At 66.7% G+C, this 57671-nt stretch carries 51 protein-coding genes, 1 tRNA gene and 1 pseudogene; 20 read left to right on the top strand and 33 right to left on the bottom strand.

Annotated elements, in window-relative coordinates:
- Positions 1 to 291 precede the first annotated feature (291 nt).
- Together C996_RS0106375 and C996_RS0106370 are read right to left on the bottom strand one after the other, a co-directional pair.
- The gene (locus C996_RS0106375) at positions 292 to 558 is read right to left on the bottom strand and encodes a type II toxin-antitoxin system RelE/ParE family toxin (protein WP_018866621.1); all 267 of its coding nucleotides are present in this window, start codon (positions 556 to 558) and stop codon (positions 292 to 294) included.
- Positions 542 to 787 (bottom strand): DUF6290 family protein, encoded by a 246-nt coding sequence (locus tag C996_RS0106370; RefSeq protein ID WP_018866620.1) that lies wholly within the window; start codon positions 785 to 787, stop codon positions 542 to 544. The genes C996_RS0106375 and C996_RS0106370 overlap by 17 nt, the downstream gene beginning before the upstream one ends.
- A 501-nt stretch (positions 788 to 1288) precedes the next feature.
- Here C996_RS0106370 and C996_RS0106365 point away from each other — a divergent pair.
- The gene (locus C996_RS0106365; protein WP_026279226.1) at positions 1289 to 1606 is read left to right on the top strand and encodes a HigA family addiction module antitoxin; all 318 of its coding nucleotides are present in this window, start codon (positions 1289 to 1291) and stop codon (positions 1604 to 1606) included.
- Between the two features lie 374 nt (positions 1607 to 1980).
- Here the strand turns inward: C996_RS0106365 and C996_RS0106360 are convergent, their stop codons facing one another.
- From C996_RS0106360 to C996_RS0106285, 15 genes are all read right to left on the bottom strand, one after another.
- A complete protein-coding gene (locus C996_RS0106360; RefSeq protein WP_018866618.1) occupies positions 1981 to 3189 on the bottom strand; it encodes a glycosyltransferase in 1209 nt (402 codons plus the stop codon).
- Entirely contained in the window at positions 3186 to 4388 is a 1203-nt protein-coding gene (locus C996_RS0106355) for a glycosyltransferase family 4 protein (RefSeq protein WP_018866617.1), read from the bottom strand. The genes C996_RS0106360 and C996_RS0106355 overlap by 4 nt, the downstream gene beginning before the upstream one ends.
- Positions 4385 to 5728 carry a phenylacetate--CoA ligase family protein gene (locus C996_RS0106350; RefSeq protein WP_018866616.1) on the bottom strand — a complete coding sequence of 448 codons (1344 nt, stop codon included), beginning with the start codon at positions 5726 to 5728 and terminating at the stop codon, positions 4385 to 4387. The genes C996_RS0106355 and C996_RS0106350 overlap by 4 nt, the downstream gene beginning before the upstream one ends.
- Before the next feature lie 41 nt (positions 5729 to 5769).
- On the bottom strand, positions 5770 to 6720 hold the full coding sequence (locus tag C996_RS14165) for a class I SAM-dependent methyltransferase (RefSeq protein WP_081619363.1): 951 nt from the start codon (positions 6718 to 6720) through the stop codon (positions 5770 to 5772).
- 2 nt (positions 6721 to 6722) lie between these two features.
- The gene (locus C996_RS0106335; protein ID WP_018866613.1) at positions 6723 to 8645 is read right to left on the bottom strand and encodes an XrtA/PEP-CTERM system amidotransferase; all 1923 of its coding nucleotides are present in this window, start codon (positions 8643 to 8645) and stop codon (positions 6723 to 6725) included.
- A 202-nt stretch (positions 8646 to 8847) separates the two neighbouring features.
- A complete protein-coding gene (locus C996_RS0106330; RefSeq protein WP_018866612.1) occupies positions 8848 to 9972 on the bottom strand; it encodes a TIGR03088 family PEP-CTERM/XrtA system glycosyltransferase in 1125 nt (374 codons plus the stop codon).
- Between the two features lie 47 nt (positions 9973 to 10019).
- Complete coding sequence (xrtA, locus tag C996_RS0106325) at positions 10020 to 11579, bottom strand: exosortase A (RefSeq protein WP_018866611.1); 1560 nt, start codon at positions 11577 to 11579, stop codon at positions 10020 to 10022.
- Positions 11569 to 12819, bottom strand: coding sequence for a TIGR03087 family PEP-CTERM/XrtA system glycosyltransferase (locus tag C996_RS0106320; RefSeq protein WP_018866610.1), 1251 nt, complete (start codon positions 12817 to 12819; stop codon positions 11569 to 11571). The genes xrtA and C996_RS0106320 overlap by 11 nt, the downstream gene beginning before the upstream one ends.
- Positions 12820 to 12885: 66 nt before the next feature.
- Entirely contained in the window at positions 12886 to 13278 is a 393-nt protein-coding gene (locus C996_RS0106315; RefSeq protein WP_018866609.1) for a GxxExxY protein, read from the bottom strand.
- A 235-nt stretch (positions 13279 to 13513) separates the two neighbouring features.
- A complete protein-coding gene (locus C996_RS0106310) occupies positions 13514 to 14539 on the bottom strand; it encodes a FemAB family XrtA/PEP-CTERM system-associated protein (protein WP_018866608.1) in 1026 nt (341 codons plus the stop codon).
- A gap of 31 nt (positions 14540 to 14570) precedes the next feature.
- Positions 14571 to 15476, bottom strand: a complete 906-nt coding sequence (locus C996_RS0106305) for an XrtA system polysaccharide deacetylase (protein WP_018866607.1) — start codon at positions 15474 to 15476, stop codon at positions 14571 to 14573.
- A 15-nt stretch (positions 15477 to 15491) separates the two neighbouring features.
- The gene (locus C996_RS0106300; RefSeq protein ID WP_018866606.1) at positions 15492 to 16598 is read right to left on the bottom strand and encodes an XrtA/PEP-CTERM system-associated ATPase; all 1107 of its coding nucleotides are present in this window, start codon (positions 16596 to 16598) and stop codon (positions 15492 to 15494) included.
- A 3-nt stretch (positions 16599 to 16601) separates the two neighbouring features.
- Entirely contained in the window at positions 16602 to 18074 is a 1473-nt protein-coding gene (locus tag C996_RS0106295) for a TIGR03016 family PEP-CTERM system-associated outer membrane protein (protein ID WP_018866605.1), read from the bottom strand.
- Between the two features lie 16 nt (positions 18075 to 18090).
- Complete coding sequence (locus C996_RS0106290) at positions 18091 to 18987, bottom strand: XrtA-associated tyrosine autokinase (protein WP_018866604.1); 897 nt, start codon at positions 18985 to 18987, stop codon at positions 18091 to 18093.
- Positions 18988 to 19102: 115 nt separating this feature from the next.
- Entirely contained in the window at positions 19103 to 20647 is a 1545-nt protein-coding gene (locus tag C996_RS0106285) for an XrtA system polysaccharide chain length determinant (RefSeq protein ID WP_018866603.1), read from the bottom strand.
- A gap of 363 nt (positions 20648 to 21010) precedes the next feature.
- Here C996_RS0106285 and C996_RS0106280 point away from each other — a divergent pair, with 363 nt between their 5' ends.
- The 8 genes from C996_RS0106280 to C996_RS0106245 all read left to right on the top strand — a co-directional run bounded on the left by C996_RS0106280 (position 21011) and on the right by C996_RS0106245 (position 30569).
- Complete coding sequence (locus C996_RS0106280; RefSeq protein WP_018866602.1) at positions 21011 to 21583, top strand: PilZ domain-containing protein; 573 nt, start codon at positions 21011 to 21013, stop codon at positions 21581 to 21583.
- Between the two features lie 133 nt (positions 21584 to 21716).
- The gene (locus C996_RS0106275) at positions 21717 to 22433 is read left to right on the top strand and encodes an acyl-homoserine-lactone synthase (protein ID WP_018866601.1); all 717 of its coding nucleotides are present in this window, start codon (positions 21717 to 21719) and stop codon (positions 22431 to 22433) included.
- Positions 22434 to 22435: 2 nt separating this feature from the next.
- A complete protein-coding gene (locus C996_RS0106270) occupies positions 22436 to 23311 on the top strand; it encodes a PEP-CTERM/exosortase system-associated acyltransferase (RefSeq protein ID WP_018866600.1) in 876 nt (291 codons plus the stop codon).
- Positions 23308 to 24210 (top strand): ThiF family adenylyltransferase, encoded by a 903-nt coding sequence (locus C996_RS0106265; RefSeq protein ID WP_018866599.1) that lies wholly within the window; start codon positions 23308 to 23310, stop codon positions 24208 to 24210. Before C996_RS0106270 ends, C996_RS0106265 begins: the two co-directional genes overlap by 4 nt.
- A 4-nt stretch (positions 24211 to 24214) precedes the next feature.
- Positions 24215 to 25030: an outer membrane lipoprotein-sorting protein gene (locus tag C996_RS0106260; protein WP_018866598.1), complete on the top strand. Its 816-nt coding sequence runs from the start codon at positions 24215 to 24217 to the stop codon at positions 25028 to 25030.
- Between the two features lie 37 nt (positions 25031 to 25067).
- The gene (locus C996_RS0106255) at positions 25068 to 26957 is read left to right on the top strand and encodes a LysM peptidoglycan-binding domain-containing protein (protein ID WP_018866597.1); all 1890 of its coding nucleotides are present in this window, start codon (positions 25068 to 25070) and stop codon (positions 26955 to 26957) included.
- The gene (locus tag C996_RS0106250; protein WP_018866596.1) at positions 26957 to 29215 is read left to right on the top strand and encodes an RND family transporter; all 2259 of its coding nucleotides are present in this window, start codon (positions 26957 to 26959) and stop codon (positions 29213 to 29215) included. Before C996_RS0106255 ends, C996_RS0106250 begins: the two co-directional genes overlap by 1 nt.
- 382 nt (positions 29216 to 29597) lie before the next feature.
- Entirely contained in the window at positions 29598 to 30569 is a 972-nt protein-coding gene (locus C996_RS0106245; protein ID WP_018866595.1) for a PEP-CTERM sorting domain-containing protein, read from the top strand.
- Positions 30570 to 31422: 853 nt separating this feature from the next.
- On the opposite strand, the gene prsT is transcribed toward C996_RS0106245, so the two are convergent.
- The 5 genes from prsT to C996_RS0106220 form a co-directional block, all read right to left on the bottom strand.
- Complete coding sequence (prsT, locus tag C996_RS0106240) at positions 31423 to 34269, bottom strand: XrtA/PEP-CTERM system TPR-repeat protein PrsT (protein ID WP_231367136.1); 2847 nt, start codon at positions 34267 to 34269, stop codon at positions 31423 to 31425.
- A gap of 8 nt (positions 34270 to 34277) precedes the next feature.
- Positions 34278 to 35615, bottom strand: a complete 1338-nt coding sequence (prsR, locus tag C996_RS0106235) for a PEP-CTERM-box response regulator transcription factor (protein ID WP_018876712.1) — start codon at positions 35613 to 35615, stop codon at positions 34278 to 34280.
- A gap of 61 nt (positions 35616 to 35676) precedes the next feature.
- On the bottom strand, positions 35677 to 37728 hold the full coding sequence (gene prsK / locus C996_RS0106230) for an XrtA/PEP-CTERM system histidine kinase PrsK (protein ID WP_018866592.1): 2052 nt from the start codon (positions 37726 to 37728) through the stop codon (positions 35677 to 35679).
- 7 nt (positions 37729 to 37735) lie between these two features.
- A complete protein-coding gene (locus C996_RS0106225; protein WP_018866591.1) occupies positions 37736 to 39130 on the bottom strand; it encodes a TIGR03013 family XrtA/PEP-CTERM system glycosyltransferase in 1395 nt (464 codons plus the stop codon).
- 158 nt (positions 39131 to 39288) lie between these two features.
- Positions 39289 to 39924 carry an XrtA/PEP-CTERM system exopolysaccharide export protein gene (locus C996_RS0106220; RefSeq protein WP_018866590.1) on the bottom strand — a complete coding sequence of 212 codons (636 nt, stop codon included), beginning with the start codon at positions 39922 to 39924 and terminating at the stop codon, positions 39289 to 39291.
- Positions 39925 to 40176: 252 nt separating this feature from the next.
- Between C996_RS0106220 and C996_RS0106215 the strand changes: the two genes are divergently transcribed.
- Positions 40177 to 40953 carry a YdcF family protein gene (locus C996_RS0106215; protein ID WP_018866589.1) on the top strand — a complete coding sequence of 259 codons (777 nt, stop codon included), beginning with the start codon at positions 40177 to 40179 and terminating at the stop codon, positions 40951 to 40953.
- Positions 40954 to 40995: 42 nt separating this feature from the next.
- Positions 40996 to 41976 (top strand): UDP-glucose 4-epimerase GalE, encoded by a 981-nt coding sequence (galE, locus tag C996_RS0106210; RefSeq protein WP_018866588.1) that lies wholly within the window; start codon positions 40996 to 40998, stop codon positions 41974 to 41976.
- Positions 41977 to 41996: 20 nt separating this feature from the next.
- On the opposite strand, the gene C996_RS0106205 is transcribed toward galE, so the two are convergent.
- Complete coding sequence (locus C996_RS0106205) at positions 41997 to 45197, bottom strand: DUF3427 domain-containing protein (RefSeq protein WP_026279225.1); 3201 nt, start codon at positions 45195 to 45197, stop codon at positions 41997 to 41999.
- Positions 45194 to 45607, bottom strand: a complete 414-nt coding sequence (locus tag C996_RS0106200) for a (deoxy)nucleoside triphosphate pyrophosphohydrolase (protein WP_018866586.1) — start codon at positions 45605 to 45607, stop codon at positions 45194 to 45196. The genes C996_RS0106205 and C996_RS0106200 overlap by 4 nt, the downstream gene beginning before the upstream one ends.
- Positions 45608 to 46096: 489 nt before the next feature.
- Here C996_RS0106200 and C996_RS14650 point away from each other — a divergent pair, with 489 nt between their 5' ends.
- From C996_RS14650 to C996_RS0106180, 5 genes are all read left to right on the top strand, one after another.
- On the top strand, positions 46097 to 46816 hold the full coding sequence (locus tag C996_RS14650; RefSeq protein WP_196799345.1) for a GIY-YIG nuclease family protein: 720 nt from the start codon (positions 46097 to 46099) through the stop codon (positions 46814 to 46816).
- Entirely contained in the window at positions 46809 to 47477 is a 669-nt protein-coding gene (locus C996_RS0106190; RefSeq protein ID WP_018866584.1) for a hypothetical protein, read from the top strand. The genes C996_RS14650 and C996_RS0106190 overlap by 8 nt, the downstream gene beginning before the upstream one ends.
- The gene (locus tag C996_RS14555; protein ID WP_155985244.1) at positions 47461 to 47847 is read left to right on the top strand and encodes a hypothetical protein; all 387 of its coding nucleotides are present in this window, start codon (positions 47461 to 47463) and stop codon (positions 47845 to 47847) included. Before C996_RS0106190 ends, C996_RS14555 begins: the two co-directional genes overlap by 17 nt.
- Before the next feature lie 306 nt (positions 47848 to 48153).
- Positions 48154 to 48474, top strand: a complete 321-nt coding sequence (locus tag C996_RS0106185) for a hypothetical protein (RefSeq protein WP_018866583.1) — start codon at positions 48154 to 48156, stop codon at positions 48472 to 48474.
- A 57-nt stretch (positions 48475 to 48531) separates the two neighbouring features.
- Complete coding sequence (locus C996_RS0106180; RefSeq protein ID WP_018866582.1) at positions 48532 to 48951, top strand: SRPBCC family protein; 420 nt, start codon at positions 48532 to 48534, stop codon at positions 48949 to 48951.
- 3 nt (positions 48952 to 48954) lie between these two features.
- On the opposite strand, the pseudogene C996_RS14160 reads toward C996_RS0106180, so the two are convergent.
- Positions 48955 to 49047 (bottom strand): annotated as a pseudogene (locus tag C996_RS14160) (peptide deformylase); the annotation flags it as partial.
- A gap of 176 nt (positions 49048 to 49223) precedes the next feature.
- Here C996_RS14160 and C996_RS0106170 point away from each other — a divergent pair.
- Both C996_RS0106170 and C996_RS0106165 read left to right on the top strand, forming a co-directional pair.
- Positions 49224 to 49484, top strand: coding sequence for a type II toxin-antitoxin system Phd/YefM family antitoxin (locus tag C996_RS0106170; RefSeq protein ID WP_018866580.1), 261 nt, complete (start codon positions 49224 to 49226; stop codon positions 49482 to 49484).
- Positions 49477 to 49740 carry a Txe/YoeB family addiction module toxin gene (locus tag C996_RS0106165; RefSeq protein ID WP_018866579.1) on the top strand — a complete coding sequence of 88 codons (264 nt, stop codon included), beginning with the start codon at positions 49477 to 49479 and terminating at the stop codon, positions 49738 to 49740. Before C996_RS0106170 ends, C996_RS0106165 begins: the two co-directional genes overlap by 8 nt.
- A gap of 101 nt (positions 49741 to 49841) precedes the next feature.
- Here the strand turns inward: C996_RS0106165 and def are convergent, their stop codons facing one another.
- The 8 genes from def to moaC form a co-directional block, all read right to left on the bottom strand.
- Positions 49842 to 50393 (bottom strand): peptide deformylase, encoded by a 552-nt coding sequence (gene def / locus C996_RS0106160; RefSeq protein WP_026279224.1) that lies wholly within the window; start codon positions 50391 to 50393, stop codon positions 49842 to 49844.
- Positions 50394 to 50458: 65 nt separating this feature from the next.
- Positions 50459 to 51259 (bottom strand): nucleotidyl transferase AbiEii/AbiGii toxin family protein, encoded by an 801-nt coding sequence (locus C996_RS0106155; protein ID WP_255349358.1) that lies wholly within the window; start codon positions 51257 to 51259, stop codon positions 50459 to 50461.
- Between the two features lie 376 nt (positions 51260 to 51635).
- Complete coding sequence (locus C996_RS0106150) at positions 51636 to 52235, bottom strand: type IV toxin-antitoxin system AbiEi family antitoxin domain-containing protein (RefSeq protein ID WP_018866576.1); 600 nt, start codon at positions 52233 to 52235, stop codon at positions 51636 to 51638.
- A 183-nt stretch (positions 52236 to 52418) separates the two neighbouring features.
- Positions 52419 to 52494: transfer RNA gene (locus C996_RS0106145), tRNA-Phe, on the bottom strand.
- 101 nt (positions 52495 to 52595) lie between these two features.
- A complete protein-coding gene (locus C996_RS0106140) occupies positions 52596 to 52871 on the bottom strand; it encodes an oxidative damage protection protein (protein WP_018866575.1) in 276 nt (91 codons plus the stop codon).
- Entirely contained in the window at positions 52855 to 53913 is a 1059-nt protein-coding gene (mutY, locus tag C996_RS0106135; RefSeq protein WP_018866574.1) for an A/G-specific adenine glycosylase, read from the bottom strand. Before mutY ends, C996_RS0106140 begins: the two co-directional genes overlap by 17 nt.
- Positions 53914 to 53964: 51 nt before the next feature.
- Positions 53965 to 56145: an AsmA family protein gene (locus C996_RS0106130; RefSeq protein WP_018866573.1), complete on the bottom strand. Its 2181-nt coding sequence runs from the start codon at positions 56143 to 56145 to the stop codon at positions 53965 to 53967.
- Positions 56142 to 56630: a cyclic pyranopterin monophosphate synthase MoaC gene (gene moaC, locus C996_RS0106125; RefSeq protein WP_017940559.1), complete on the bottom strand. Its 489-nt coding sequence runs from the start codon at positions 56628 to 56630 to the stop codon at positions 56142 to 56144. Before moaC ends, C996_RS0106130 begins: the two co-directional genes overlap by 4 nt.
- A gap of 45 nt (positions 56631 to 56675) precedes the next feature.
- Between moaC and moaD the strand changes: the two genes are divergently transcribed.
- Both moaD and C996_RS0106115 read left to right on the top strand, forming a co-directional pair.
- Positions 56676 to 56909, top strand: a complete 234-nt coding sequence (gene moaD / locus C996_RS0106120; protein ID WP_018866572.1) for a molybdopterin converting factor subunit 1 — start codon at positions 56676 to 56678, stop codon at positions 56907 to 56909.
- Between the two features lies 1 nt (position 56910).
- Positions 56911 to 57348 carry a molybdenum cofactor biosynthesis protein MoaE gene (locus tag C996_RS0106115; protein WP_018866571.1) on the top strand — a complete coding sequence of 146 codons (438 nt, stop codon included), beginning with the start codon at positions 56911 to 56913 and terminating at the stop codon, positions 57346 to 57348.
- Positions 57349 to 57671: the final 323 nt, after the last annotated feature.

Below are 57671 nucleotides of genomic sequence, written 5' to 3'. Positions count from 1 at the left end.
GCAAGGTCAAGGGCGATTGCACCACGGAGGACACAGAGGGCACGGGGAAGGGCTGGATTAAGGTGGGTAGGTCTGGTGATCGCGTCCTGTATGGCACTGTCCGGCACCGGGGTGTCGCAGGCATGCTGTAAAGACAGCACAAGAATTTCTTCGTGCCTTCGTGCGCTTCGTGGTGAACCCGGTCTTTTCCCTCTGCGCACTCCGTGCACTCTGTGGTGAAACAACCTCTTCAGGGCACCTGATTAGCAACGAGAGCCAGCCAGTCGCAGGAACCAGACGGGCTGTCTGCCATTAATCGTAAACCTCTTTCCGGTGTCCAATCCGCACAACCAGCACCACCAATGACTCGTCACGCAACTCGCAGATCACACGGTAATCCCCAACCCGATAACGCCATAGCTGAGTCAATCTCCCCTTGAGCGGTTTACCCAGCTCTCTCGGATCATCCAGATGGGCTACACGCTCCTCCAGATACTGGCGTATGCGCTGGCGGGCCTTCCGGTCGAGTTTCTGCACCGCCTTTCGGGTGGAATGAGCGTACTCAATCCTCCAGGCCACGCCAGAACTCCTGGGAGCTGCTTACCTCTTCCTCGCCGCTCCGGATACGTTCCAGCGTCTGTTCGGCCAGGTAGATGTCCTCCAGGTCTTCCAGGTGCTCCTCGATGGCTTCACGGATGTAGTATGTGGTCGTGCGGCCCGTCTTTTCGGCCAGAGCTTTCAGACGCCCATACGTCTCTTTCGGGAGCCGGACAGCCGTTTGACGGGTATCTCCTGTACGTATGGTCATAATGTAATATCCGGTGGTATGCGCGCATACCATAGTACATCACATGCCTAGGTGTGTTCACCACGAAGCGCACGAAGGCACGAAGAAGAGCTAGACCAGGGTTGGTAGGTCTGGTGATCGCGTCCTGTCTGGAGCTGTCCGGCATCGGGGCGTCCCAGACATGCTGTAACGACAGCAAAAGAATTTCTTCGTGCCTTCGTGTGCTTCGTGGTGAATTCAATCCCTTCAGGCCAAGGGCGAGTCACAGGAAGATGGAAGAGTGGGAAGGCTCTGGACGGAAAGACACTTTCATCCGGGCCGCAGCACACCACTGTCGTCATCCCGGCCGCAGCGAAGCGGAGAGCCGGGATATCCGCAGACCATGGCACCCACGCTACCCTCTGCTCCGCCCTTTTCCGGCATTGGCATAGCATGAAAAACGAGCAGTATCGGGTCTGCTTTGCCTGGACAGACGCCGGGCCCGACCAGGTCGAAATCACGGATTACCACTGAGGCAGAATCATGGTCCGCATCCCTACCCACCGACAGCCGACTCACCCCGGTGAAATGCTGGCGAAAGAGTTCCTGGAGCCGATGCACATCTCCCAGCGCCAACTGGCTGATGCGCTCCATGTTCCGTATCAGCGCATCAACGAGCTGGTGAACCAGAAGCGCGGCATTACCCCAAGCACGGCGCTGCGTCTGGCACGCTTTTTCGGCATGTCGCCCGACTTCTGGTTGAACCTTCAGGTGCGCTGGGATTTATTCAAAGCGCAGCAGTCGGAACAGGCCGATCTGGAACAAATCCGCGAATTCAGTTCGTGGAAACAGACTGCCTGAGCCAGGTTCGCCGCAAGGGCGGGTCACAGGAAGACGAGAAGAGCGGGAAAGCTCTGGATGAAAAGACACAGTCATCCCCGCCACAGCGCACCACCACCGTCATCCCGGCCGCAGCGAAGCGGAGAGCCGAGATGACATCTGGGCGGCGGAGTGCGGACTCAGGTCCTTGTGGGCTCCGGTGGTCGCCTGCATCCGCCGCGCTGGGGTTACCCCGATCACCCGGCATGCCCCGTCACCACCCTCACAAATCTTCCCTTCTTCCCGCGCTTCCTGTGAACAAGCTCGTCTTCGTGCCTTCGTGAGCTTCGTGGTGAACCCGATCTTTCCCCTCTGTGTGCTCCGTGTCCTCTGTGGTGAAAACGCCCTGGCCTTATTCAGTGGGCTGGCGGTTGTGCGGAATGGGCGGAGCGCAGAGCATCCACCAGTATCGGGATGCGGGCTTCCCAGCGGTTCTCGCGGGCGTAGGCCTGGATCGCGGCGTGGTCCCAGTCCGTTGTCAGTGCTTCTTCTATCGCGTCGCGCAGGGCATCGCCATCGCCCAGCTCGACCAGTGTGCCCAGTGCATCCGAACAGATCACTTCCGGGTTGCCCCCCACGCGCGTGGTCACCGTGGGCAGGCCGCAGGCGGCCGCCTCGAGGAAGACGTTCGCCCAGCCCTCGAAGCGGGTGGCCAGCACGAACACATCGGCGGCAGAGTAGTAGAACCGCAGACGTTCCGGTGCCGTGGCGCCGGTGAAGTGCACGTGATCCTGCACGCCCTGCTCACGCGCGAGCCCCTCCAGCCAGGCCTGGCCATTGCCGTCCGGTCCACCACCACCGACGCAGAGGTAATGGAGGTTGGGAAAACGCCGTAACAAGGCCGGCATCTGCTCAATCACCCGATGGAAACCCTTGCGCTCGTTCAGCCCGCCGACGGTGATCAGGACCTTTGCGTCCTCCGGGAGGCGCAGTTCCTGGCGGCAGGTCGCCCGGTCCTCGGGGTAGAAGTAGTCCAGGTTGATGCCATTGGGCATCACCTGCACCTGATTCTCGGCAATGCCCATGTCCAGCGCGACGCGGCGCAGGTCGCCGGAGACGGAGAACACGCGGGCGGCGGCATGCATCGCGCGCGCGGACATCCAGCGGCACAGACGCGTGCGGGAGATGCGTAGGATCGTCCCGCGCAGAGTGATGGTGCGGGTCAGATTCAGCCAGCGCCCCAGCAGCCAGGCCGCCACGCCATCCGGGTAGATGAAGTGGGCATCGATCCCGGTAATGTCCTGGTCCCGCTTGAGCTGCCGCACCAGCCGCAGGAGGCTGAGCGCAAGTAATGGCCCGTCGGTCCACTTCATGATGCCGGGGATGCAGAGGAACCGCGGGTGGTAGACATCGATCCCGTCCTGCACCTCGTGACAGGGCACCGGGGGCCGGTAGTGCGGATTCCAGAAACGGCGGATCAGTCCCTGACCGGGAAACCAGGCAACCGGTGCGACCACCACCAGCGGGATGTGGCGCGCCACGCGGAACATGCGCTCGCGCACAAATAACCCGTAGGTGGGCTGCACGGCATTGGGGAACACCCGCGACAGGACGAGGAGCTTCATGCCGTATCCCGTGCCGACGCATCCGCCGGGCAGACGCTGGCGATCACATGTCGCGCATTGGCCTGCCAGGTATAGCCGCGCTCCTCCACCAGGGTCGCGGCCTGACGACCCAGCCGCACGCGGGCCGCATCGTCCGCCAGCAAGGCATCCAGGCGCTCGGCGAGAGCACCCCAGTCGCGCGGCGGGAACAACAGGGCGCTAGAGTCGTGGCGCACCACTTCCCGGATGTTCGGTTTGTCCGGAGCGACCACCGCTCGACCCAGCGCCAGATACTCGAACAGCTTGATCGGGGATGCGTAGTCGGTGACATCCGGCTGTACGGCGATATCCAGCGCCGCGATATGGGTCGGGATGGCGACGCGCTCCACCGGCCCGGTGAAATGGACGCGTTCGGCAAGGTCCAGATCCACTACCAGCTTCTGGAGAGCAGGAACGGCGGGGCCATCCCCCACAATGAGCAGGTGCAGGCTGGGGTGCACACCCGTTAGCGCCGCGCAGGCGTGGATCAGCCCGTCCACGCCGTGCCAGGGCCGGATCCACCCGACAAAACCCACCACCCGGGCATCCGCGGGTACGTAACGCTCGCGTACGGAACGACCGTCCACCTGGGGGTTGAAACGGGCCCCGTCCACGCCATTGGGCATCACCATCAGGCGTTCGCGCGGGACGCCACGCGCGGCAAAGATATCTGCCATGGCCTGGGTGACGACGATGGTGCGGGTGGCACTGCGGCAAAGCCAGTCCTCGATGCGCTGGGCCAGCCGCCGCAACACGAGATCCCCGTGCGTTTGCAGTTCCAGGCTGAGCGGGGCGTTCACCTCCAGCACGAGAGGACGCCGGGTCAGCCAGGCCACCAGCCGACCGGAAAAGCTGAACAGGCTGTAGCGCTCGTAGATGAAGGCCGGCCGGTGGCGCAGCACCGCCCACAGCAACAATACGAAGGCGGGCCCGTTGTAGGCCAGCGAAAGCAGTTCGTAGAACCAGAAGGGGATCGGCACGCCCTTCAGCGTGGGCCTCGCATCCCCGTCCCCTTCCTCGTTCCTGGCGGGCACTGGCGTATTGCTCGCCTCGGCCCTGCGCTGCAGGGGCGCCACCATGTGGACCTCATGGCCCAGCTCACGGAAGGCGTCGCACAGGGACTGGATATGAATGCCCTGGGCATCCTCGCCGCGAGTGCGATGGTGGTAAAGGATCTTCACGTCTCCAGCGCCTCGCTCTCGACCCAGCGATACTTGCCCGAAGGCGACGGCGCGATGGACTCGACCAGCTCCAGGCGCACAGGCACATCGGCATGCAGGATGCGGTGCATCCCTTCGGTAACCGTGCGGGTCTGCGCCTCGCCCCAGGCGCCATTGGCGATCACCTCGATATCGAGGGAGAGGTCCGCACGCTGCACCAGCCGGTACTGAGCAACCTGCGGCAACTCGCGCATCACGTAGTTGGCGGCAGAGCCGTGGACCCGCCGCCCCTCGGCGCCCACCAGGAAGTCATTGCGCCGCCCTTCCAGGCGATCGAGCGTCGGCAACAGCGAGCCGCAGGGGCAGGTACCGGCCTCGCCCAGCCGGCCGCGGTCGCCGACGCGATAGCGCACGAACGGCATCGCATACCCGTCGAGGTTGGTGACAAGCAGATCGCCGATCCCGTCGGCGTCCGGTTCGTCGACCTCCACGTGCACGTGTTCGCTCGCGATATGCAGGCGACCGTGCGGGCATTCGTGGGCGATCAGTCCCGCATCGCGCGATCCGTATTCGTTGGCGACCGGACACTGCAGGATCTCGCCAATGGTGTCGCGCACCTGCGGATACAGCATCTCGGAAGTACACACCACGGCCTGAGGCCGCCAGCCACGCGCGAGTTCCGGGTGCTCGCGCAGGGTCTGCGCGACACGCACGATCACGGTGGGGTAGCCATAGACCAGGCGCGGTCGAAAGCGCCCGAGGAACCCGGCATAGGCGCGCAGACGCTCGGGGGTGAGATCGTGGGCCGAGAGCACGACCTGGTTCAGGAGGTAGCGATCCTTGATCACGCGCAGGCGCGACGCCTTGCCGAGCTCGATGGGGGAACCCCAGAAGTCGACCTGACGATCGCCCGGACGGATGCCGAACCAGCCCCGAAACCGGAGCTTCTGCGCGTTATGGCGCGCCTCCTTGACGCGATCCGTCCAGAAAACCAGGGGCCGCCCGGTCGAGCCCCCGGTACTGGAGGGCAATAACGGCCCCGTAGCGTTGTCGGCCACCAGGGCACGCCCGTTCTCGCGCACAGTATCGCGTTCGAGAATCGGAAAATCCTCCAACTCGGGAGCACGGCCTGCCAGGGCTTCCCGGTACCAGGGCACGTGCTCCGCGCAATGCGCCACCAGGGCCTCTATGCGTGATTGATGCAAGCGCCCGAGAGCGGCGGCCCCGGCCTGCTCGCCTCGCTGCAGGGCCTGCAGGTAGGACGCCGTTTCACGCCCACGCAGCCGTTCGTGCAGCGGCCAGAGCACCCGCCCCGCCAGCCGTTGCGGCATGCGCAGCGGCCAGTCGGGCTGGGGCAGCAACGGCGCCGCGCTTGCATGAGCGCCTGGCATGGATGGGTCAGTCATCCGTCGGGTCGGTCTTGGCACTTCTCGCCAGGATGCTTTTCGGCAACTAGCCAGAAGCCCAGGCAGCGCAACGTTTCGTCATCCAGATCGCGAAAAGGTTTGGCCAGGTACGGGCGGACCGCATCAATGTCTTCTTGATCCGCATGAGCCGTAGGCTCAAGGATTCGGGTCGTCAATCCCGAATTGGCCAGAGCCTGAACATAGCGATCCAGTCGAAGGCGGTTCGGGACACCCTTGCCTTCATACATGAGATTCCAGAGAAGGGGAGGCCAAGTCAGAAAATCCAGAGGATTTTCGCGATGCAGGCCATGGCTCTTGAGGTCCACCTGATGGATTGCCACCCCATCCCACTTTAGAGCCCTGGCCATGTCGTCAAAAGTGGCGTCCAGATCATTCACGTGCTCGAGTACAGCACGGGAATAAACAAGATCGATGCTATCTGTCAGGCCCGACAATCCGTCTTTCGTTACCCGGTACTCAAGACATTCCGGCTTGAAACCTGATGCAGGATCGCCCGCCCGAACAAAACACGCTTCCCCCCGTTGTCGGACTTCGCCATCCAGGCCATCAAGAATTTCCTGCAAAACCGCTACCTGAAACGGGGATCTTTGATCGAGCGAAAACCGATCGACACAAAAAACCTTGCGGGCGCCGTGGGCCAACATCAGGAGACTGACACCGGGAACATCTCCAGGGCCATACTCCAGCAGGACGCGGCCGTCGAGCCACTCCCTTGCGGAGTCCAGATTCAAGTCCAGCTTCTGGAAGTACGCCTCAAAGCAGTTTCGGAAATAGGCAGCAACCGATTCGGGAGTTTCTTTCTTCTGTCCTCGGCCGGTTTCCCCTATCAACCGCACATACAAGCGCGGCGCCCCCCTTGCGAGAAGATTACTCAGAATCGCTCTGGAGGCACGTTTGGCATCTGCGACCGGTCGACGTCCGTACATTGTTACCTCCAGTCAACCACGGAGGGCTGTCGCCTTTCCGAATGGGCCAGAAAACTCTCGAACATAAGCAGCGACCACAGCGCCGGGCTGTGGTCGCGGGCGCCGCTGACGTGCTGGTTCACGAGGGTCTTGAGGTAGTCCATGTCGAAGATGCCGGAGTCGGCGATGCGCGGGCCGAGGACCTGGGCCTGCATGCGCTCGCGCAACGGGCCGCGGAACCATTCCGCAACCGGCACGGAGAACCCCTTCTTGCGGCGGTAAAGGATCTCCTCCGGCAGGTAGGGCTCCATGGCCTTCTTGAACACGAACTTGCCCTCGGGGCCGCGCAGCTTGAGTTCCGGCGGCAGCCCCGAGATCCACTCGACCAGCTGGTGGTCGAGGATGGGGACCCGGACCTCCAGCGCATGCGCCATGCTCGCGCGGTCGACCTTGGTCAGGATGTCGCCCGGCAGGTAAGTCTTCATGTCCAGGTACTGCACCAGGGACAGCGGGTGTTCGGTGGGCGCGCGTTCCGCGTGCCGGCGCAGGACTTCCAGCGCGCCGTAGCCCTGCAGCGAGCGCCGGAATGCCGGGGAAAACAGGTGCGCGCGCAGGTCGTCGCGCAGGATAGAGACGCCCTGGAAGTAGCCTTCGACCGAATCCCTGGCCAGCGCCTGAAAGGTCGCCTTCGCGCGCAGTGGGCGCGGGGCCCAGTCTGCCTTGGGATAGAGATGCGCGAGCGAGCCGAACAGCGGGCGCCGCAGCCCCAGCGGCAACGGTGCGCGCAGACGCTCCTCGGCGAGATGGTGGCGATAGCGCCGGTAGCCCGCCAGGTTCTCGTCGCCGCCATCCCCCGACAGGGCCACCACCACCTGCTGGCGCGCCTGTTCGCAGACGCGGTAGGTCGGCAGCGCGGAGCTGTCGGCAAACGGCTCGTCGTACAGCCCGCTCAGCCGATCCAGCAGCGCGAAGTCGTCGGGATCGACCTCCTGCGTGTGGTGATCGGTGTGGTAGCGCTCGGCCACCAGGCGCGCGTAGCGGGACTCGTCGTAGGCCGGGTCGGCAAAGCCGATGGAGCTCGTGCGCACCGGGTCGTCGGACAGCCCCGCCATCATCGCAACCACCGCGCTGGAGTCGACCCCGCCGGAGAGAAACGCGCCCAGCGGGACGTCTGCCACCATGCGGATGTCCACCGCCTCGCGCAGGCGGGCGGTCAGTTCCTCGGCGGCCGTGTCCAGGTGCGTGATGCCGTTGTCCGTAAACGGCACGTCCCAGTATTCGCGTGGTTCGCTCAGGTTGCCCTGCCCGCGATGCACGGTCAGCGTGTGGCCGGGCGGCAGCTTGTGCACGCCGCGGAAGATGCTGCGCGGCTCCGGCACGTAACCGAAGGCGAAGTAGTCCTCCACCGCATGCGGATCCATGCGCCGGGGCAGCCCCGGATGCGCCATCAGCGCCTTGAGCTCCGAACCGAAGATTAGCTGCCCGTCGGCCAGCGCGCTGTAATACAGCGGCTTGATCCCGAGACGATCGCGGGCCAGGAACAGAGTATCCCGGTTGCGGTCCCAGACGGCGAAGGCAAACATGCCGCGAAAGCGCTGCACACAGGCCTCGCCCCACTCCTCCCAGGCATGCACGATCACCTCGGTATCGCAGTGGGAGCGAAAGCGATGGCCCGCCTGCTGCAGCTCGGCGGTCAACTCGGGGAAGTTGTAGATCTCGCCGTTGTAGGTCACGACGACGGTCTCGTCCTCGTTGAACAGCGGCTGCTGCCCGCTCGCAAGATCGATGATCGACAGGCGCCGATGCGCCAGCCCCACACCCGGCTCCAGATGCACACCCCCCTCGTCCGGACCCCGGTGAAACTGGGTCTCGTTCATCGCCTCCAGCAGGGACCGATTGACCGGCCGCCGGTCGCGCAGATCGAAGATGCCGGTAATGCCGCACATGTAGGGATCCTGATTGCTTCCTTGCCTGGGCGTCGGTCGCATTCGGGCGATCCACGGCCAGGTCGACACTGGGCGGTGCCGCCGGGCGGACACCGGTTCGGGCCGGGCCCTCGCACCATCACGGAAAATCCAGAATAAACGACAACCCCGCCACCGAGCGCCCGCGATTCGCGCCGCGGGGCGGCTGGCGTTAGCGCCACAACTAACGCCGGGCCAGCACCCGGTCGTAGACCGCCATGTAGCCCGTGACCATTGCCTCCATGCTGAACGCCGCCTCGGCCCGGGCGCGGGCGGCCTGTCCCTCGCGTGCGGTCCGCGCGGGATCGGCGGGATAGGCCATCAGCGCGCGGGCCATCGCGTCGGGATCCCCCGCCGGCACCAGTGCCCCGGTCACCCCGGGCTGTACCAGATCGGGGTTGCCCCCGACATCCGTCGCGACCACCGGCAGGCCCGTCGCCATCGCCTCGAGGATGGTGTTGCAGATCCCCTCGGCCAGCGACGGCAACACGAACAGGTCCAGCGCCCGCAGGCAGTCGGCGACGTCTTCCCGGGCGCCGGGAAGCCAGGCCTGGTGCGCGACCCCGGCCTGCTCCAGGAACTGAACGACCTCGGCGCGAAGGGGGCCGCCCCCGATCATCACCAGGCGCAGGCGCGGAAAGGCCTCGGGCAGGAGCTCGCGCAGCGCGACAAAGGCCCGTGCCAGATCCAGTGGCGCCTTGACCGCCTGCATGCGCATGACCGAGCCGATCACGAACGTGCCGGGGTCCCGAAATGCCTGCGGCAACGGGGACACAAAGCCCTCCTGCGGCGGCGCGAAGCGGCCGGTATCCACACCATTGAAGATGTGCGACAGGCGTGCCGCGGGCACCGCGATGGCTTCCCGCAGATAGCCCGTCTGGTGCTGCGACAGGGCGATGTAATGCCCCACCAGTGGCCGCACCAGGCGACGCAGGCGGCGGTTGCGGTCACGCGTGCCGTCGAGGTCCCCGACATCCCAGCCATGCTCGCCGTGCACCCGCGCCCGCACCCCGGCGAGCGCGGCGGTCACCTGCGCCTCCAGCGTGCCGAAGTTGCGGGTATGCACGATGTCCGGTTGCAGGCGGCGCAGCAGCCGCCACAGGCGGAGGTGCACCCGCGGATCCTTGCCTTCGCGCTTGTGCAGGGCGTGCAGGGTGACATCGTCCCGCTCGAGGCGTCGGCGAAAGTCGGTGTAGTCCGTCATGCAGATGATCGCGTGGCGGAAGCGATCGGCCGGCATGTGATTGATCAGGTTGACCAGCCCGTTCTCCATCCCGCCGATATCCAGGCGATGGATGATGTGCGCCACACAGGGGCGCTGATCACCCTCCCGGGCCACGGGTACGGAGGCGCCCGTCACTGCCGCGCGACGTGGTCGAGCTGTTCGAGCAGCTCGGGCAGGGCATCCGCGGCGTAGGTCCGCAATGCCGCCTCCGCCGCATCGGTGCCGTTGTCGAACTCAAGCGGCGCATAGAGCACCACCAGCGCGGCATCGTCCCGACCACCGAATAACCGGTTCAGCGCCTCCCGCGCCTTGACCTCATGCGGGCGGGTGGTCAGGCGGCCATCCACCCAGTACCAGCGCCACACCAGCACCTGCTGCCCGGGACCGTTCAGCAGGAAGCGTTCCGGGTTGGGGTATCCCTCCAGCATGGCCCGGCCGCGACGCGACTGCGACCATTCCAGCGCCCGATCGCGCCCGGCCAGGGTATTGCTCCAGCCCACCATGTTCCCGTGCCGGTACTGCTCGCGGTAGAACAGCACATGCATACCCACCGGCTCGCCGCCGTCGGCGGCCGTCACCAGGCCGCCGCGACCGTCGCGGGCGCCACGATACCCCGGCTCCCAGGCGGCATCCTGTTCCTCCAGGACCTGCCAGCCTGCTGGTGCCAGCGGGCCCGTACCCAGGCCCGCCACGGGGCCGAGATCACGCTGGTTCATCCACTCGGCATACAGCGGCGCCGCACTGGCCAGGACGACCGTCAGCACCGCGGCGGCAACGAACGAACCCGCCTGCGCGGAGCGCCCGGGTTGCGCGGGAGGCACCGTCGGGGTCGGCAACGGCTCCATGTCCTCGCGCCACAACGCACCGATCGCGAACATCAGCGCGATGACCACGCCGAAGAAGATCCAGCCATAGATCAGGTGATCCACCCCGGCCGCATGCTCCATGTCGCTCAGGTGGCCGATCATCACGATCATGTAGGCGCGCAGGCCGTTGGCAACGATCGGGACCACGATCGACACGCCGACAAACACGATCCGCCGCCAGGGACTGCGGTACATGAGATAGGCATACAGCGTGCCCAGCGCGACCGACGCGATCAGGTAGCGCACGCCACTGCAAGCCTCGATCACCGACCAGCGGCCGGTGGGCAGATCGAAATACAGCCCGTCGCGATAGACCGGGATCCCGGTCAGCTGCACGGCGGTCACCGTGAAATCCGCGGTCAGATCCATCATCGGCGGCACCAGGAACTCGCCGAACGGGACCGCGAACAGCAGATACGCCAGGGGGAACTGCAGGCGCCAGGTGATCGCGTTGCCCAGCACCAGCCAGAACAGCGCGGGAATCATCAGCACGGCCGCGAACTGGCGCACCGACACCACATCCACCAACTCCCCCGCCACCCAGACGAGGGACAGCCCCACCAAGGGCAACAACGCCCACCAGGATGGGCGCGGCTCCAGCGCAAGCACCTCCTGACGCTTGAGAAACAGCAGGAACAGGACGATGGGGACGATCAGGAACCCGTGCGCAAAGGTGTCCGAGCGGTTCCAGATCGTAACGATGGAGGCGAACGTCGGGTAGAACATCCACCCCAGCACGACCAGGCCCAGCACCAGGACCGGCGCGGCAAACCACCAGGAGGAACCGCGGGCGCGTGTTCGGGAATTCAGCGCGTCAGCGACCATGTGCGGCCTCCTCGATCGACACCGTACCCGACACGCGGCCCGGGCGACGCCGCAGGATCTCGCCCAGGTGCGCGAGATTGCGCGCCCAGTCGTAGTCCGCCAGCACCCGGGCGCGGGCCGCCTGCCCCAGCGCCGGGTCCGGGGCGCGCAGGTACCCGGAGACGGCCTCCAGGAACGCGCGCGGCTCGGCGTCCGCCGCGACGACCTCGTGCCCGGGGGTCGCGGTCAGCCCCTCCAGGGCCTGCGGGCTGGCCACGACCGGACGCCCCAGCGCCATCGCCTCCAGGACCTTGTTCTGCACGCCACGCGCGATGCGCAGCGGCGCGACCGCGAGCGTGGCGTGCGCGATCCAGGGACGCACGTCGTCCACGAAGCCGGTCACCGTCACGCCGGGCCGGGCCGCCAGGGCCGCCACCTCGGGCGCCGGCCGGCTGCCGACGATGCAGAACTCCACACCCGGGTGTTCCGCACGCAAGCCGGGCAGGACGTGATCGGCGAACCACACCACCGCATCGACGTTGGGCCAGTAATCCATCGCGCCCGAAAACACGATGGTGCGGGCGCCGGCGACATAGGGGTTCGAACCCGCCACCGCCTCGGGTGCGAAGAAGGCGGCATCGACGCCATTGTTCAGCGCATGCACCCGGTCCGCCGCCTCCGGGGCGCGCTGGCGGAAGCTGTCTGCTTCGGCCGGCGACACGAACAGACTGGCATCGCTGGCCTGCGCGACCTGGCGCTCGTAGTCCAGCAGCCGACGGCCCTCGCGCCGATACACCGCGCTCATGGGCCAGCGCCGCGTCGGTGCGTACTGCGTCCACTTGTCGGAATCGACGTCCACGAAGTCGACCACCCGGGTTCGCCCGCCCCCTTCCGGCAGGTACTGGGCCATCGCCGAGGAAAAGGCCACGGCACAGGCGACCGGCTGGCGGATCAGCGTGGTCCTAACCCAACGTGCCAGTTCGCGGTCGCGATACCACGGCACCGTCAGCGGCTCGCCGCTCAGGAAGCCGGTCAGCGCGCGCAACTGGGCCCGCCGGCGCGGCAGCGGACGGGCACAGACCGTCGTGCAGATACGCTTGAGCTCGGGCAGATACGCCGCATCCGCCGGGTCATCGATGAACGTACCCAGGTGCACACGATAGTGCTGCGCCAGATAGCGCAGGATGTGGTGCGAACGAATCTTGTCGCCCTTGTTCGGCGGCCACGGAATCCGATGCACCAGATAAAGAAGATCATCCATCAGGCATCTGCCAACTGCAGTTGGTCACAGGAAGATTTGAAGAAGGGAAGGTTCATGGAATGAGTTTCAAGAGCCAGTTGAAATACCGCGCCGCTCAAGACGGCGGATCCCGTCCTTGAGAACAGGGGCGTTGAAGTTGATCAAGAGCCCAGTATCGACTCGCGCAAGTTTCATGTAGGTCAAAAGCTGCGCCTGGTGCAGGCCACTGAGCTCATCTACGCTCTTCAGTTCAATCATCAGGCAATCCTCAACGAGAACGTCAATGCGATACCCCGCATCAATGGTTTCGCCCTTGTAGGCAACCGGCATCGCAACCTGCGTGGTACAACGGATCCCTCGCTCACGCAGTTCATGGGCAAGGCACTTCTCGTAGACGGATTCCATCAGCCCCGGGCCCAGCTCCCGATGAACTTCGATCGCGGCGCCAATCACTTCCTTCGAAAGCGGGTCGAATTCCATTTCGCTCCCGTCCCTTCAACATTGTTCGGTTCGATACAGCTCTCACATAGCGTCGGCTAAAGAGCGGTTCACAGGGAGGTTAGAAGATGGGAAGAGTTCTGGGGTTGAGGCGCCCGGGGTAAAGACCAACGCCAAAGGCTGCCCCAACCCAAGCTTTTCCCCGAACCCCACACCATAAACCTTCTTTTCTCTCCTTCTTCCTGTTAAACGTACTTGACCTTGACCTTCCATTCGCTCAGCCGAGGGAGCGGGCGAGTTTGGGGCCGAGCCAGTTGGCGACCGGCAGGGGCAGGCGCTGCCAGGCCTTGATGAAGTACTGGTACTTCGGGTTCAGCGGGTTGACGTCGGGTATCTCGCGAGCGCGGACCAGATCGTATTCGTAGTACAGCGGCTGCGGCTCGAAGCCCCAGTTCTTCTTGAAACTGAACGAGCCGGTATCGCGCTTGCTGCGACCGAAGTCGTAGATGCGGTAACCGTCCTCGCAGGCGTGGCGCATCAGCTCCCAGTAGAGAAAGTCATAGCCCGCGACCTGGCGCGCCTCGGGCGTACCTGCGCCGTAGTACGGCAGCACCTCTTCGCGGAAGAAAAAGGTCACGACGCTGGCGACCGGATCACCGTCGTGCAGCGCCGTGAGCACCCGGCATTCGTCGCCGAACACGTCGAGCAGAGTCTCGAAGTAGCGACGACTGAAGACCGGCGTCCCCATGCGGCGCACATTGGCCGCGAAAATCGGGTAGAAGCGCTCGATATCGGACTCGAATTCACTGGTCAGCCCGGCCTTGATCCCCTTGCGCACCATGCGGCGCTGCTTGCGGGGGATCGCATTCATGTTGGCCTCGACCTCCGGCTCCATGACCTTGCGGAAGGTGAAATAGAGATCGTCCTTGGTTGGCCAGTCCGGGTGCTGCGGTTCCAGGTGACGGTATTCGAGATAATCCACCCCTAGCTCTTCGGCAAGCGCCCGGGCACGCCGATCCAGGGCCTCGAAGGCCGTGGGCGTCTGCGCGGCAATGCCGCCGTAAACGCCGAACGGGATCGAGGCCAGGGCATCGCCAAACAGGCGCGAGCGCACCCGCACCAGCGGCAGCACGCCCTGGATAACCCCGTTCTGTTCCGCGTAGAAAAACCAGACGGGATGCCCGAAGGCGCGCTGCATGACCGTTGCCCAGCCGGCGCGGTGGAAGAACGTGGCCTGCGGGCAGCCATCGACGAAGGCATCCCAGCGCCCATGCCCGGTCGCGTCGAGTGTGCACACTTGCATGGGCAGCGTAGCCGCCATCCGTTCCTGGTCTTCAGGCGACTGATACACGGGCGCCCTCCGAGGACGTCAGGGCGGGGGCCTGCAAATCGAGGGGGACAGCGAATACGCGATCCATTCGATCCCAGGTGAAGTCCTGCAGCAGGCGATCCAGACGCGCCTCCATACGGTGCAGATTCACGTAGTGCCGGAAACGCGTCTTGGCGGTAATGCCGGGAATACGCGGCTGGCCGGGGTCGATCTCCCAGGGGTGGAAATAGAACACCGCGGGCATCGCATCCACCTGCTCGATCCGACGCAGGGCGCGCCGCGAGATGGCGTAGGGCAGGAGACGAAAGTAACCGCCGCCGGCCGCCGGCAGATTTCGGCCGCCCATGCGCAGGGTGGCGGGCGGCAGTTCCAGGATACCGCCTTCCAACGGGCGATGGGGCTCGCGCGGGGCGTCCGGCATGCCGTAGTGGTCGTGGCGAACCGGATAAATGCTCGAGCTGTAGTCATGCCCTGTCTCGTCCAGAATTCTGAGCGCCCACAGGTTGCCCTCCCCAATGGAAAAGCTCGGCGCGCGATAGCCCCGGATGGGGGAACCGGAAAGATCCTCCAGTATCCCGCGCGCGCGGGTAACGTCAGCGCGGAAGGCTTCGGGACTGAGGTCGGTTACCCGCTGGTGGCCATAGCCATGGCTGGCGAGTTCGTGCCCGGCCTCGACGATACGCCGGATGGCCTGAGGGTAACGTTCGGCAATCCAGCCCAGGGTAAAGAAGGTGGCGTGCGCCCCACGGCGCTCGAACAGGTCGAGGATGCGATCGAGGTTCCGCTCAATACGGCACTCACGACAATCCCAGGAGTCGCGCGGGATCTGCGGCGCCAGCGCGGAGACCTGGAAGTAGTCTTCGACATCGACGGTCAGAGCATTGGGCCGATGGGCGTTTTTCGGCTGCATGACGAGGCTCCGCCCCTACGACCGTACGGCGCTGGGAACCGGGGACAAGGACTCCGGCTCGTAGCCCTCGTCGCGCACGATTTTGAGCACCTCCTGGGTCACGCGGAAGTTGACCAGGAGGTTGCGCTCGATCCGGTGCAGGCGCTCTTCCAGCGCCTCGAGATCCTGTTCGATGCGCAGCATGGAGACCTGGCTGGCGACGGCCTGATCCGGGTCGCCCTGGTCGCCCTGGTCGTCCGTGCCCGCGTGCGCCTCCCGGCGCGGCCCCGATGAACCGGCGGCGGGGGGCGTCTCGTCCAGCAGCACGCCCTCCAGGTCCTCCTCAATCTCGTCGATCACCTGCTGCGCCCGTGCCGCATCCAGATCGGCACATTCCTCCAGATACCCCATCAGCAGCAGGCGATCGCAGAAGGTATTCACCTTGCGCGGGATGCCGCTGGTGTAGTCGTGGATGCGCGGCCAGATGTCGTCGTCGAAATGCGGTCTTCCATTCCAGCCCACCCGCGCGAGCCGGTGCTCGACGTAGGCGCGCGTATCGTCCTCGTCCATCGGGCCGAGGTGGTAGGTCGCGATCACCCGCTGGCGCAGCTGCTGCATGTTCTCGCTGCGCAGCAGGCGCCGGAACTCCGGCTGACCGAGCAGAAAGCTCTGCAGCAGGGGGCCGTCCTCGCCCTGGAAGTTGGACAGCATGCGCAGTTCTTCCACGGCGTCGGGGCCCAGGTTCTGTGCCTCGTCGACCACCAGCAGCGCGCGCTGGCCCCGGGCCCGCGTGTCGTGCAGGAAGGACTCCAGGCGGCGCAACTGACCGGCCTTGTGATTCGGGGCATCCTCCAGCCCAAAGGCGAGACAGACCGAGCGCAGCAGGTCTTCGGCATCCAGCTGTGTACTCACCAGCTGGGCCGCCACCAGGGGCTTGTCGCTCAGGGTCTCGAACAGGCTGCGCACCAGGGTGGTCTTGCCGGCCCCGACCTCGCCGGTGATGACGATGAAGCCTTCCTCCAGCTGCACGCCGTATTCGAGATAGGCCATCGCCCGGCTGTGGCCCTTGCTCGCGTAGAAGAACCGCGGATCGGGGCTCAGCGCGAAGGGCCGGCCGGTGAAACCATAGAATTCCTCGTACATGCCTCAGAACTCCCGTGTCAGCGTGCCGATGATCGCGTTCTCGCGGTACTCGTTGGCCGCGGCGTTCGAATCCCGGCGCTGGTGCCGGTAGGCCAGGCTGGCGCTGGTATCCGGCGTCAGCTGACGACTGACGCTGGCGCGCAGGAACCAGAGGTCATCCTCGCGATCGCTGTCGGTGAAGTCGGTCCGGCTGATGCCGGTGGTCAGCAGGGTCGTCGTGCGCGGACCGTAGCGCCATTGCCAGAACGCGCTGGCCCCGCGCTGGGTGCGGTTGTCCTCGAACAGGCCGACGTTGGTCTGAGTCTCGGATTCGCGCTCGGTCTGGATCAGGTTGACGCCGAACACACTGCGACCGGTGTCGTAACTCCAGCCGGCGCGCCAGGTTCGGGTCAGGTAGAAGCCTTCCACGAATGCCTCGTCGCCCAGCTCCGGGTTCAGCAGAAACAGGAAGATCTCTTCCGGGGAGTAGTTGTCCAGGAGTTCATCGACGGACATGAACTGGATGTCCTCCGCGAGCTGGGCAAAGGGCCCGTCGCGCCGCTGCCGGGTCGAACTCACGCCCTCGTTGTAGCTGAGGCGATAGGTGGCGCGGCGGCTGCGGTGGTCGACCGCCAACGACCGGTTCTTGCCGAAGTAGCGTTCGCCGTAGCGGGCCTCGAGGTTGGTGACCCTCGTCGGGGCCCAGCGCGCCCCCACCTGCCAGAAGCCGCCGTCATCGTCCTCGCGGGTGGTCGCATAGTCGTTGAACTCTTCGCCGACCACGCCGAACAGGCGCAGGGACCGCCCGAACCGGTACCCCAGGGTCCCACTGACCTGTCCGAACTCGCCCTCCAGGCCATCCTCGAAGCGCTCTTTCTCGTAGAACCCGGCGAGCTGCCAGAAGGGACGGTTGAAGGCGGCCCCGCTGTCGAGGACGTATTCACCCCGGTGGAAGTCGCTGTCCTGGCGGTTGCTGCGGTGGTAGAGATTCTCGCCGTAGGTGTAGCGGATCTCCTGAGTGGCGAAACTGCCGTAGCGGGTGCGCAGCATCGGCGAGACGCTGTAGGTGGTGGTCTCCTGCAGGTTCTCGCGCGGGGTGCTGCCCCCGATGCCGACCGGCCCGAGGATCGAGGCCGCCTGCTCGGTACGCGAGGCCCCGGCGTCGACGAAAAAGGTATCGTCCACCAGCTCCCAGTTCGTGCGGCCGCGCAGGGTGTGGGTCGTGCGGTCCTGGCGTGTATCGTCGGCATAGAAGCGCGAGTTCATGCGGTAGTCGATGCGGGTGTCGCTGCGCGCGCCTTCGCCGCGCAGCGTGAACCCGGGCGCGACCGTGCCGATCAGGTCGGCCTCCTCCTGCCCCCGCGGGGCCAGGCGGGCGTTGTCAGTCACCTCCGCGGATACCGTGACCCGGGGGGTGAACGTCCAGTCGACGGCCTTCGCACTACCGGGCACCGCCAGCACGACCGCGGCCGCGCCGATCCACCACCGACGGGCCACCGCCGGGCCCCGGGGCCTAGCGGGACGGGGCGCCGGCGACATGATCACGCTCGCTGCCATAGTAGCTGCCCCCGTAGTACTGCCCCCCCATGCCAATACCGGGCGTCGCGCGGTTGAGAGAGGTGAGTACGACCCCGCAGGAATCCAGTTGATGCATGGCCCGCTCCACCGTGGTGGCCGGCGTGCGATCGGCCTCGACCACCATCACCACCTGTCCCATGTGGGTCGCGAGCACGCCCGGCTCGCTGGTCGCCAGCAGGGGCGGGGAGTCGAACAGGATGATCCGGTCCTCGTAGCGATCGTGCAGGTCGTCGACCAGATCCCGCATCACGTCGCTCGCCAGGATCTCGGTCGAACGCCCGTGCGGACGGCCCGCGGGCAGAACGGTCAGGTTCTCCACGTTGGTGCGCAGCAGGACATCGGGGATCTCGATATCGGGCTCGCTGAGCACATCCATCAGCCCGAGGTCGGCCTTGAAACCCAGCGTGCGGGGGATCGCCGGTCGCGCCACATCGGCATCCACCAGCAGCACCGTGCGTTCCAGCTCCATCGCCATGCTGAGCGCCAGGTTCACACTGGTGAAGGTCTTGCCTTCCCCTGGCAGGGCACTGGTGATCATGATCAGCCGACCACGGGGCACGCGCATTGCCGCGTGGCGCCCGAAGGCGTTGTTCAGCAGCGGGCGCTTCATCATGCGGAACTCTTCCGCCACGCTGGAGCGTTGATCCCCGGGCACGATGAGCCCCTGCTTGCGAAGCCAGGCAAAATCGATGCTGACTTCCTGTGATACCGGCGCCCGTTGAGGTTCGGGCTCGGGTGTCGCGGTTTCGGGGGCCGGCGCCTGTTCCGCCCTGGCTTCGGGGACCGGCTGTCGCGCCCGGTTCTTGTCCAGTGCCTTCTCGATAATGCTCATCGCGCTGTCTGCCCCCTGCCGGCAACCGATTGCGTCGAATCGGCCCGTTCCCTGAAAGATAGTCGGTGCGCCCGGCGATGACCGGAAACGTGCCCGGCGAACCCGCCCGGCACCCTCATCGCAGCCATCCCATGAGCTCGTCCAGAAGGAACTCGGACCCGGTCGCATAGAGCCCCATGACCACGGCGTAGACCAGCACCAGGGTCCCCAGTGCCGCCGCAAACACGGCCAGCTCGGACAGCCGCCGGTGCCGGGTCATCGGGGTGCGCACGCGCGAGACACTGCCGAGGACCGGGCGGCCGGTCACCGCCGCCAGCTGCTGGCTGCTGCTGATGGTTCGCCGCAGCTGCGACAGCAGGAAGGCAAATCCGGTGCCCGCTCCCAGGCCGACCAGCAGGACGGCGGTGGCCAGCATGGGCCGATCCGGCGAGGCCGGCGCGGTGGGCTGGCGCGGCGGCTCCAGCACCCGGAAATCGACCGCGTCGGTCTGGCTCTCCACGGCCTCGGACATCACCGCCTGCTCGCGACGGTCCTGCAGCTGGCGGTAGGAATTGCGCAGCACGTCGTAGTTGCGGGTCAGGGAAGTCAGCTCGGATTCCACCGCCGGCGCGCGGTCCACATCGCCCTCCAGCCGCGCCACCCGCTCCTCGAACTCGGCGATGCGGGTGGTCAGCGAGGCGATCTCGCTTTCGGTTTCGGAGATCGCGTTCTGCAGCGCCTCGTTGCTGCTACCCGGGCGCTGGATGGCCTGCGGGTTGCGCGCGAACTCCTGCGCCTCCCGTTCCCGGCGCTCCTCCAGCTCGACGAGGATGCGGCGCGACGACACCACGTCCGGGTGTTCATCGGTGTAGCGCAGCCGCATCGCGTCGATGTTCTCCTGCAATTCGCTGATGCGCCGGTCCAGTTCCGAGTTCTCGTAGCCCCCCAGGCCACTGGCCCGGCCTTCACGGGCCCGCCGCTCCAGTGTCTGCAACCGGCTCTCGGCCTCGCGGCGCTGCAGCCGGGCCTGCTGCAGCTGGTCACGGGTGCGCTCGAGCCGCGAGTAGAAGTTGCCATCGCCACTGAGGAAGCGCGCGTTGTCGCGCTTGAACTGCTCGATCTCGGCCTCCTTCTCCTGCAGCTGCTGTTCGTAGTTCTCCAGCTGACGCTCGATGAACTGCTGCGAAGTGGTGAGGTCGAGGCGTGAGTCGCCCATGCCGCGGGCCATGAACAGGTCAACCGTCTCCCGGACCACACGGTAGGCGACCTCGGGGTTGCTGTGGCGGAAGCGGACGCTGTAGATGTTGTCGCGCTCGCCCCCCTCCAGGGTCAGCCGCGAACGCAGCAATGCCACCTGGGCATCCAGGCTGGCGTTCCCGGTCAGCACATCGAGATCGCTCTCGCGGGCGATTTCCTCGAGGTTGTCGCGACTGAGCAGGGTGCGGGTAATCATGCGCAGGCGCTGCTCGGTGTTCGGGCGTACCGTCATCCCGCGCAGCAGCGGGTCCAGCACCGACTGGGTGTTCACGTAGATCCGGGCATCCGCCTGGTAGGTATCCGGCAGGTTGTGGGCGTAGGCCCAGCCACCGATACAGACCAGCCAGGCAATCGGCAGGATCCACCAGCGCTTGCGCCAGGTGCCCCGCACATGCTGCCAGAGCTCTTGAACGATCTTTTCCATACGGCCCAGCTTCCCGCCGACCGCACTGGCGCATGGGAGCGCCCGCGGGCCGATCTGCAGCGAATACCTGTCCCCCGGACGCGCCTGCGTTGCGCCGGGACCACCCGGCTCTGGCACCGTCGTGCCGGTCCCGCCGGGTTTGGGGAAATCCCAGGTTCATTCAAGTGGGTTTGCGCACACCTGTCCACAGATGTCGGGATTGTTTACATACGGCGAACTGACGCGCAGATCACGGCGCGGGCGATCGCACGGAGGCGGATGAATCCCGGGCGGTTCTGTGAACTGGTACAGGGTTTGCTACCGGGTCACTGGGTAGAGTCGTAAGCCTGCAGCGGCCCCTGCACCGACCCTCAAGGATCGCTGATGAGTCACGAAAAGTTGGCACTGGAGCTCGCGGACTTCTGGTTCCCGGCGATCGCGGATCAACCCTGGGAGGAACGCCTGCGCATCCTGGACGAGGTCCACGGCCAGCTGTACCAGGATCTGGAGACCGTCGGCGAGTATGAACAGGTCTCCGCCAGCTTCGTGGCGGCCTTGATCGACCGACTGGGGTCACCCCCGATCACGCATCCGGCGCAGGCACAGATCTACGCCAGCTCGTCGGAGGAACGGCACTGGGGCGCGGCCATGGCATGGCAGTTCGGCGAGGGACAGGACGCCGGGGCAACCACCCCGATGCCTGAGGAACGGCGGCGCTGGCCGCGCGAGATCGTCAACCGACTCACCGAGATGTGGGTGCAGGGACGACCGGCGCGCTGCCGGCTGGTGGACATCTCGCGCTACGGCGCACGCGTCATGCCGCTGCGCTACCAGCCGCGACTGCCCCCGGGAACGCCCATCCGGGTCATGGTGGCGGAGGGCAGCGTGCGCGACGGCGTGGTGGTGTTTTCCAGTCCGCGCGGGGTCGGTCTGCAGTTCGCGAATGCCGCGCACTGAACGGTGCGGCATTCAATCTCGGACCATGGGAGCAGAAACATGCATTATCCGAATACGGACTCGACACCCAACCGAAGTACAGACACACCCCCTCGACCGCCCGCCGCATCCGGTTCCGGATGCGGCTCTGCGCGTGAATAGGGCCGGACGGTTCCGCGCCTATCTCGCACGCTCGGAGGCCGCCCGACGGATCCATTTCCGCCTGCGCTACGAGGTGTACTGCCGCGAAACCGGTTTCGAACCCGCCGAACAGCACCCGGAAGGCATCGAGCGCGATGCCTACGACGAGCATGCCGAGCATTTCCTGATCAGCCACGAAGGCCGCCCGCCGGACGCTCGCTGGGTGGGCGCCATGCGCCTGATCCTGCCGGGGAACCAACCCCTGCCGACCACGGCGAACTGCCGGCTGTTTCCCGAGGTGGCAGCCCAGTCCTGGGAACCCGCGCTGGAGGTGTCGCGCCTGATCGTGCGCGGGGCTTCGCCCGAGGTGCTCTATCACCTGTGCCAGGCCTCCCAGGAGTACGCGCGGCGCCACGGCTACCGCCGGATGTTCTTCCTGGTGCGCCCGGCGCTCGTGCGACTGCTGCGACGCCACGGCCTGCCCATCGAGGTGTGCGGCGCCCCCCACCGTCATCGTGGTACCCGCATCCCGTGCCTCGCGCACACGGAGGCCGCGGGCAAGGCCCTGCGCGCCTGGCGAGCGCGCCTGCAACTCCCGGCAGCGGCGGAGATTCCCCACTACACTGCGTGGGAAGAACCCGCCACGGGCGGGGCGCCGCATCCGACGGAGGTGCCCGCCGCGTGGGGGCCGCCACCGGACGTGGCGGGGCTTGCAGCAGGAGGAAACTAGTCGTGGAAAGCGACTCGATCGTCAGCGGGTTCAAGCGGTACTTCGACCTCTCCCAGCGCACCGGGGAACACCTGGAGGACATCCAGCATCTTCGCTACCAGGTGTACTGCAAGGAGTTCGGCTTCGAGCGGGAGGAGGATTGCCCGGGCCACAAGGAGGTCGACGCGTACGACGCCCAGGCCTGGCACTGCCTGCTGGAGCACAAGCCCAGCGGGATGGCCGCCGGCTGTGTGCGCGTAGTGCATGTCGACACCCGGGACCCGATCGGACAGCTGCCCATGGAGCGCCATTGCCACGACAGCTTTTTCGACACCCCCTGGCGCCCGGACCGGCTGGAGCGCGACAACGTCTGCGAGGTGTCCCGGCTCGCCGTGCACAGCATGTTCCGCCGCCGCAACGGCGAGGCCGCCACCCCGATCGGGGACATCGAGGCCCTGAAACTCTCGCCCGACCAGATCCGCGTGTTTCCGATCCTCGCGGTCAGCCTGTTCGTGGCCGCAACCCTGCTCTGCGTGCACTACCGCAAGCAGCATGCCTTCGCGATGATGGAGCCGGCCCTCGCCCGCATCCTGCGGCATACCGGGCTGGAGTTCACCCAGATCGGCGAGGTCGTGCACTATCATGGCAAGCGCGCGGCGTTCTACATCGACTCCGGCGAGGCACACGAAAGCATCCAGCGATCGAGTGCCCTGAGCGAGCTGTGCCGGCACGTGGAGTCGACCTTGCTGCGCGCCCCGCGTGTTCCCCCGGCGGTGACATCCGCGCAGATGCTCCGCTTCCCGGGCGCTGCCGGGTGCCCTGTCGTCCGCCCGACCGGCCGGACACACCTGCCGCTACCCGCACGCTCGCAACCGGGACTCAACGGGTTGGCACATTGAGTTCCGGGTTCGACTACCAGACGGCCTTCGCACGAACGGTTGGCTGGGTGACGCCGGCCGAACTGCAGCGGCTGCGCGGCGCCCGCATCGCGATCGCCGGTCTTGGCGGGGTCGGCGGCGCCCACCTGCTGACCCTGGTGCGCCTCGGGATCGGCCATTTCCGCATCGCCGACCCCGACATCTTCGAGCTGCACAACATGAACCGCCAGGTCGGCGCGGCCCTGTCGCGGCTGGACCGACCCAAGGTCGAGGTGCTGGAGGAGATGGCCCGGGACATCAACCCGGAACTCGAGATCGACGCCTTTGCGCAGGGCGTCCACGCGGACAACCTGGAGGCCTTCCTCGACGGCGTGGATGTCTACGTGGACGGCCTCGACTTCTTCGCCTTCGACATCCGGCGCCAGGTCTTCCGGGCCTGTGCCGAGCGCGGGATCCCCGCCGTCACGGTGGCCCCGCTCGGCATGGGGGCAGCCCTGCTGAACTTCCGCCCCGACGGGATGAGCTTCGACGCCTACTTCGACCTGCACGACGACCTGGACGACGAGGAACTGGCCCTGCGCTTCATGATCGGTCTGGCGCCCGCGATGCTGCAGATGGGCTACCTGGCCGACCCGACAGCCGTCGACCTGGCGGCGCGCCGCGGCCCCTCCACCCCGATGGCCTGCGACCTGTGCGCCGGGGTGATGGGCACCGAGGTGCTCAAACTGCTGCTGGGGCGCGGTACGCTGACCTGGGCCCCGCGGGGCGTGCACTTCGACGCCTACCGCCAGCGCCTCGCCCGCACCTGGCGCCCCGGGGGCAATCGCAACCCGCTCCACCGCCTGCTGATCCGGATCGCCCGCCGGCGACTGCGCGCCCAGCGCGCGCACCAGCGGGCCGCGAACCCGGAGGTACAATGACGCCATGATGAACCGGACCGCCATGTTCCTCGGCGCGGGCCTCCTGCTCGCGGTGGCCACCCTGCCGGCCACGGCGCTGGCGGAGGAATCCGCGGCGCGCGAGCTGGCCCGCGCCGTCCACGAGCGCCCGGACGGGGACGATGCCGTCACCCGGGGGATCATGACACTCACCGGCGGCGGCCGCCGCGAGCGGGTACGCGAAAGCTACGAGTACCGCCTGGATGGCGACGAGCCCGGTGCCAGCCGCAACCTCATTCGCTTTACGTCGCCGCGCAACATTGCCGACACGGCCATCCTGGTCCACAACCACCCGGGCGGCGATGTCGACCAGTGGCTCTACCTGCCCGCGATCCAGCGCGAGCGCCGCATCAGCAGCGAGAACCGGGGCGGCAGCTTCGTTCAGTCCGAGCTCTACTTCGAGGACCTGGAAGACCGCGAACCGCACAAGGACCACCACCGCATCCTGGGCGAGGATACCTACGAGGGCACCCCGGTCACCGTGCTCGAGAGCGTGCCCGTGGACAGCGGCAACTCCGTCTACAGCAAGCGGGTCAGCTGGATCCACGAGGAGACCCTCCTGCCGCTGCGTATCGACCTGTACGAAGGGGGCGAAGAGCCCGCGAAGCGCCTGGAGGTACAGCGGATCGAGGAGATCCAGGGCTACTGGACGGTAACCCGCAGCTCCATGACCGATCTTGCCAGCGGTCGCACCACCATCCTCGAGGTCGAGGACGTGACCTACAACAGCGGTCTCCCGGACGAGCTATTCACCCTCCGCGGCCTGTCGGACCCGAGCCTTGCGCGCCCCTATCGCCCATGAAGCGCCCACGCCCCGGCCCGGGGGATGGCGCGCCACGGTGCTCGCCGGGCTGCTGGTGCTGGGGCCAATGCCGCTGGCCGCCGCGGCGCCGGCCCCCTATACCGTGCAGCCGGGCGACACCCTCTGGAGCATCGCCCGCGATCTGCGCCCCGATCCGTCCGTCCGCATCCAGGCCATGGCGCAGGCGCTGTATGCCCGCAACCCGGATGCCTTTGACGGCGGACCCGAGGGCCTGAAGGCCGGGGCGACGCTACAGCCGCCCGCGCCGGACGAGCTTGCGCGCACCGAACCCGCGCCCATCCCGGGCGCCGGCAACTACTACACCGTGCGCGCCAGCGACACCCTGTGGAGCGTGGCCGAGCGCCTGCGCCCGGACCCGCGCATCCCCACTCGGGAGATGGTCCAGCGCCTGTTCGAACACAATCCGCACGCCTTCGACGGCGACGTGCATACCCTGCGCGCCGGCGCGGTGCTGCAGGTCCCGGACATGCCCACGGCTGGGTCCGCCGCTGCGCCCGTCGCCGTCGCCGACGCATCCTCCGCTCCCGCGAGCGACGCCGCGCCTGACACTCCGGCACCGTCGCGCGACACCCCAAACGGTGATGCCGAAGACGAAGCACAGCGCGCGTTCGTATTCGGCGAGGAGTCGGCCGAGGATGCGGACGCGGACACCCAGACCGGCGCCGCCGCCTGGGACCTGCGGGTAGAGGACGCCCGCATCGAACTGGGCGTGCTGGGCACATCCGGGCGCCCCGTGGACCATGTGCAGCACGGTCGCGGCGTGGTCAGTGCCCGCCGCGACCTGAACGAGGCCTGGGAGCTGCGCCTGGGCGCGCGCGCGGACATCCAGGCCCAGCAGGGCGGCGACTACCCGAGCACCACCCGCGCACGCGCCGACTATGACGAAAATTTCCTGCGCTACCGGGGCGATCGTACGCGCGTCACCGTGGGCACCCAGCGCATCCTGTGGGGACGGGTGGACGAGATCCCGCCCACCGACCGGCTCAGCACCAAGGACCTGACCCGCTTCGGCCTGGACCCGTACGGCGAACGGCGCCGCGCGAACCCGGCGATCCGCGCGGAATTCTTCCAGGGGCCGTGGCATGCCGACCTGGTCTTCCTGCCCCTGTTCCGGCCGGCGGAGCTGCCTGACCGTGACAGCCTCTGGCACCCGGTGGACCGCAACCGCGGACGCCTGCTGGGGCTTCCACAGGACCCGGCGCTGGCGCCGGTGATCCAGCAGGCCGCGCTGGACGACGATGTCTCCGGCAACGGCGGCGCCGGCGTGCGCCTGGGGCGCTCCGGCCGCGGCGCCGATTTCGCCGTCACCGTCCAGCGGGCCCGGCATTCGCAGCCCTACTACCGCTTCGATACCGACACCCGCCAGGCCATCCTGGCCGGCCAGCCACCCGGGGACCCGACGCTGGAGGCCGTCCACCCGCGCACCTGGGTGGTGGGCGGCGACACCGCCTTTGCCACCGGCGCCTGGACCTGGCGCGCCGAGGCCGCCTGGCTGAGCGACGTGCCGGTGACCCGCGCGGATGACCTGCGCCAGACCACGGTGGAGGGGGTCGACTGGGTGGTCGGCGCCGAGGGCTTCCCCGGAGACGGGGACTTCCGCATGACCACCCAGCTGGCGGGCCAGCACCTGCTGAACGCCGGCGACATGCTGGATGCGCGCGAAAGCTACTTCCTGACCGGAGAACTGGAGAGCCCGTTTGCCGACTACAACTGGCGGGCACGCCTGCGCTATTCGATCGGGCTCAACCGCCGCGACGTCTATCTGAACCCGGAACTGGCATGGATCGCCCGCGAACCCATGGAATTCTATATCGGCCTGCACTGGCTGGACGGGGCCGAGGGCACGGCCGGGGGCTTCTACCGCGATAACCGCATGCTCGTCACCGGCTGGCGGGGGCAGTTCTGATGCGCTGGCTGCTGGGGCGCCCGCGACTGGCACTGGGCATCCTGGCCCTGCTGCTCCTCCTGCCCGGCCCCGTTCTCCTGCAGGTCAACCTGGATAACGCCCCCGAGTCCTATTTCCCCGAGGACGCCGCGGCCGTCACCTTCGATCGCGAACTGCGCGAACGCTTCCCTCAGGATCAGGTACTGGTCGGCCTGTTTACCGGCAGCGAGCTGTTCGAGGCCGATTTCCTGCAACGCATCGACGCGCTGGTGCGCGACATGGAGGCCGATCCGAGCGTCGAACGGGTCCTGTCGGTCACCACCCTGGACCACATCCGGGCCACGACCGACGGCTTCACCGTGGACCGCCTGGTGGACGGCCGCGCGCTGAACGAGCGCACGGCCGATGAATGGCGCGAGCGGGTCTTGCGCGACCGCTTCGCCCCCGGCCTGGTGGCCGGCCCCGGCGGCGAGGCGCTGGCGGTGGTTGTGCGCCCGCACGCGCTGGAAAACAGCCTGCAGCGCCTGCAGCTGGAACGCCTGCTCCGCGACCGGATCGCCGAGCACGACCTGGAAGGCGATCTGACCGCCATCGCCGGCCATATCGCCCTGGATGTCGCGCAGCTCCGGGCGATGGTCAAGGACCTCGCCTTCCTGGTTCCGGGCACCATGACCATCAGCCTCCTGCTGCTGTGGTGGCTGTTCCGGCGCCCGCTGGTGGTCGTGCTGTCCGCTTCCACGATCAGCGCGGTCACCGGGCCCGCGATCGCCCTGCTGATCCTGCTCGACCGGCCGTTCACACTGATCTCCGCCATCCTGCCGCCCCTGCTGACCGCATTGACGGTGGCGATGCTGATGCACTTCTTCAACGCCCTGCTGCATGCCGCGCAGCGCGGCCACCGGGGACGCGCCCGCGTGGAGGCGGCGCTGGCCGCCGTGGCCCGTCCCACCGCGTTCATGGCGCTGACCACCGCGGCGGGGCTGGCGTCGCTGCAGGTCAGCAGCATCCGGCCGATCGAGACCTTCGGTCTGATCGGGGCCTTCGGCGTGCTGCTCGCCGCGGCGGTCGTGCTGCTGCTCCTGCCGGCGATCATGGTGCGCTGGGATCGCGGCGACTGGCTCGCCCCGCAGCGCGGCCTGCGCCTGCTCGACCGCTTCACCGCGCTGGCGGCACACCTGGCGATCCGCCGCGCCGGCTGGGTCCTGCTGGCCACCGCCATCCTGGTGGCCCTGGCGATCCCACAGATCCGGCAAGTCGAGGTCGAAACCGATCTCTACGCCTTCTTCGACGACGACCACTCGATCACCCAGGCGACCCGCGCGGTGGAGCGCGAACTCTCCGGGGTAATGGCGCTGGAGGTGGTGTTCGACGGGCCGGACTGGGACAGCCTGCAGGACCCGGAACGGATGCTGGCCATCCAGCGCGTGCAGGACTGGCTGGACCAGCGCCCCGAGGTGGACTACAGCCTGTCCCTGCCGGATCTCGTCGCCGAGATGCACTGGGCCTTCAACGAGGAAGACCCGGCCTTCCGGCGCATCCCGGACGACCCCAACCTGGTCGCCCAGTACCTGTTCATCTACGACGGCCGCGACCTGTTCGATGCCGTCGACCGCGACTTCGAACGCAGCCGCATCCTGCTCAACCTGAACGCCCACGGGGCGCGGGCCATCAACGCACTGATGGACGATCTGCGCGACCACCTGGAGGCCAACCCGCCGGCCGACCTGGAATGGGACATGGCCGGGATGGCCCGACTGTTCGCGGACCAGGAGCGGTTACTGATCGAGGGGCAGCTGCACAGCCTGTATGCCGTGGCCGCGATGATCACGCTTCTGATGCTGCTGATGTGGCGCTCGATCCCGCTGACCGTCCTCAGCATGATCCCCAACCTGGCACCGGTGGCGATGATCTTCGCCCTGATGGGCCTGCTCGGCATCTGGCTGGACATGGCCACGGCCATGATTGCCAGTGTCGCCATCGGGATCGCCGTGGACGACACCATCCACGTCCTGCACAACTATCGTCAGCGCCGCGGGCGGGGCAGCCCGGTTGCCTGGGCGCTCGCCCGCAGCTTCCGCCGCAGCGGGCGCGCGATCACCGCCACCACCATCGTGCTGGTGGGCCAGTTCCTGCTGCTGGCCCTGTCCGACTTCCAGCCCACGGCCGCCTTTGGCTGGCTGACCGCCTTCGGGCTGATCGCGGCCCTGCTGTTCGACCTGCTGGTCCTCCCGGCCCTGCTGGTCGTCGGGCACCGGCTCGCGCGGGCCCGCGCGGCCTGACCGAGCCCCCGGTCGCGCCTCTGGCGGCCGGCCTGTCGAGATGCTTTACAAGCCAAGTAATCCGAACAACCCTCTGTTTTTGCACATTCTTTACCGGTTTCTCCGGTTTCGGGCGTCCTGACGGCCTCATCCAGCCGGCCCGCTCGTCGACACCCTTTACAGTTCCCCGGCCACAAGACCCTCCTGCGATCACGCGGTCCATGGCCCATCAGCTGACCCTCAATTTAATACTTTACTTTCAATGCCTTGTGAGCCCTCCGCCCCGAGCCCGGAAATTGGCACGGAGCCTGCTTTGTATTCAACCGAAAGCAACAGACACGGCCACCAGGCCAGACCCCGGCGATGGTTGAATCGCTGTAAATTGAGCATCAGGAGAGCCCCAATGAACGCGAAAAAAGTACTTCTCGCTTCGCTCTTTGTCGGCATGTTCGCCGCCGGCGCGAGCACGGCGACAGCGGCAGAGATCATCGACTTCGACATCAACCTCGACGCCACCACGAACTACAGCGGTTCGGTCGAAAACGTCCGCCGCATCCAGTTCGACCTGAACACCCAGACCTTCCAGTACGTTCAGGACCCCGGCAACCCGGTCCAGGTCGGCGATGTGTTCTATGACCGTGGCTACGGCGATGCCTCGTCCTACCGAACCTCGCTCGGCGGAAATGCTTCCCAGACCGGGCCTGACTTCCTTGGCACCACATACTCCATGGGGCTCATCTGGGATGAACTGCGCGGGGTGGTCACCGGCACAAACACCGTCGGCGGCAACTACGTGGTCAACGCCAACTACACCTCGGTAGGCACCGACAACTTCCAGCTCTTTGTCTCTGCTCCGAACACCGGTTTCGGCCAGGACTATGAAGCGGCGCAGGCCCACTACAGTGCCGGCGAACAGGTGATGGAACTGGCCCTGAAGTCCGGGAACAGCATCCTGGAGTTCGACAGCGCCGGCGGGGACTTCATCGAAGGGACCTTCACCTTCGAATTCCAGGTCGTGAACGTACTGCCGGGCTTCTGGTTCACCGCCGACGGCATCGACTTCGCCGATCTGCTGGAGGACGAGGAAGGCGCCCCGACGTTCATCGTCTCGGCCTTCGCCAGCGCCGGCACCATCCAGGAACCGGGTCCCGTGACCTTCTTCGGCGATGACGCCAACAACGTCTACGGCGACGAGCGCGAAGGGCAAAGCCTCTTCAGCGAAACCCAGTCCACCCATGACGGCAGCCTGCGCTTCGCGGTGCCGGAGCCGGGTACCCTGGCGCTGATGGGCCTGTCCCTCCTGATCCTGGCGGGCTTCATCGGCGTCGGTGGCATGCGCCGCCGCTCCAACAGCACCCAGCGCCAGGCCGCATAACACGCACCACCAACAGCCTTGGTGGCCACCCCCCCCTGTGGGGTCACCGAGTTAAGGGCTCCCTCCGCGGAGCCCTTTTTTCTGCCCGCCCTCCGGCCATACGCCAGACCAACACCCTGGATGCCCTACCCCCAAGGTTCCCCCCCGGTCATCCCAACCACAGCGTTCCCCCAGACCCCGTCATCCCGGCCGCAGCGTCCCCCCACACGCCGTCATCACGGCCGCAGCAAAGCGGAGCGCCGGGATCTCCCGTCCCTGCCACCGACGCCGTGCAGGCCCCGGAGATCCCGGATAACCGCTACGCGGTTTCCGGGATGACGAACAGGGAGGTGCGCGGTGGAAACATCCTTGTAGGAGCCTGCTTGCAGGCGAAGCCCCTGCCAGAGTCGGGCACGGGCAGGAGCATTCGCCTGCAAGCAGGCTCCCACAGGGGTCAAGGGGTCACATCAGGACATCCGGATTCCCCACCGCTGCACTCCCCCACACTCCGCCATCCCGGCCGTAGCGAAGCGAAGAGCCGGGATCTCCCACCCCCGCCACCGACGCCGCGCCAGCCCCCGGCAGATCCCGGCAGATCCCGGATAACCGCTGCGCGGTCTCCGGGATGACGACAGCGAGGTGCGCGGTGGAAACATCCTTGTAGGAGCCTGCTTGCAGGCGAAGCTCCTGCCAGAGCCGGACGCGGGCAGGGGCATTCGCCTGCGAGCAGGCTCCTACAGGGGACGGAACAGGGCATCCAGATTCCCGGCCTCATACCCCCACACACCGTCATCCCGGCCGTGCAGGCGTACGGGCAGGCATGAAAAAAGGGGCTGCCTGTGGCAGCCCCTTCGAACGTCGGACCTCTTCGGGCTTACAGGCGGTCGAGCAAGGCCTCGGCGTCGGCCCGTTGCGGGAAGGCGTCGTGCGCATCCAGCAGTTGCCGCAGGCGGTCGGCGGCGGCGTCGCGTGCGCCCTGTTCGCTTTCCGCCCAGGCCAGGTGGTACTGGATGCCCGGATCCTCCGGAGCCAGCTCGTGCGCGCGACCCAGGATATCCGCGGCCTCGGCCGGCTCGCCCGCGTGGATCAGCACCACGGCCAGCGTATCCAGCACCGGAGGCGCCTCCGGGGCCAGTTCGGCGGCCCGGCGCGCGTGTCCGAGCGCCTCTTCGGTCTCGCGTTCACGCAGGGTCCAGGCCAGGTTGTTGAGGGCAATCACGTCGTCCGCATCCTGCTCGACGATGCGGCGGTACGAGGCCACGGCGCCCGACTCGTCGCCCGTTGCCATTTGCTGCGCCGCATAGATGTGCCGGGTGGCCAGGTCCTGCGGGTGCTCGTCGAGCCAGCCTTCCAGCGTGGCCTGGCCGGCCTCGAACTCGCCGGATTCCCGTTGCGCCCGGGCCAGTTCATGGACCCAGTCCCGGCGCTGGGCGCCCGGGTCCGCCAGCGCGGCCCGGTAATGCCGCACGGCGGCCGCGGCATCATCCCGCTGCAGGGCCGCACGTCCCAGCAGGGCCTGGACCTCGCTGCGATCCTCGAAGCGTTCTTCCAGCCGCTGCAGATGCGGCCGGGCGTCCTCCGTGCGCTCCTGGTTGACCAGCCCTCGAGCCAGCAGCACGCGGGCCCGGTAATGTTCCGGCTGGCGTTCCAGCAGCTCGCGCAGCGTGGCCTCGGTGGCGGCCTCGTCACCGGCCTGCGCATGCGCGCGGGCCAGGGCAAGCCGAAGGTTCACATTGTCCGGCGCCTGCTCGACGGCCGCCTCGAGACTGGCGACCGCGGCATCGGGCCGATTGAGCGTCTGCTGGACATCGGCCAGCGCATACAGCAGGTCGGGATTGTCCGGATGATGTTCACTCGCGGCCTCGAGCGTCTCCAGTGCCTGCTCGGGGCGGCCGCCCTGGAGCTGGATCTGGGCCAGCGCGAGATGCGGTGGCAGCATCTCGGGCTGTGACTCGATCGCCACCCGAAACCAGCGGGCGGCGCCCTGCTGGTCCCCGTCCTGGAGACTCAGATTGGCCAGGCGCTGCGCGGAGCGGGCATGCCCGGGGTGGCGATCCTGAATCGCTTCCAGGACCTCCCGTGCCGCGCCACGGTTGCCGGCCTGCAATTCCAGGCTGGCAAGGTTCATCGCCACGGAGATATCGTCCGGGTCACGTTCGACCCCTTCGCGGAACGCGGCGCGCGCCTCGTCGGTCCGGCCCAGTCCCATCAGGGCGGCGCCCTGGAGACTCAGCGGGCCGGCGGCCTCCGGCTGCAGCTCCTGCAGGCGCTGGGCGCGTTCCAGCGCCTCGTCATAGCGACCCGCCTGCAACAGGTAGAGCACCATGGTGGTATCGACCTGTTGCGCCGTAACCTCGCCGCCACCGGCGGCACGCATCACGTCCAGGCCTTCCTCGGTCTCGCCACCCCGGAGCAGCGCCACCGCCAGGAGTTCCTGCAGGCCCTGAGAACCGGGGCTCGCGGCCACGGCATCGCGCAAGGCCTCGATCCCGGCATCGGAGTCACCAGCCACCAGCAGCAGGCGCCCGCGCAGCTCCGCCATGTCGGCGGAATCGCCGGTGTAGTCGCGGCTGACCCGGTCCACGAACCGCAGCGCATCCTCCACCCGATCCTGTTCCAGATAGATCGCCGTCAGGGTACGGATGCCCTGCAGCGATCCCGGGCTCTCCTGCACATGGCGGTTCAGGTTGTGCTCGGCCTGCTCCAGATTGCCCAGGCTGCGATGCGCCAGGCCAAGCCCCAGTAATGCGGGGCTGTAGGTGCGATTGCCGGCCACGGCCCGTTCGAAACTCGCGCGCGCGTCGCTGTAGCGTTCCTCCTGCATCAGGAGCATCCCGTCCAGGTAATGCACGCCGGGATGCGACGAGCCACCCTGCATCAGGCCGTCGACGTCCGCCCGCGCCCCTTCATAATCGCCGGCATTCAGGCGCACCATCGCGCGCGCCATGTAGTCACGTCCGGAAGCCGGGCGCACCTCGATGGCCCGGGTGAAGGCCTCTTCCGCGCCCTCGGAATCGCCGGTGATACGGCGGTACTCGCCCAGCAGGCTCCAGGCATGCGCCAGCTCGGGGTCCTGATCGAGCGCCTGTTCGAGGGACGCCATCGCCCGCTCGGCATCACCCTCGGCCATCGCCAGATGGGCATGCGCCAGGGCCTGCAGCGGCGCCTGTTCGGCCGCATCGACCTGTGCCAGCTCGGCCTCCGCGGCGTCGCGCTCGCCCACGGCGGCAAAGGCGACCGCCCGCAGCGCGTGCAGCCGTGGCCGCTCCTCGGCGGCGAGATCCTCCGGCACCGACTGCGCCCGGATCCGCGCGAAGCGGTCGGTCGCGAACCACGCCTCGGCCAGCGGCAGCGCCACCTGCGCCTCCGGGATACCGAGCGACTGCGCCCGTTCCAGCTGGCGGCGGGCCTCCTCCGGGTTGTCCAGCTGCAGATACACCACGCCGAGACTGCGGCGCGTGGCCGGGGCATCGGTGTTCAGTTGCAGGGCGTTGCGATACTCGATGCGGGCGCCCCGGTAGTCCCCCTGTTCCTGCAGGGCCTGGGCACGGTCGAGGTAGTCCTGTTCGCTGGCCGTCCCGATCTGGTCACAGCCCACCAGGCCCACGCCGGTGGCCAGGACCACCGCCAGTGCCAGCGGCTTCAGGCGTCCCGGCAGTATCCCATTGTGACGGGGCCGGGCCGGGCCGGATGCTTGTTTCGTGTATCGGGTAGTCACCATGGTGTGCCTCATCTGAGCCCGTACTTGTCGAGCAGGCCGTAGAGCGTTGGACGGGTAATGCCGAGGGTATCGGCCGCCTGGGCGATGTTGCCGTTGCAGCGGCCCATCGCCTTGATCACGGACTGGTATTCGGCCCGGTCGCGGGCCTCGCGCAGACGCTCCGGCGGCGCTTCCTGGTCGTGGTCCTCGAGCCCGAGGTCCTCCGCGGTCACCAGGTTGCCGTCGGCCATGATCACGGCGCGCCGGATCAGGTTTTCCATCTCGCGCACATTGCCGGGCCAGGGGTGGCCCTCGATCGCGCGCAGCGCGTCGGCGGTAAAGCCGCGGCGCGGCTTGCCCTGCTCGCGCGCGAAGCGCTCCAGCAGGGCGTGGGCCAGCAGGGTCGCATCCCCCTGGCGTTCGCGCACCGGCGGGATGTCGATACTGATCTCGCTGATGCGATAGAACAGGTCTTCGCGGAAGTCGCCCGCCCGGATCAGGGCCTGGAGGTCCTGATTGGTGGCGCCGATGATGCGGACATCCACCGGGATCTCGTTGCGCCCGCCGAGGCGCTCGACCGTGCGCTCCTGCAGGAAGCGCAGCAGCTTGGCCTGCAGGCTCTGCGGCAGGTCGCCGATCTCGTCCAGGAACAGCGTGCCCTTGTCGGCATGCTCGATCTTGCCGATGGTCTGGCGCGTCGCGCCGGTGAAGGCACCTTTCTCGTAGCCGAACAGTTCGCTCTCCAGGAGGTTCTCCGGGATCGCGGCGCAGTTGATCGCGACGAAGCGCTCCTTCGCGCGGTTGCTGAGGTCGTGGACGGCGCGCGCCAGGACCTCTTTGCCGGTCCCGCTGTCGCCCAGCAGCAGGACGGTCGCGTCGGAGGGCGCCACGCGCTCCACCATGCGGCAGACCTGCAGCATTTGCGGATCCGAGGTGATGATCCCGGACAGCGAAGAGGTGCTGCCACGGGCCAGCCGGCGGTTCTCCTCCTCGAGTTCGTACAAGCGAGCGGCGCGGTCCACGATCAGGCGCAGGAGCTCGGCATCCACGGGCTTGATGTAGAAATCGTAGGCCCCCAGGGCGACGGCCTTCAGCGCGTTCTCGCGATCGTCATTGCCGGTGACCACGATCACCTTGACCCCGGGGTTGAACGCCAGGATCTCCTCCAGCAGCGCGAGGCCCTCGGTGGCGTTGGCCGGGTCGGGGGGCAGGCCGAGGTCCAGGGTGACCAGCTCGGGCTCGTGCCGGCGCATATGCGCCATCGCGCTCGCGCGATCCTGGGCCTGCAGGATCTCGTAGCCGTCCAGGCACCAGCGCAACTGGCTTTGCAGGCCGGCGTCATCCTCGACAATCAGCAGCTTGAGCATCGACTCCATTACTTTGCACCCGGCCCCGCGAGGACGTGATGGTGAACGGCACGAAGACGCCTCATGTGCCGTACCGTGGCAGACGCAGCGTGAAGGCGGTCCCCTCGCCAACGCGGCTGGATACATCGATCCGCCCACCCATCCGGACCACCAGGTCCCGGGCCTCGTACAGGCCAATGCCCATGCCGGCGTTTCCCTTGGTGGTCTGGAAGGGGCGGAAGAGCCGCCGCCGGACGAAGTCCTCGTCCATGCCCGCCCCGTTGTCCTCGATTTCGATGATGGCCCATTGATCCCGGGTTTTCAGGGTCATGGTTATATCGCCGTTATCCGGCGTGGCCTCCTGTGCATTCCGCACCAGGTGCAGCAGCACATTCCGCAGTGCGTCGCGGTTTCCGAGGACTCCGGCGCTGGCCTCGACCGTGACCCGGGGCACCGGCCGAACCTCGCGGCTGTCGTGCGCGACCTCCTCCAGCAGGGCGTCCACCTCGATCGCCTGACGCGGGCTGTCGGCCCCCGGCTGGGCCTTGCGCAGCTGGGCCAGGGTGCGCTCCAGGCGCTCGCGGGCATTGCCGACGGTGCGGAAGGCATCCGCCACGAACTCGGGATTGTCGCGGTGGCGCTCGGCGTTGGCGCTGATCAGGGACAACTGGGCAGAGACGTTCTTGAGATCGTGGACCAGGAACGCCGCCAGCCGATGGAAGGTCTCGAACTGGCGCGCCTCCAGCAGGGCCTCGTCGGTCTGGACCAGCGCCACGTACACGGCGAGCTGGCGGCCCGCGGTCTTCAGCAGGTCGCGCTCCTCCCAGTCGATGCGATGCCGCGCCCGCGGCTGGGCCAGCACGACAAAGCCCTCCAGGCCATCGCTTTTCAGCAGCGGCACCACGGCCCAGTGGCGCGGGTTGTCCACCAGCCAGGCCGGCAGCTCCAGCCCGTGATAGAACGTCGGATCGCGGCGAAACTCGTCGATGTCGATCACCCAGCCGGAGCGCATCAGGAATGCCACCAGGGGATCGTCCGGTTCCAGCGCCGGGTACTCCGGCTCGCCCAGGTTCAGCACGCCGTCGAGGGCAAAGCGGCCGTCGTCGCGATGGACCCAGAGCAGGCCACCGGGGCTCTCGACCAGCTCGCCGATGGCCTGGATCGCCCGCTGCCGGAACGGGGTCTCGTCATCGGTCTGCGCGAGGGTTCCGGTAAAGCGCAGCCATTCCTGGCGGTAGTCGTAGCGGTAGTTGAAGAAGTGCTTGGCCAGCCATACCCGCAGCTGGGCGCGGACGCTGCCGGAGAAGAGCACCACCGCCAGCAGCAGCACCGCCCCGAACAGGAGGGTCACCTGCAGCAGGGCACCCAGGTCGCCCCCGTGGTGGCGCAGGTAGTAGCCCGCGCCGCCGACCGCCAGCAGGTACAGCCCGGCCCCGATCAGCGACGCGGTGTGAAACAGCAGGTGGCGCGAAACCGTGGGCCCCTCGCGCTGCGGCAGGCGCCGGCTCACCGAAATTGCCAGTAGCGGGACCACCAGCGCATTCACGAACCCGCGGGCCTGCCAGGACGGGCTGTCGATGGTCTGGAACAGCACCAGGTCCGCGAACAGGAACAGGTCGAAGGCGAACAGGCCGCCCAGACCCAGGCACAGGAACTTGATCTCCCAGCGGTTCTGCGGCGGCGTGTTGCGGTAGACCTGTTCCACCAGCACCAGCCCGGCGATCGCCATCAGCAGCGTGGCCAGCCCCGGCCAGATCGCGCCCAGCAGCTGCGGCCACAGCATCGGCACCAGGATGAACAGCAGAAAGGCCGCGACGCCACTGGCCCACCAGCGCAGGGCGCGCGGATCGACCCCCGGGCGGCTTCCACTGCCCGCGAGCAACGCCAGCAGGAGTGCGAACCAGCCGGCATTGCGCGCCACCTCCATCACGCCGCCGGAGATCGCCGCGCTGGTCCCGTACTGCCAGGCGAGAAAACCGAGGTAGCCCGCCCAGCCCACCGACAGCAACGCGGCCAGGACCACCCACAGGCCCGAGGGCCGGTTGCGCCAGCGCACCAGGGTCACCACCGCCAGCACCAGGAACGCCAGTGCCGCTGTCAGGTAGCCGATCGCGGCCAGGGGAACACTGGTCATTACGGGATCAGCGCGCGCCGCGGCCGAACAGGACGACCTTGACCGTCTCGATCAGGATCAGGACATCCAGGAACAGGGTGTGATTCTTCACGTAGTACAGGTCGTACTGCAGCTTCTGCCGCGCGTCCTCGACCGAGGCCCCGTAGGGGTAGCGCACCTGCGCCCAGCCGGTAATGCCGGGGCGGATCGAGTGGCGCGCCGGGAAATAGGGGATCTGCTCGGTCAGCTGTTCGACGAACACGGGCCGCTCCGGGCGCGGCCCGACGAACGACATGCTGCCCTGAAATACGTTGATCACCTGCGGCAGCTCGTCGATACGCAGCTTGCGGATGATGCGCCCCACGCGGGTCACGCGGTCGTCGTCGCGCACCGCCCAGCGCGCCACGCCATCGACTTCGGCGTCTTCGCGCATGCTGCGGAACTTGCAGACCTCGAATGGCACATTCCCCAGCCCCACGCGCGTCTGCCAGTAGAACACCGGGCCGCGGCTTTCCAGCTTGATGGCCAGGGCGGTGACCAGCATCACCGGCAGGGTGGCCAGCAGTAGCATCGAACTGGCCAGCACGTCGAAGGTCCGCTTGATGGCGTTGCGGGACCAGTGCTGGCGGAATCCCTCGCCGAAGATCAGCCAGCTGGCGTTCAGCGAGTCCAGTTGCACCCGCTGCTGTTCGCGCTCGAAGAAACTGGACACATCGGTGACAGCCACCCCGTTCAGCTTGCACTCGAGCAGCTGCCGGACGGGCAGGTTGCCCCGTCGGTCGCGGATGGCGACCACGATCTCGTGGGCCCGAAACTCGCGCGCCATCTCCAGCAGGCTCGCATCGCAGCCCAGCTGTAACTGGCGCGCCGGATCCTGCGGGCAGTCCTTCTCGCCCTCGGTGGCGATGTAGCCCAGCACCCGGAACGGCAGGTCGTCCGGGGCCTTGTCCGGGTGGACCGTCTCGATCGCGCGGGCCCGGCTGCCGGTACCCAGCACCAGGATGCGGCGCTTGAAGGCGTCGGCGTCGGAGAAATTGCACCAGAGGGTGCGCTCGGCAACCAGCCCGGTCAGCAACAGCAGCACCCCGCCGCCGACCGCCGTTGGCGAAAACAGTGCCGCCGGCACCAGGGCCCCATACAGGAGCAGCAGCCCGCCCACGAACAGCAGCGCCGGCACCAGGCGCAACAGGGAGCGCAGCGTGCTGCGGGTGGCCAGATAGTCCGACTCGTACAGGCCCGCCAGGGTGAGCACCAGCAGGACGACCAGCGTCGCCGCCACCAGCTCCGGGTCCAGCAGGCTGAGGGCCTCCGGCTGGAAGGGCGGCAGGCTCAGCACCAGATACAGGCACAGATACGCCACCAGCAGTTCCGCGGTCGCGAGCATCAGCACGCGGCGGCGTATGTAGTGGCCGAAGATGCGCACGACTAGCCCTCTCGCCGAGGCGCTTGCGCAGCGGGGTTGTGCGTCCTTGTCAGGGGGTCCATGTCTACCGTCCCCGATCCCGCAGCGTGGCGGCGACGGCTCCCCGGCGGCGCCTCAGCGCCGCGCGCCCGGAACCCGCCCGTCGCGCCCCGGGCTCGTCAGAAGCGTCGTTCCGGAATGATCAGCGTGTCGCCGGGCAGCATGTCCACGTTGGCCGAGATGTCGCCGCCATTCACCAGGTCGTCCAGGCGCACCCGGTACTGCTTGCGCTCGCCGTCCTCGTTGCGCACGATCACCGCGCGATTGCCGGCCGCGAAGTCGGTGATACCGCCCACCGCGATCATCACGTCCATCACGCTCATCTCCTCGCGGTACTGCAGCGCCTGCGGCTCCGCGGCCTGCCCGATCACCCGGATCTGGCGGCTGTAGGGCCCGGCGAAGCCGGTCACCATCACCGTGACGATCGGATCGCGCAGGAACCGGGAGAGCTCCTCCTCCATCGCCCGCGCCAGTTCGGTGGGCGTCTGGCCGCTGGCCTGGACATCCTCGACCAGCGGGGTAGTGATCTGCCCGTCCGGGCGTACGGATACGCCGGTGGAGAGATCCGGATTGCCACGCACAGAAACCTGCAGGGAGTCCCCGGGACCGATGATGTACTGCTCGATCACCGTGCGCTCGATGGAGGTCGGGGCATCCGGAAAATCGGTCGTGGCGCAGCCACCCAGGATCAGGGCCGGCAGCAGGAAGGCGAACCCGAACTTCGGCCCGACCTTTGAAGCATGGATCAGGGACATCGCGACTCCCCCTTGGACATTTCTGACGGTTGTTTGGAGGCTTCACCCGACCGGGAACCGGGCCCGCACCGCACCCCGAAGGCCGCGATACCTGGCTACGCTTACCGGGAATACCGGATTCCACAAGCAACTTGATGTTAGGCCCCGGTTGTGAACAGAGTCCACGTAAGGCCTTCATTCCCGGCGGCTCCTGACTAACGTTCGCGTTACGGCGCCGCCGGGCCGTCCTGCTACCGCCAACAAGGGTGCCCCGTGGATTTTCTGTCGCTGCGTTTTCTGGCCGACTGGCTGCTGCTCCCGCCCAGCGGGCCGCTGCTGCTGGCCCTGGCGGGCCTGCTGCTGATGCGCACCCTCGCGGGCAAGGCGCTGCTGATCACCGGGCTCCTGCTGACCTACGCCTTCAGCCTCCCACCCGTCAGCCACGCCCTGATGGCCCCGTTGCAGGCGCCCTGGTCACCCCCCGACGCGGCGGCACTGGAACGCGCCGAGGCGATCGTCGTGCTCGGCGCCGGCTACCGCAGCGGCGCCGTCGAGTTCTCCGGCGAGACGGTGAACGACCTGGCCCTGGTGCGCCTGCGCTATGCCGCCGCCCTGCACCGGCGCACCGGCCTGCCGGTGGTCGCCACCGGCGGCGGCCCGGACGATCGGGAACCGGAGGCCCGCTGGATGGCCGAGGTGCTGGAGGAGTTCGGGGTATCGCCGGTGTGGCAGGAACCGCGGGCGCGCGACACGCAGGGCAATGCCCGCCACTCGGCCGCGCTGCTGCAGGAACACGGCCTACAACGCGTGCTGCTGGTCACCCATGCCCACCACCTGCCGCGCGCCACGGCCGCGTTCGAACGCGCCGGGCTGGAGCCCATCCCGGCGCCAACCGGGGCGTTCGTCGCGCATGACACGCGGCTGTCGTTAGGCGCCTTCAAACCCCAGGCTAACGCCATGCGCACGAGCTGGCTCGCCATGCACGAGTACCTCGGTATTCTGTGGTATCGCTGGCAATACGGCCGTCACCCGGCACCACCCGACCCCTGACGCGCCCCGCCAGCCCCAACCCACAGCGACCGGGGGCGATGGATGAAACTGCTGGTAACGGGCGGGGCCGGCTATATCGGCAGCCATGTCCTGCAGCACCTGCGCAGGGCGGGGCACACGGTCACCGTGTACGACAACCTCAGCACCGGCCACGCCTGGGCTGTGGGGGATGCCGAGCTGGTGGTCGGCGACCTGGCCGATACCGAAGGCCTGCGCGACACCCTCGCGCGCGGCTTCGACGGCGTGCTCCACTTCGCCGCGCATATCGTCGTGCCCGAGTCGGTCGCCGATCCGCTCAAGTACTACGGCAACAACACCCGCAACACCCTCAACCTGCTACAGGCCTGTGCCGACACCGGCGTGCGCCATTTCGTGTTTTCCTCCACCGCCGCGGTCTACGGCATCCCCGACACCGTCTCGGTTGCGGAAGACGCACCGCTGCAGCCGATCAACCCCTACGGCGCCTCCAAGATGATGTCCGAGCGCATGCTGATGGACCTGGGCGCCGCCTCGGACCTGCGCTACGTCAGCCTGCGCTACTTCAACGTGGCCGGCGCCGCCCCCGACGGCCACCTGGGGCAGGCCACGCCCGACGCCACCCACCTGATCAAGGTCGCCTGCCAGGCCGCCACCGGCCAGCGCGACGGCATCACCGTATTCGGCACCGACTACGACACCCGCGACGGCACCTGCGAACGCGACTACATCCACGTGGAAGACCTGGCCGCCGCCCACCTCCGCGCCCTGGAACACCTCGACGGCGGCGGCGACTCTCAGGTGCTCAACTGCGGCTACGGCCACGCCTACAGCGTGCTCGAGGTGATCGACGCCGTGAAACGCGCCAGCGGCGTGGACTTCCCCGTCACCCTGGGCCCGCGCCGCGAAGGCGACCCGCCCGCCCTGATGGCCGACGCCCGCCGCATCCGCCAGACCCTCGCCTGGGAACCGCAATACGCCGACCTCGACCAGATCGTCCGCCACGCCCTCGCCTGGGAACAGAAGACCGCGCTGCAGACCGCCTGACCCGCGTTTCCCCAGCCGCGTTACAAGACCGTGCGGCGTGCGAGGTGCAGGAGCCGGGTGGGCAGTTCGTACTCCAGCTCCCAGACAATGCTCATCGGTTTGCTGCCTTCGTGGCGCTGGTAACGCACCGGGCCGCAGAAGGTGAATGGCTCACTGAGACCCGTCGCATCACGCTTGGCCCGCCGAATGAACAGCATGGGGGTGTAGCCACGCGCCTCGTGGTGGATGTAACGCTGCCCGGTCTCCGAGGTGGGTGAGGTGCCGGACTGTGACTGCCAGTGGAACCGCCGCTCGTTGAGGGCGTAGTCCTCGTACATGGTGGTGGGGGAGAACTCCTGCTCGGATTTCTCCAGGGTGACGAACAACGCATCGACCCGCCGCTCCGGTACGTGCCGCACACCCTCCTGCTGGGTGATCGGCTTCTCCAGGCTGCCAAGTCCCAGCGCCAGAAGGATCTGCTCGCGGGTGTAGGACGCGTGCAGTTCCAGCGGCCCCGTCTGCTCTGGGAAGGTGATGCCGCTGGCGGGGACGATACACTCGTGTCGCCAGGCGGCGACTTCCTGGATGTCCCGGTACAGGGGGCGCTGTTCGCGGACGAAGGCATCCACGGCGGATAGGTCCCCGTCCCCCGGCCGCGTCTTGCCCCATAGCGTGCTGTGGACGAGGGCCAGCCGGAGCCGATCCTGTTCGGCAAGCTGCTCCACGTTCGCGGTCGGCCGCGCCAGATGGGTCTGCAGGGTTTCCAACAACTGGTGATCGTCACACCGCGCCAAGCGCTGCAGCCCGCGTTTGAGGCCACTGGCATAGGGCGCTAGCGCTTCGGTCGATTCGCCTCCGCATTCCGCGCGCAGCCGGGAGGGCAGGTCCTTGCGCAGCAGGTCTTCCGCATCATCCATATGCAGGCAGTCGAGCATCTTGGGCAGGCTGGCGGAGTCGATGTCCTCCCGGAAACAGTCCTTCAGCTCGCGCACGATCTGCGGTCGCTGGCGGTTGATCTGCGCACGGATGTTGTCGAGAACGTGCTGGGTGGCCAAGCGGTCGAGGTGGATCAGGCAGCCGCTGGGTAACCAGGGGAAGCCTTCCTGAATCTGGTGATCCACCCGCTTCTCCGGCCGCGCGCTCAGGGCCCGGAACCGCGCGGCATAACGAAAACGCCGGTGCTGCGGTGCGACGAAATCGAGCACGGTCAGGTGCGGCTTACCTTCGTGCAAGCGCAGGCCGCGGCCCATCTGCTGTAGGTAGACCGTCAGGCTCTCGGTCGGGCGCAGCAGCAAAACGGTGTCCACCTCCGGCAGGTCGACGCCTTCGTTGTAGAGGTCCACCGTAAAGATGAAGCGGATGCGCCCCTCGCGCAGGTCGCGCTGTACCGACTGCCGCTCGTGATCCGAGCTCTCGCCAGTCAGCACCGCGCTGGGCACCTGCTTGGCCGAGAAATGCTCGGCCATGAATCGGGCATGGTCGCAGCTGATGCAGAAACCCAAGCCCCTGACCGAGCCGAGATCCGTGGCGTGTTCATGGGCCTGCTGCAGGACCCAATCGGCGCGCGCCCGGTTGCCGGTCAACACCCCTTCCAGTTCGTCGGCGTCATAGCCCCCGCGCCGCCAACTCACCCGGCTCAGATCCACGGACTCATGGTCGGCCACACCAAAGTAATGGAACGGCACCAGCAGGCGCCGTTCGATCGCATCCGGCAGGCGGATCTCGTGGGTGTAACGCTGGCCGAAGTGCTGGCGGATGTCGTCGGCATCCGTGCGCTCCGGCGTCGCCGTCAGGCCCAGCAGGCACTTGGGCCGCACATGCTCGAGGATGCGCTGGTAGCTTCCGGCGCTGCTGTGATGCGCCTCATCCAGAACCACGTAATCGAAATGCGCCGGGTCTAGGCGATCGAGGTCCCGTGCATTCCAGCTCTGCACCGTGCAGAACAGGTGGCGGTCCTGACTCGGACGCGCCCCGCCCACCAGCACATCGCCAAACTCGCGGTCCTGCAACACTTGCCGAAAGCTCGCCATCGCCTGGCGCAGGATCTCCTCGCGGTGGGCGATGAACAGCAGCGACGGGCGCCCCTTGTCCGCCTGCTCGCGCGCAAAGCGCCGATAGTCGAAGGCGGCGATCATGGTCTTGCCGGTCCCGGTGGCCGCGATCACTAGATGGCGGTCGATCCCCGAACGGCGTTCGCGCTGGATGTCCTCCAGGATCTCCTGCTGAAAGGCATACGGCCGCAGGTCGAAGAACGCGGTGGCGTCTTTCGGCGCCCCAGGCCCCGAGCTGGATTCCGACTCCAGTGCCTGTTGCAGGCGGGGAAGTTCATCCTTGGTGAGCGGTTCGAACTCCGCCGGGTCTGCCCAATGCGCCTCGAACGACGTCTGTATCTGGCGCCACATGTGCGGCAGCTCGTATTCACTGACCTTGGCCGTCCACTCCAGGCCCTCATCCATCGCCACCCGCGAGACATTCGCCGAGCCGATGTAGGCACTGCCAAACCCCGTGTTCCGATGGAACAGGTAGGCCTTCGCGTGCAGGCGCGTGCGGTGCGTGTCGTAGGAGACCCGAATCTCGGTGTTCGGCAGGCCCAGCAGAAACTCGATCGCCTTGAGATCCGTGGCCCCGAGGTACGAGGTCGTCGCGATCCGTAGCTTGGGCGAACCATCGGCCGTCGGGGTCTCGGTAAAGCGCTTCAGCGTCTCGCGCAGGGCGCGAATACCACTCCATTTGATGAACGACACCAGCCAATCGGCCCGCTCCGCACTGGCCAGTTCTTTCTCGATCTGCGTGACCAGGCTGGGCGTGCGATCCGAACCGGTGAGCAGGCTGGACAGAGCCAACGGAACATCCGGCCGTGGCGTCTCCTGCTGCCCAACCTGATCAGCCGACGGGGAACGCACCTCCAGCAACTGCCGAAACGGCGGCTGCGGAAGGTCCTCCTCGATCCCGGACAGCGGATGCCCCGACGCCGCCAGTGCATCCGCCAGCCCCTGCACGGCCCGCGTCCAGTCGTCGTGTCCCTTTTCCCGCAGCTCACCCGCGCGCTCCGCGAGCCGCTGGGCCAGCTCAGCGACCAGGCTCAACGCCAGATCGTCGCCCTCCAAGCCCGGGCTCCAACGGGCGTGCTCCTCCAGCCCCAAGGCCTTCAGCGCTTGCCGTACCCGCGGCGTATCCAGCCGTTCATGCAGACCGACCCATTGGCCACTGGACAGGGATTTGGCAGCGCTATCTCGGCTCATTCGGAACGTGCGGCAATAAAGGCTTCGAGCAATGGGATGTCCGCAGGCGCAAGCTCGAGCCTTTGAGCCTCCAATGGCGACACCCAGCACCACCGATCGTGCACGGTCAGCACTGGGCTCTCGTCTTCCGTCCAGGCTCGCAGCGCCACCAACTCAAGGCGCCCATTACCCGGAATCGGCGTGCGCCCGATCTCTTCCCCCACCCGGAGCCCCATCGCCAGCTCTTCACGGAACTCGCGGCACAACGCCGCCTCCAGGCTCTCGCCCGGCTCCGCCTTGCCACCGGGGAATTCCCAATACCCGCCCAGAGCCTGATCGGCCCCACGGCGCGCCAGAAAGATCCGCCCCTGTGCGTCCTCCAGAATGCCGCAGACCACCACCGCCTGATTCGCTTCTATGAGCGTTTCCAACACGGCTCTCCATTTCGCCTGGTCGGATCGTACCAGGGAACGCCGCCACGGCTCCCGCCGGAAGCTCGTTTCTCGGGCCACGCGTGGTACCTACTTCCGTCACGCGACACTGCGATAACGGTGATATATCGATTCTGTATAGCAAGGCGCTCTGTCCCGCCCGCGCCGCCGCTCTCCACATCTCGACCCGAATCAGTCCAGCCGGCAAGCCTTCAACGTCGGCCCCTCCGTCTCCCCTATGTTGGGCCAGCGATCCGATCTAAGCCTTTGCAAAATCGACGAAAAGTGCTCGTCCCGCAGGGTTCGGCGCCCTGCTGCTCGACGCGACGCACACTACCATGATAAAAGTATGGTTTACCTGTGGTGGTGTGCCACCGAGAGGAGAACGCCGGGATGATATGCAGAATCTGTATATCACCGATATGACAGATTCTGTCTAATCTACTGTTGGGCGCGTCAGACGAGGGTGCATCAGTGGGGAGTGTTGAGATGCCTGCTACCATGGATTGCGGCGTGATAATCAGAGATAAGAAAGAACTTATTGCACTGCTACGGGAGAACAAGAAGTCCCACTACACATACATCCTCCGATTTCCAGACGGAACTCCGTTCTATGTTGGCATAGGTCAAGGTGCGCGGATGTTCGCTCACGTGGAAGAAGCGCAAGATCCGAGCCGAGAAAGCCTGAAAGCCGAGACGATTCGATCCATTTGGAGGGGAGGTGGCGAGGTGCTGCACACAGTGGATCGGCTGTACGACCGGGAGCCATGGGACCGGGAGGCCGAGTTGATCCTTTCGTTAGGGCAGCAGAAGCATGGTACCGGGCCGTTGACCAATGCTCAGGACTACGCACCCTCCCATAGCGTCGATGGAGTCGAGGTGCGTAAGTACCGCGATGTGCAGGGAGACGACGCCAACCGGATTCCAGATAATTTCAAGCTTGTGGATGTAAGTTTGATGGCAGGCCCGCGCGAACCTCGCACGCGCACGTCCGTCTTCGGAAAAATCTACACGGTACTGGAAGAGAACCCTGGAGTGACGGGCCGAGAGCTTGTACATCTCCTTCAGCGGGTCGATTTCTCCGCTAACAAAAGTGCCTACACCCAATCTGGCGCCGTATGTGCTGCGTGGGTGTGCGGGTACATCGAGGGAGGATTCTTTCGAAGTGACCGGCAGCACATACAGCGCTGGATAGGCGGCGATGACTAGAGACAACGTCGATAAGCTCAGGGCCGCGGTGCTAGCTGAACCAGAGCTACTGGATAAGCCGGGCAAGGTCCTTTATAGCACTGGCAGTACACTGCGTCCCCACGACATCTACTTCCTGGGTACGAAACCGGGCGGCACACTCCCTAGTACTATTCGTCAGTCGCTGGAAGATTTGGACAACGGCCGCAACGAGTACCTCGACTACTCGTGGGAGGGGCGTCCGCCGGGGCAACAGAAACTGCAAAAGCAGGTGCGGCGTTTCCTCGAAGGGCTTGGGTTCGACGTGCGGTCCGTGCCAGCAAGCAATATCGTCCTTACGCGAGAGCGTTCTATAGGTACGCATCCTGACCTAGATGGTGATGCAGCTCGGTGCTGGCCGATCCACAAGACCATTATCAGCCTCGTGCGCCCGCGGGCGATTGTTGCGTTCGGAAGTGGAGAGCGGCAGTCTCCGTTCGCGTACCTGCGGGATTTCCTAAAGCCTGAGAACGTTGAGACCATCGATGCCCAGCAGGGGACGTTCTCGTGTCATCGCTTTCAAGCAGAACTTGATGGCCGCCCACTCAGCGTCGTGGCAGTACCTCACCTAACCCGGTATTCCCCTTATACGAAGCCGGAGATCATGAGATGGGTCAGTGATTGGATTGAGCGAGCTGATTAGTGGCGACACTCGTCGGCGAATCGAGGTGGCCCAAGAGCCCAACAAGGCGCTGCAGCCGACGGCTTCGCCGCGGCTGAGCTTGGGCGTTGTGCATAAAAAGGAAAGATATATGGGTGTACTAGGAAATCAGCCAGAAAGAAGCAATTACCGAATCACTTCAGAAGAGCTTGGGCATTTTCTAGAAGATGCAGCGGCGCTTGCAAAAAAGCACAAGGTCACTGTTGAAGCAGTTATCAGCGCAAAGCATGCTCTTGAGCTAGAGCGACAAAACAATATTGCCGTTCAAGGTGGTGATTACACAGATGAGCAGGCGGGCGGCATCGGTGACATTCTTTCGAGAATTGCCTCCGCGTTAGAAGAACGAGCATAACCAGTCGCTCCAGCCGACGTCAGGCCGCGTAGCGGCCTTCCTCGCGAGCCACCGGGGTCAGACCTTGCCTTTTGCCCCGCGATAGGCGCGCGAGCCACCGGGGTCAGACCTTGCCTTTTGCCCCGCGATAGGCGTGCCTGAAGTATTCCAGCATGCTGTTGATGAGCGGCCGCACAGCCCCTTCCCCAACGCCACCGGGGTAACCTTTGACCGCTGCAAGGACGGGGTCTAGCGTCCAGGGTAAGGGGCAGGGAACGGCCCGGCGGAATCCGTTGCAACCTCGCGGAATCGCGAAGGAGGCACACCATGCGCAGCGTAGACAACATGCCGGTGCTCGACTGGCAGGATGGCAAGAACGCCATGCGGGCGAAGTTCCAGGTGATGCACGAGGAGCCGGTGGTGCTGAAGATGCCGGCCGACATGGACTGGTCGGTGAACGAGGGCGAGTTCGGCTGCACGCTGGACGAGAACGGCGTGCCACACGACTGCGAAGGCGGCAGTCTTCTGCATCGGCTTGCGGAGCTCAATGACATGCCCGCGCTGGAAGATATCGCGAAGGCCTGTGCCTACTCCAGCTCGCGCGTGGATATCGACGCTTCGGGCTCCCGCATCATCGTGCACGACTGATCGGGCCTGGGCCTCCGGGCCTGCCGGCGGCGACCCTGCAATGTGGAGCGGTGGGCGATGTCGGTGATCCACCACGAGATGGAGATCGACGCTGCTCCGGAGGCGGTGTTCGATCTGATGGCCCGGGTGGAGGCGTTCGCCGCCTACAGCGAGGCTATCGAGTCCATCACCTGCGTCGGGCCCGAGCGCTACCGCTGGTGTGTGCGGGTGGCCGGGGTTCCGCTAACCTTCGACGTGGAAGTGCTGGTCGCCGTCCCGCCGCGCCTGCTCGGCTGGCGCGCGCTGGCCGGGTTGTCCTGCGAGGGCTGCTACCGGCTGACGCCGAGCGCGCGCGGTACGCATCTGGAACTGGCCGTGCGCTGCGGCGACGAGAATCCCCTGACCGATGGCCTGCTCGGCCTGGCGGCCCACCCGCTGCTGGATGCGCTGGGGGCGGAGGTGGTGCGCAACGCATGGCCGCGCCTCCACGGGGCGTGATCCCTACGCCTGCGCGTGGAACTCGCGGTATTCATCGAGGAAGGCGAGGCGGGTAGTTTCGGTGACGCGATCGATGAACAGGGTACCGTCGAGGTGGCCCGAGGCAGCAGGCTCGCGCCCCGCGCGGTGAACACGGGGTCCACCAGCGTCAGGCGAGTGGCTGTCAGGTAACCGGTATTTCACTCGGCGACGCGATAGCACAACCTGCACAGTTGGTTGTACATGTGGGCCGGCCGGCCTATACTTGTACAAGTCAAGGTACAGGAGGCGCCATGAAGATTGTTTCATTCACCGAGGCTCGCAACGGTCTCAAGGCCGTACTGGATGGGGTGGTCAACGATGCCGACACCACGGTGATTACGCGCCGTGATTCGGAGGATGCAGTGGTCATGTCACTTGATCACTACAACAGCCTGATGGAAACGGTGCATCTTTTGCGTTCCCCTGCCAATGCAGAGCACCTCAACAGGTCCATTACGCAATACAAGGCAGGAAAGGCGACCGAGCGTGCGTTGGTAGGTGGGGATGAGTAGTCGGTTGCTTTGCTGGACCGACGAAGCATGGACTGACTACCTCTACTGGCAACGTCAGGACAAGAAGACCCTGAAGCGGATCAACAAGTTGATAGAAGACGTGAGGCGGTCTCCATTTGAAGGCATTGGCAAGCCGGAAGCCCTCAAGGAGAACCTGGCGGGTTTCTGGTCGCGTCGGATTGATGACACCAATCGACTTGTGTATGCGGTGGAGGATTCGTCTATCACGATCATCTCCTGCCGATATCACTATTAAGTGCGAGGTCGACTACCGACGCATCCTGTATCGGCGATCGACGGTACCGTCCTAGTAGCCGGAGGAAGTCGGGCCCATTCGGATGGCCAGCAGGGGCGGGCTTACGTGGGCTTTGACGAGGGTGCCGCGTGGAACTCGCGGTATTCGTCGAGGAAGGCGAGGCGGGTGGTGTCGGTGACGCGATCGATGAACAGGGTACCGTCGAGGTGGTCGAGCTCGTGCTGGAACACGGTGGCAAGGAAGCCTTCCGGTTCCAGGTGGCGGGGCGTGCCGTCGGGCTCGTGGTAGTCCACGGCGATGTGGCGCGGCCGGGCGACTTCGCCGCGCAGGCCCGGTACCGAGAGGCAGCCTTCCCAGTAGCACTGAGGGGTTGCGTCCAGCACGGTGACCACCGGATTCACGAGGACCAGGCGGCCGGTCGGCACGGCACCGGGGTAGCGGGTATTGCCCGGCTGGATCTCGATCACGGCTACGCGTAGCGGCACGCCGATCTGGGCGGCAGCCAGGCCGAGGCCTTCGCTGGCGTGCATGGTATCGACGAGGTCGTCCACCAGGGCGTGCAGCCCAGGGCTGTCAAAGTCCGAGTCGGGTACCGGGTCGCAGACGCGACGCAGGTCGGGATGCCCCATGCGCAGAATACGGCGAATGCTCATGGAAACGATGGTGCCACGGCGCCGCATCTTCCGCTGCTGCGGGAGATGCGCGATGGAATCGCGTGTTAGCTGGCAGGCGTCCAGCCATGCCCGGCATGCCAGGTTTCCCGAAACACCGCACGTTGTTTGACCGCGCGCAGCGGACGCGACAGGAACGCTCGCAGATCCGTTACTACATCGGAAAGCGGGAGGTGTGCCAGGGTGTTTTTCTTCAGAAATGCGTGCCACTGGATCTGCTTCGATCGGTCCTGTGCGAAGTCGTCGCTAAGGCCGAACGGGGTACCTTCCGGCAGCGGTGTCATGCGGCGTTCGAATGTCGCGTGAATGGCCTGGTACAGAATTTCGCCTTCGAAATCGGCATAACGCGACAAGACCCAGAGATCGAAGTAATCCTTCATACGACTGTTGGCGATGCCGAGCGACACCAGTGCCTCCAGCTTTTCGGCGACAACGGTCGCGCGGGGATAGGCGCGAAGCCGGGGGGCAGGCATGGCCGGCAATATCACCGGGAACTCGACGGCGTCGGGGCCTGGTGTCACGGCATCGCCAAAACCCACGTCGATCTGCGTGTGGCAGCGCGCACCGTCCAGCAGCCCTATCAACGTGATCCGCACACCGGAGTAGCTGGCCTCCTTGCGAATCGCCTCCGCCCGTACCGAGTCGGCCTGAAAATGGATTCCATCGTCCTGCTCCACCGAACAGACATCCCGAAACACAGCCTCAAGATGTGGCAGCTCGGCTGACCCAAAGCCCAGGAGGTCGGCATCACGCGTCGGTCGGTGCGGGATGTCGAACCACAGATCGAACAGCAAGGCGCCCTTGAGAAGGAACTGGTCTGCATGGGAGGAGGTGCTCAGGCGATACAGGAACCGTTCAAGGGCATAGCGGGTTAGGGAAACCCTGATCCATGTACACGCTCGCGTTGGTGTCCCAGGTTTTCCGAGACAAGGCGCGGTGCGCAGCCGGTAGTGGCTCTACCCGCAAGCGGCGTAATGCAGGATCGGGGAACCTGGGGTGCCAACCCCGAGGGGCTCGGCCGCTTTTGCGCGGGAACGGCGTTGCGGCTCCCTTGTGCAGAATGACTGCACGGCAGTCGCCGCGCCTTGTTCGCACGCAAAAGCGACTCGAGCGCGAGCGTGTACATGGACCAGGGTTTCCCTGGTACGAGGTTGTAGTCCTGCTTGTGGTTTCGGGCGTTTTCGAGCAGTCGGGCACGCACCGAGGCGGCGGGGTTTTTGGGACTCACGTCAGGCTCTCCAGATAAGGGCGCATGACATTGCCGACCCGGCACAGCCTGGCAAACTGCCAGAGTTCGTCCATGCGCACCCGCTTCTCACTCCAGGCCTCGCGCAGGGCCTCCAGAGCGACATCCAGGCCAATCTTGTTGCGGTACTTGAAACAGTCCGCGACCGTCCTGGCAATACCGGTAACGCGTACCGGAACCCCTTCGATCAAGTGTTCCTCGACGCCTTCGGCAAGAAGAGGATCGGAAAAGCGGACAATACGCAGGGCCGGGTAGTCGATCCGGGGAGCGCGGGCCTTGTTGGGGATGGCAAGCCAGACCTCGAATGGCGACTGGGTGGTGAGATTATGGAACCGCAATGCCGAGAGCAGGCACACCACCGCTCGCGGATGCTTGCGCGCGGTCTCGGCCAGCGCGGTGTGTTCCGAGACAGGACGGTCCGGCAGCGCATAGAGGCCGCGCGCAACCCGCGCGAGCATGCCCTGACGGACGAGACGCGTCAGCGCAACTCTTGGCAGGCCCAGTGGTTCCAGGTCGCGCGACCGGATCAGTCCGCGTTTGCGCGCGAGATCGAGGATGGCTTCTGCGCTATTGCCCATGCCGGCATGCTGTTCCGTTATGACGGTAGAAGTCAATCACTACCGACAAAAAGAAACACCCTGATTGTCCACGACCGCGAGCGACGGATACGGTGCGGCGTCGCAGATACGACGCAGATCACGGTATCCACGGGCAGGATACGGCGGACGCTTATGGGGAGGATGGTGCTACGGGAAAGATAATGGTGGCCGGGGACGGAATCGAACCGCCGACACGGGGATTTTCAATCCCCTGCTCTACCAACTGAGCTACCCGGCCATACTGCGGGGGGATTCGTCCTGCGGACGAAGGGCGGTATTAAAGCGGCCCGGCGCCGCCACGTCAAGCATGCCGGGCCGGTCGCCGCTGAAAAGCCCGGATCAGGAGGCGTTCGGGTCGACGAAGCCTTCCGGCTTCTCGGAGCCTTCGCCGAACAGGAACTTTTCCATTTCCTCTTCCAGGAACTTGCGCGCCTTGGGATCGACCGGGGTCAGGCGGTATTCGTTGATCAGCATGGTCTGGTGGCTCAGCCAGGCCTGCCAGGCTTCCTTGGACACGTTCAGGTAGATCTTCTTGCCCATCTCGCCGGGATAGGGCGGGAAGTCCAGGCCTTCGGCCTCTTGCCCGAGTTTTACGCAGTTAACGGTTCGTGCCATTGCCGGGATCCTTGTCGTCGTGCAGATAACGCTGGATGGGGGCCGGGATACCGACCGCCCGTGATGTGCCGGGTTTATACCAAATCACCCTGTCGCCTTCCATGATCCCACACGCGCCAGCCGGGAGGTCGAAGGGGCGGATGCGCAGATCCAGGCGGTAGTGGCTGAAGCTGTGCTGCAGACCGTGATCGGTGGCGGCCGGCGCGGCGCCGGGCCACTGGGCCAGCACCCAGTCCTCCAGGGCTTCGGGGGTTTCGGCCTCGGGCAGGCTGTAGAGCCCGCCCCATATGCCGTCCTGCCCGCGCTGCACCAGGGCGATGCCCTCGGGCGCGCGCAGGCAAGCGGCCCAGCGGGTGCGGGTGGGCAGGTCGCGGCGTGGCCGGGGCGAGGGCAGCGTAGCGGTCAGGCCCTGCTGCGCGGCACCACAGTCCTGATGGACGGGGCAGGCGTCGCAGTCGGGCCGGCTGCGGGTACAGAGCAGGGCGCCCAGGTCCATGATGGCCTGGGTGTAGTCGGCACAGCGCGTGGTTGGGGTGCGCGCCTCGGCCTCGGCCCACAGCTCGCGCTGGACGGCCGGGCTGCCGGGCCAGCCGTGGATCGCCGCGTGGCGCGCGAGCACGCGCTTGGCATTGCCGTCCAGGATGGCCTCGGGGGCATCATGCGCCTGGGCGATGATCGCGGCGGCGGTGGAGCGGCCGATCCCGGGCAATGCCTCCAGACCCTCGCGGCGAGCGGGGAAGACACCCCCGTGCTCCGCGACCACCACCTGCGCGGCCCGGTGCAGGTTGCGCGCGCGGGCGTAGTAGCCAAGCCCCGACCACTGGTGCAGCACGGCATCCTGCGGCGCCGCCGCGAGGCTCTGCACGTCGGGGAAGCGCTCCATGAAACGGAGGAAGTAGGGGACGACGGTCTCCACCCGGGTCTGCTGCAGCATGATCTCGGAGACCCACACCCGATACGGCGTGCGCGGGTGCTGCCACGGCAGATCCTGGCGGCCGTGGCGGTCGAACCAGGCCAGCAGTCGCTCGGCGAAGGCGTTCATGGATGGGCCGGGCATGGCGGCGCCCGCCCGGGAGGCGGGCACCGGCGGTGATCAGCGGCTGCGGAAGCGGTCCAGGAGCCGGTCGGACTCCCGTTCGATGCGCTCGCGGGCGCGCTCTTCTTCCTCGTCCAGGCGTTCGCGGACGCGTTCCTCTTCCTCGCGCACCCGCTCGCGGGCCTCGTCCTCGTAGCGACCGCGCAGGGCGTCCTCCAGGTCGAGACGGAAGCTCGGGTCGGTGAAGGTCCCGCTGATGCGGATGGGCAGGGTCACGCCGCGCAGGTCGTCCAGTTCACGGCCGCCCTGGCCTTCCAGCGTGCCTACCACTGTCGTGTTCACGCGGTAGTCGAGGGTGTCGTCGTTCAGGTCGGCCTGGCCTTCGCCGCGCACCCGCAGCAGGGGCGAGCTGGCGGCGAGGTCGTCGTTGCGGACTACGCCGTCGCGAATGGTGAAGCTGCCGGCGAGTTCGCTGAAGTCGGTCTGGTTGGGCTCGTCCTCTTCCAGCTGTTCGCCGCGCAGCCGCGCCTCGGCGCGGCGGATGATCTGGGCCACGTTGATACCGCGCACCGCGCCGTCCTCGAAGCGCATGTTGCCGGAGCCGTTCAGGGCCCCTTTCAGCTCGCTCAGCAGCTCGCCGCGGGTGCTGATGTCCAGCTCCAGGTTGCCGGTACCCATCAACCGCGCGTCGTCGCCCTGGAAGTCCTCCAGCAGGGCGCCAATATCCAGGCCCTGCAGGTCGGCGGCCAGTTCGTAGCGCGGGGCGTCGTGGCGGGCGTCCAGGCGCAGGCGGCTGGTCAGCTCGCCGTCGTAGGCGGCGGCGTTCAGCGGCTCGATGTTCCAGTCGCCCGCCTCGCCCCGGATCTGCAGTTCGATGTTGCGCAGGACCATGCCCATCACGTCCAGGCGGTCCAGCGCAGCGCGGCCGTCCACGTCGACGCTGCGCAGCGCCTCCAGCGGCAGTTCGATGGCGAGGTCCTCGTCGGCATCGCGTTCGCCGTTGCCGTTGTCGGTACGCGCCTCTTCCACCTCCGGCGGCAGGTAGCGGTCGAGGTTCAGGCGTTCGCCGGAGACATCGAAGGTGATCTTCGGGCGCTCACCGCGGCCATCCCAGCCGGCGGATCCGCTCAGCATGGTGTCGTCCACGGTCACCAGGAACGGGGACATCTCCAGGGCCTGGAAGCTGCCGCTGGCCGAGAAATCGAACGCGACGCGCGCGAGGGCGTCGGGGTCGTTGGTCTGCGGCGCCTCCAGACCCAGATCGGTCAGCACGTCCTTCAGGTTGACGGTGTTGGTACGCATCTCGGTGCGCACCTGCGGCACTTCGCCATCCAGATCGGACAGCTCGGCGAACCCGGTCAGACGCAGATCGGAAACCCCCAGCGTCAGGCGTTCGAAGCGCAGGGTCATGGCGTCGGCCATCTCCAGCCCCACGTCGCTCTCCAGCGTCATGCCGACGGCGCGCGGCAGGCCACCGCCATCCAGGCCCAGGGTCGCGTTCAGACGGCGCACGGAATAGCGCTCATTGAGCAGGTCGACGTTCATCAACCCGCCCAGATCAAGGGCTAGCTCCACCGGTTCGGCCAGGTCGCCGCCCTCGGCACGCACGACCGCCTCCAGATCAAGGCGCGTCTCGATACCCGGGCGGAAGCGCCCGACCTGCAGCTCGAACGGCTCCAGGGTCGCCTGCATGCCGGACTCGCGGTCATCCCAGTGCACGCGGGCGTTGGTCAGGGAGATCCCGGCCACGTCGATGCGCTGCAGGGCCAGACGGGTCTCGGTCTCGGTGCGCTCGTCGTCATCCGCGCCCACGGCCTCGTCGCGGGCGGCGCCGGCGTGATCCAGCAGGTCGTCCCAGTTGTTGCGGCCCTGTTCGTCGCGCGCCAGGTTCAGACGCACACCGTCGGCCTCCACGCGCTGGACCTCCAGCTCGCGGCGCAGCAGCGGCATCACCGCGACCGCGACATCCACCACGTCGACCTCGGCGAACGGCTCGTCGCCGAAGCCCTCGGCGTTGCCGAAGCGCACCTCTTCCAGGCGCAGCCCGAGGCTGGGGAACAGGGTCAGACCGATCGGCCCGGACAGGGTCAGTTCACGGCCGGTGGCCTCCTGCACCTCGGCCTCGATGCGCTCCTTGTAGTCATTGGCATCGAAGGTGACCAGCAGGTATGCGGCCACGATGATGGCCAGCAGGATCAGGATGGCAATCAGGCCCAGCAGGCGCTTGATCCATTTCATTCGGAATCTCCTTTCGGTTCGGCCCGCCAGGTGCCACTGCGGCCCCCGCGTTTCTCCAGCAGGCGAACACCATCAATTTGCATGCCGCGATCCACGGCCTTGCACATGTCATAGACCGTCAGCAGCGCGGTGGACACGGCGGTCAGCGCCTCCATCTCCACGCCGGTCTGCGCGTGCACCTCGCAGGTGGCCTGTACGCGCACGGCGGTATCTTCCGTCTCCAGCTCCAGGGCCACCCGGGTCAGGCCGATCGGGTGGCACAGCGGGATCAGGTCGCCGGTCTTCTTGGCCCCCATGATGCCAGCCACCCGGGCAATGCCGAGGACGTCCCCTTTCGCATGGCGGCCTTCGCGGATGCGCTGCAGGGTATCCGGCTGCATGTGGATGCGCCCCTCGGCGATCGCCACGCGGTGGGTGACGGACTTTTCGCCGACATCGACCATGTGCGCATGACCTTCGGCATCGAAGTGAGTGAATTCGTTCATGATGGCTATAATGCTTGACTCGCAGCCATGTTTACAGGGGCCGGAATGACCGTACACGTTCACTATTTCGCGCGTCTGCGCGAGGAGCTGGGCCGCCCGAACGAAGAGGCGGAACTCCCCGCCGGCGGCATGACCGTTGGCGGGCTGTGGCAGCACCTCCACCAGGAGGCCCCGCCGGAGCGCCTGATGGCCGCGGTCAATCAGGAACAGGCCAGCCTGGAGACGCCGGTACGCGACGGGGACGAGGTCGCCTATTTTCCGCCGGTAACCGGGGGCTAGGGTGGCGGTCGAGATCCACACCGACGACTTCGACCCCTGGGAGATCGTCCGGCAGGCCGAGACGGCCATCCCCGCGAACGCGCGTGGCGCCGCCAGCGTGTTCGTCGGCCGCATGCGCGATTTCAACGAGGACGAGGACGTGACCGGGCTGTTCCTGGAGCACTACCCGGGGATGACCGAGCGCGAGCTGGAACGCATCGTCGCCGAAGCCGAGGCGCGCTGGCCGCTGCTGGGCTGCCATGTGGCCCACCGCGTGGGCGACGTGCGCCCCGGCGACGCCCTAGTGCTGGTGGCGACCTGGTCGGCCCACCGCGTGGCCGCCCGCGACGCCTGCAGCGACATCCTGGAACGCCTGAAGCACGAGGCCCCGTTCTGGAAGCGCGAGACCCTCACCGACGGCACCCAGCGCTGGGTGGAGAAGAACACCCCGGGCTTCTGAACCCCGCCCCTGTAGAAGCCTGCTTGCAGGCGAATGCTCCTGCCCGTGTCCGGCTTTGGCAGGGGCTTCGCCTGCAAGCAGGCTTGTATGTTTACCCGTGGCAGGCCTAGAAAGGGTCTGTCGGGGTGGAGGGACGAAGCTGGCATCTGGCCTGTGGCACAGACGGTAGGAGAGTTCGTCCCACCCCTCACCTTAAACGCCGATAAGGAATCGATCGGCTCGGGACCGACGATAGATGGCAAGCCAGCGTTCGGTGAGGCCCCGACAGACCACTCCAAGCTAGCTCGGGAGGTGTGATGATGGCAACGCATCGGATCGGGGTC

The sequence above is a fragment of the Thioalkalivibrio sp. ALE25 genome (genome assembly GCF_000377285.1).
Taxonomy (GTDB): Bacteria; Pseudomonadota; Gammaproteobacteria; order Ectothiorhodospirales; family Ectothiorhodospiraceae; genus Thioalkalivibrio.
The sequence above is the reverse complement of the archived record's forward strand: the minus strand, read 5'-3'. Positions and strand labels throughout refer to the sequence as shown.

What these genes read in the sequence shown, in the direction of transcription:
- C996_RS0106370 (WP_018866620.1), bottom strand. Translation starts at nt 787, where the DNA reads ATGACCATACGTACAGGAGATACCCGTCAAACGGCTGTCCGGCTCCCG.
- C996_RS0106365 (WP_026279226.1), top strand. Translation starts at nt 1,289, where the DNA reads ATGGTCCGCATCCCTACCCACCGACAGCCGACTCACCCCGGTGAAATG.
- C996_RS0106360 (WP_018866618.1), bottom strand. Translation starts at nt 3,189, where the DNA reads ATGAAGCTCCTCGTCCTGTCGCGGGTGTTCCCCAATGCCGTGCAGCCC.
- C996_RS14165 (WP_081619363.1), bottom strand. Translation starts at nt 6,720, where the DNA reads ATGTACGGACGTCGACCGGTCGCAGATGCCAAACGTGCCTCCAGAGCG.
- C996_RS0106335 (WP_018866613.1), bottom strand. Translation starts at nt 8,645, where the DNA reads ATGTGCGGCATTACCGGCATCTTCGATCTGCGCGACCGGCGGCCGGTC.
- xrtA (WP_018866611.1), bottom strand. Translation starts at nt 11,579, where the DNA reads ATGGTCGCTGACGCGCTGAATTCCCGAACACGCGCCCGCGGTTCCTCC.
- C996_RS0106320 (WP_018866610.1), bottom strand. Translation starts at nt 12,819, where the DNA reads ATGGATGATCTTCTTTATCTGGTGCATCGGATTCCGTGGCCGCCGAAC.
- C996_RS0106315 (WP_018866609.1), bottom strand. Translation starts at nt 13,278, where the DNA reads ATGGAATTCGACCCGCTTTCGAAGGAAGTGATTGGCGCCGCGATCGAA.
- C996_RS0106310 (WP_018866608.1), bottom strand. Translation starts at nt 14,539, where the DNA reads ATGCAAGTGTGCACACTCGACGCGACCGGGCATGGGCGCTGGGATGCC.
- C996_RS0106305 (WP_018866607.1), bottom strand. Translation starts at nt 15,476, where the DNA reads ATGCAGCCGAAAAACGCCCATCGGCCCAATGCTCTGACCGTCGATGTC.
- C996_RS0106300 (WP_018866606.1), bottom strand. Translation starts at nt 16,598, where the DNA reads ATGTACGAGGAATTCTATGGTTTCACCGGCCGGCCCTTCGCGCTGAGC.
- C996_RS0106290 (WP_018866604.1), bottom strand. Translation starts at nt 18,987, where the DNA reads ATGAGCATTATCGAGAAGGCACTGGACAAGAACCGGGCGCGACAGCCG.
- C996_RS0106285 (WP_018866603.1), bottom strand. Translation starts at nt 20,647, where the DNA reads ATGGAAAAGATCGTTCAAGAGCTCTGGCAGCATGTGCGGGGCACCTGG.
- C996_RS0106280 (WP_018866602.1), top strand. Translation starts at nt 21,011, where the DNA reads ATGAGTCACGAAAAGTTGGCACTGGAGCTCGCGGACTTCTGGTTCCCG.
- C996_RS0106260 (WP_018866598.1), top strand. Translation starts at nt 24,215, where the DNA reads ATGATGAACCGGACCGCCATGTTCCTCGGCGCGGGCCTCCTGCTCGCG.
- C996_RS0106250 (WP_018866596.1), top strand. Translation starts at nt 26,957, where the DNA reads ATGCGCTGGCTGCTGGGGCGCCCGCGACTGGCACTGGGCATCCTGGCC.
- C996_RS0106245 (WP_018866595.1), top strand. Translation starts at nt 29,598, where the DNA reads ATGAACGCGAAAAAAGTACTTCTCGCTTCGCTCTTTGTCGGCATGTTC.
- prsT (WP_231367136.1), bottom strand. Translation starts at nt 34,269, where the DNA reads ATGGTGACTACCCGATACACGAAACAAGCATCCGGCCCGGCCCGGCCC.
- prsR (WP_018876712.1), bottom strand. Translation starts at nt 35,615, where the DNA reads ATGCTCAAGCTGCTGATTGTCGAGGATGACGCCGGCCTGCAAAGCCAG.
- prsK (WP_018866592.1), bottom strand. Translation starts at nt 37,728, where the DNA reads ATGACCAGTGTTCCCCTGGCCGCGATCGGCTACCTGACAGCGGCACTG.
- C996_RS0106220 (WP_018866590.1), bottom strand. Translation starts at nt 39,924, where the DNA reads ATGTCCCTGATCCATGCTTCAAAGGTCGGGCCGAAGTTCGGGTTCGCC.
- galE (WP_018866588.1), top strand. Translation starts at nt 40,996, where the DNA reads ATGAAACTGCTGGTAACGGGCGGGGCCGGCTATATCGGCAGCCATGTC.
- C996_RS0106205 (WP_026279225.1), bottom strand. Translation starts at nt 45,197, where the DNA reads ATGAGCCGAGATAGCGCTGCCAAATCCCTGTCCAGTGGCCAATGGGTC.
- C996_RS14650 (WP_196799345.1), top strand. Translation starts at nt 46,097, where the DNA reads ATGCCTGCTACCATGGATTGCGGCGTGATAATCAGAGATAAGAAAGAA.
- C996_RS0106190 (WP_018866584.1), top strand. Translation starts at nt 46,809, where the DNA reads ATGACTAGAGACAACGTCGATAAGCTCAGGGCCGCGGTGCTAGCTGAA.
- C996_RS0106185 (WP_018866583.1), top strand. Translation starts at nt 48,154, where the DNA reads ATGCGCAGCGTAGACAACATGCCGGTGCTCGACTGGCAGGATGGCAAG.
- C996_RS0106180 (WP_018866582.1), top strand. Translation starts at nt 48,532, where the DNA reads ATGTCGGTGATCCACCACGAGATGGAGATCGACGCTGCTCCGGAGGCG.
- C996_RS0106170 (WP_018866580.1), top strand. Translation starts at nt 49,224, where the DNA reads ATGAAGATTGTTTCATTCACCGAGGCTCGCAACGGTCTCAAGGCCGTA.
- C996_RS0106165 (WP_018866579.1), top strand. Translation starts at nt 49,477, where the DNA reads ATGAGTAGTCGGTTGCTTTGCTGGACCGACGAAGCATGGACTGACTAC.
- def (WP_026279224.1), bottom strand. Translation starts at nt 50,393, where the DNA reads ATGAGCATTCGCCGTATTCTGCGCATGGGGCATCCCGACCTGCGTCGC.
- C996_RS0106150 (WP_018866576.1), bottom strand. Translation starts at nt 52,235, where the DNA reads ATGGGCAATAGCGCAGAAGCCATCCTCGATCTCGCGCGCAAACGCGGA.
- C996_RS0106140 (WP_018866575.1), bottom strand. Translation starts at nt 52,871, where the DNA reads ATGGCACGAACCGTTAACTGCGTAAAACTCGGGCAAGAGGCCGAAGGC.
- mutY (WP_018866574.1), bottom strand. Translation starts at nt 53,913, where the DNA reads ATGAACGCCTTCGCCGAGCGACTGCTGGCCTGGTTCGACCGCCACGGC.
- C996_RS0106130 (WP_018866573.1), bottom strand. Translation starts at nt 56,145, where the DNA reads ATGAAATGGATCAAGCGCCTGCTGGGCCTGATTGCCATCCTGATCCTG.
- moaC (WP_017940559.1), bottom strand. Translation starts at nt 56,630, where the DNA reads ATGAACGAATTCACTCACTTCGATGCCGAAGGTCATGCGCACATGGTC.
- moaD (WP_018866572.1), top strand. Translation starts at nt 56,676, where the DNA reads ATGACCGTACACGTTCACTATTTCGCGCGTCTGCGCGAGGAGCTGGGC.